50 protein-coding genes, 1 tRNA gene and 1 riboswitch (2 of these 52 cut by a window edge) are annotated in these 57,671 nt (G+C 69.6%); of the genes, 43 read left to right on the forward strand and 8 right to left on the reverse strand.

The genetic code is table 11. The features are described 5' to 3' along the window. Positions 1–643 carry the 3' portion of a glycoside hydrolase family 43 protein gene (locus HNQ61_RS21195; protein ID WP_170038846.1) on the forward strand. 1,079 nt of this gene lie to the left of the window's left edge, so the window shows 643 of its 1,722 coding nt (coding positions 1,080–1,722); its start codon lies beyond the left edge, outside the window; its stop codon occupies positions 641–643. Positions 644–1,090: 447 nt separating this feature from the next. Here the strand turns inward: HNQ61_RS21195 and fabF are convergent, their stop codons facing one another. Further along, the gene (gene fabF / locus HNQ61_RS21200; RefSeq protein ID WP_170038844.1) at positions 1,091–2,359 is read right to left on the reverse strand and encodes a beta-ketoacyl-ACP synthase II; all 1,269 of its coding nucleotides are present in this window, start codon (positions 2,357–2,359) and stop codon (positions 1,091–1,093) included. A 145-nt stretch (positions 2,360–2,504) separates the two neighbouring features. On the opposite strand from fabF, the gene HNQ61_RS21205 reads away from it, so the two are divergent. From HNQ61_RS21205 to HNQ61_RS21215, 3 genes are all read left to right on the forward strand, one after another. After that, positions 2,505–3,122 carry a TetR family transcriptional regulator C-terminal domain-containing protein gene (locus HNQ61_RS21205; RefSeq protein WP_170038842.1) on the forward strand — a complete coding sequence of 206 codons (618 nt, stop codon included), beginning with the start codon at positions 2,505–2,507 and terminating at the stop codon, positions 3,120–3,122. Between the two features lie 855 nt (positions 3,123–3,977). Then, a complete protein-coding gene (locus tag HNQ61_RS21210) occupies positions 3,978–7,082 on the forward strand; it encodes a SusC/RagA family TonB-linked outer membrane protein (RefSeq protein WP_170038840.1) in 3,105 nt (1,034 codons plus the stop codon). 20 nt (positions 7,083–7,102) lie between these two features. Then, positions 7,103–8,479 (forward strand): RagB/SusD family nutrient uptake outer membrane protein, encoded by a 1,377-nt coding sequence (locus tag HNQ61_RS21215; RefSeq protein ID WP_170038838.1) that lies wholly within the window; start codon positions 7,103–7,105, stop codon positions 8,477–8,479. Positions 8,480–8,992: 513 nt separating this feature from the next. Here the strand turns inward: HNQ61_RS21215 and HNQ61_RS21220 are convergent. Then, complete coding sequence (locus HNQ61_RS21220; RefSeq protein ID WP_170038836.1) at positions 8,993–9,568, reverse strand: hypothetical protein; 576 nt, start codon at positions 9,566–9,568, stop codon at positions 8,993–8,995. Between the two features lie 329 nt (positions 9,569–9,897). On the opposite strand from HNQ61_RS21220, the gene HNQ61_RS21225 reads away from it, so the two are divergent. The 9 genes from HNQ61_RS21225 (at position 9,898) to HNQ61_RS21265 (ending at position 19,510) form a co-directional block, all read left to right on the forward strand. Beyond that, positions 9,898–10,650, forward strand: a complete 753-nt coding sequence (locus HNQ61_RS21225) for a hypothetical protein (RefSeq protein WP_170038834.1) — start codon at positions 9,898–9,900, stop codon at positions 10,648–10,650. Positions 10,651–11,333: 683 nt separating this feature from the next. Continuing rightward, positions 11,334–11,411: riboswitch (cyclic di-GMP riboswitch) on the forward strand. 31 nt (positions 11,412–11,442) lie between these two features. Next, on the forward strand, positions 11,443–12,963 hold the full coding sequence (locus tag HNQ61_RS21230; RefSeq protein WP_170038832.1) for a hypothetical protein: 1,521 nt from the start codon (positions 11,443–11,445) through the stop codon (positions 12,961–12,963). Positions 12,964–13,109: 146 nt separating this feature from the next. After that, positions 13,110–13,811, forward strand: coding sequence for a ribose-5-phosphate isomerase RpiA (gene rpiA / locus HNQ61_RS21235; protein WP_170038830.1), 702 nt, complete (start codon positions 13,110–13,112; stop codon positions 13,809–13,811). After that, positions 13,808–14,479, forward strand: coding sequence for a ribulose-phosphate 3-epimerase (rpe, locus tag HNQ61_RS21240; RefSeq protein ID WP_170038828.1), 672 nt, complete (start codon positions 13,808–13,810; stop codon positions 14,477–14,479). Before rpiA ends, rpe begins: the two co-directional genes overlap by 4 nt. A 339-nt stretch (positions 14,480–14,818) precedes the next feature. Beyond that, positions 14,819–14,900, forward strand: a tRNA-Leu gene (locus tag HNQ61_RS21245). 141 nt (positions 14,901–15,041) lie between these two features. After that, complete coding sequence (locus tag HNQ61_RS21250; protein WP_170038826.1) at positions 15,042–15,923, forward strand: tetratricopeptide repeat protein; 882 nt, start codon at positions 15,042–15,044, stop codon at positions 15,921–15,923. Between the two features lies 1 nt (position 15,924). Further along, positions 15,925–16,734 (forward strand): ElyC/SanA/YdcF family protein, encoded by an 810-nt coding sequence (locus HNQ61_RS28900; RefSeq protein WP_170038824.1) that lies wholly within the window; start codon positions 15,925–15,927, stop codon positions 16,732–16,734. 110 nt (positions 16,735–16,844) lie between these two features. Continuing rightward, positions 16,845–18,131, forward strand: a complete 1,287-nt coding sequence (locus HNQ61_RS21260; RefSeq protein WP_170038822.1) for a M16 family metallopeptidase — start codon at positions 16,845–16,847, stop codon at positions 18,129–18,131. After that, positions 18,128–19,510, forward strand: coding sequence for an insulinase family protein (locus HNQ61_RS21265; RefSeq protein ID WP_170038820.1), 1,383 nt, complete (start codon positions 18,128–18,130; stop codon positions 19,508–19,510). Before HNQ61_RS21260 ends, HNQ61_RS21265 begins: the two co-directional genes overlap by 4 nt. A gap of 87 nt (positions 19,511–19,597) precedes the next feature. On the opposite strand, the gene HNQ61_RS21270 is transcribed toward HNQ61_RS21265, so the two are convergent. Beyond that, positions 19,598–20,164 (reverse strand): TlpA family protein disulfide reductase, encoded by a 567-nt coding sequence (locus HNQ61_RS21270; RefSeq protein ID WP_170038818.1) that lies wholly within the window; start codon positions 20,162–20,164, stop codon positions 19,598–19,600. A gap of 198 nt (positions 20,165–20,362) precedes the next feature. Here HNQ61_RS21270 and HNQ61_RS21275 point away from each other — a divergent pair, with 198 nt between their 5' ends. From HNQ61_RS21275 to holA, 4 genes are all read left to right on the forward strand, one after another. Next, on the forward strand, positions 20,363–20,935 hold the full coding sequence (locus HNQ61_RS21275; protein WP_170038816.1) for an NUDIX hydrolase: 573 nt from the start codon (positions 20,363–20,365) through the stop codon (positions 20,933–20,935). Between the two features lie 256 nt (positions 20,936–21,191). Beyond that, on the forward strand, positions 21,192–21,833 hold the full coding sequence (locus HNQ61_RS21280; RefSeq protein WP_170038814.1) for a sigma-70 family RNA polymerase sigma factor: 642 nt from the start codon (positions 21,192–21,194) through the stop codon (positions 21,831–21,833). Positions 21,834–22,032: 199 nt separating this feature from the next. Further along, positions 22,033–22,614 (forward strand): anti-sigma factor, encoded by a 582-nt coding sequence (locus HNQ61_RS21285; protein WP_170038812.1) that lies wholly within the window; start codon positions 22,033–22,035, stop codon positions 22,612–22,614. Continuing rightward, a complete protein-coding gene (holA, locus tag HNQ61_RS21290; protein WP_170038810.1) occupies positions 22,614–23,630 on the forward strand; it encodes a DNA polymerase III subunit delta in 1,017 nt (338 codons plus the stop codon). Before HNQ61_RS21285 ends, holA begins: the two co-directional genes overlap by 1 nt. Before the next feature lie 60 nt (positions 23,631–23,690). Here holA and HNQ61_RS21295 read toward each other — a convergent pair whose 3' ends face one another. Together HNQ61_RS21295 and HNQ61_RS21300 are read right to left on the reverse strand one after the other, a co-directional pair. Then, complete coding sequence (locus HNQ61_RS21295) at positions 23,691–23,978, reverse strand: helix-turn-helix domain-containing protein (protein WP_170038809.1); 288 nt, start codon at positions 23,976–23,978, stop codon at positions 23,691–23,693. 26 nt (positions 23,979–24,004) lie between these two features. Beyond that, positions 24,005–24,322, reverse strand: a complete 318-nt coding sequence (locus tag HNQ61_RS21300) for a type II toxin-antitoxin system RelE/ParE family toxin (protein WP_170038808.1) — start codon at positions 24,320–24,322, stop codon at positions 24,005–24,007. 229 nt (positions 24,323–24,551) lie between these two features. Between HNQ61_RS21300 and dusB the strand changes: the two genes are divergently transcribed. From dusB to HNQ61_RS21335, 7 genes are all read left to right on the forward strand, one after another. Then, positions 24,552–25,547, forward strand: coding sequence for a tRNA dihydrouridine synthase DusB (gene dusB, locus HNQ61_RS21305; protein WP_170038807.1), 996 nt, complete (start codon positions 24,552–24,554; stop codon positions 25,545–25,547). Continuing rightward, positions 25,544–26,305 carry a nickel pincer cofactor biosynthesis protein LarB gene (larB, locus tag HNQ61_RS21310; protein ID WP_170038806.1) on the forward strand — a complete coding sequence of 254 codons (762 nt, stop codon included), beginning with the start codon at positions 25,544–25,546 and terminating at the stop codon, positions 26,303–26,305. The genes dusB and larB overlap by 4 nt, the downstream gene beginning before the upstream one ends. A gap of 131 nt (positions 26,306–26,436) precedes the next feature. After that, on the forward strand, positions 26,437–28,269 hold the full coding sequence (locus HNQ61_RS21315) for a sensor domain-containing diguanylate cyclase (protein WP_183685788.1): 1,833 nt from the start codon (positions 26,437–26,439) through the stop codon (positions 28,267–28,269). Between the two features lie 30 nt (positions 28,270–28,299). Further along, entirely contained in the window at positions 28,300–29,496 is a 1,197-nt protein-coding gene (locus HNQ61_RS21320; protein ID WP_205762076.1) for an FAD-dependent oxidoreductase, read from the forward strand. 80 nt (positions 29,497–29,576) lie between these two features. Continuing rightward, on the forward strand, positions 29,577–30,305 hold the full coding sequence (locus HNQ61_RS21325) for a DUF7847 domain-containing protein (RefSeq protein WP_170038804.1): 729 nt from the start codon (positions 29,577–29,579) through the stop codon (positions 30,303–30,305). A 190-nt stretch (positions 30,306–30,495) separates the two neighbouring features. Next, complete coding sequence (locus HNQ61_RS21330; RefSeq protein WP_170038803.1) at positions 30,496–31,773, forward strand: lactate 2-monooxygenase; 1,278 nt, start codon at positions 30,496–30,498, stop codon at positions 31,771–31,773. A gap of 84 nt (positions 31,774–31,857) precedes the next feature. Continuing rightward, positions 31,858–32,625, forward strand: a complete 768-nt coding sequence (locus tag HNQ61_RS21335) for a carboxypeptidase-like regulatory domain-containing protein (RefSeq protein ID WP_170038802.1) — start codon at positions 31,858–31,860, stop codon at positions 32,623–32,625. Between the two features lie 81 nt (positions 32,626–32,706). On the opposite strand, the gene HNQ61_RS21340 is transcribed toward HNQ61_RS21335, so the two are convergent. Further along, a complete protein-coding gene (locus HNQ61_RS21340) occupies positions 32,707–33,003 on the reverse strand; it encodes a hypothetical protein (RefSeq protein WP_170036016.1) in 297 nt (98 codons plus the stop codon). A gap of 182 nt (positions 33,004–33,185) precedes the next feature. Here HNQ61_RS21340 and HNQ61_RS21345 point away from each other — a divergent pair, with 182 nt between their 5' ends. The 16 genes from HNQ61_RS21345 to priA all read left to right on the forward strand — a co-directional run bounded on the left by HNQ61_RS21345 (position 33,186) and on the right by priA (position 50,547). Next, on the forward strand, positions 33,186–34,436 hold the full coding sequence (locus HNQ61_RS21345) for a serine hydroxymethyltransferase (protein WP_170038801.1): 1,251 nt from the start codon (positions 33,186–33,188) through the stop codon (positions 34,434–34,436). Between the two features lie 124 nt (positions 34,437–34,560). After that, the gene (locus tag HNQ61_RS21350) at positions 34,561–34,875 is read left to right on the forward strand and encodes a GIY-YIG nuclease family protein (protein WP_170038799.1); all 315 of its coding nucleotides are present in this window, start codon (positions 34,561–34,563) and stop codon (positions 34,873–34,875) included. Between the two features lie 372 nt (positions 34,876–35,247). Beyond that, positions 35,248–36,618: a tRNA (N6-isopentenyl adenosine(37)-C2)-methylthiotransferase MiaB gene (gene miaB, locus HNQ61_RS21355; RefSeq protein ID WP_170038797.1), complete on the forward strand. Its 1,371-nt coding sequence runs from the start codon at positions 35,248–35,250 to the stop codon at positions 36,616–36,618. After that, complete coding sequence (locus tag HNQ61_RS21360) at positions 36,615–37,052, forward strand: LapA family protein (RefSeq protein WP_170038795.1); 438 nt, start codon at positions 36,615–36,617, stop codon at positions 37,050–37,052. The genes miaB and HNQ61_RS21360 overlap by 4 nt, the downstream gene beginning before the upstream one ends. 334 nt (positions 37,053–37,386) lie before the next feature. Beyond that, positions 37,387–37,677, forward strand: a complete 291-nt coding sequence (locus HNQ61_RS21365; RefSeq protein WP_170038794.1) for a hypothetical protein — start codon at positions 37,387–37,389, stop codon at positions 37,675–37,677. Positions 37,678–37,905: 228 nt separating this feature from the next. Then, positions 37,906–38,076 carry a hypothetical protein gene (locus HNQ61_RS21370; RefSeq protein WP_170038793.1) on the forward strand — a complete coding sequence of 57 codons (171 nt, stop codon included), beginning with the start codon at positions 37,906–37,908 and terminating at the stop codon, positions 38,074–38,076. A 200-nt stretch (positions 38,077–38,276) separates the two neighbouring features. Continuing rightward, the gene (locus HNQ61_RS21375; protein WP_170038792.1) at positions 38,277–40,643 is read left to right on the forward strand and encodes a DNA internalization-related competence protein ComEC/Rec2; all 2,367 of its coding nucleotides are present in this window, start codon (positions 38,277–38,279) and stop codon (positions 40,641–40,643) included. Between the two features lie 329 nt (positions 40,644–40,972). Further along, complete coding sequence (locus HNQ61_RS21380) at positions 40,973–41,365, forward strand: hypothetical protein (protein WP_170038791.1); 393 nt, start codon at positions 40,973–40,975, stop codon at positions 41,363–41,365. Beyond that, entirely contained in the window at positions 41,362–42,423 is a 1,062-nt protein-coding gene (gene fbp / locus HNQ61_RS21385) for a class 1 fructose-bisphosphatase (RefSeq protein WP_170038790.1), read from the forward strand. The genes HNQ61_RS21380 and fbp overlap by 4 nt, the downstream gene beginning before the upstream one ends. A 215-nt stretch (positions 42,424–42,638) precedes the next feature. After that, positions 42,639–43,493, forward strand: coding sequence for a class I SAM-dependent methyltransferase (locus HNQ61_RS21390; RefSeq protein WP_170038789.1), 855 nt, complete (start codon positions 42,639–42,641; stop codon positions 43,491–43,493). A gap of 27 nt (positions 43,494–43,520) precedes the next feature. After that, positions 43,521–44,744: a M24 family metallopeptidase gene (locus tag HNQ61_RS21395; RefSeq protein ID WP_170038788.1), complete on the forward strand. Its 1,224-nt coding sequence runs from the start codon at positions 43,521–43,523 to the stop codon at positions 44,742–44,744. Then, on the forward strand, positions 44,741–45,493 hold the full coding sequence (locus HNQ61_RS21400) for a GvpL/GvpF family gas vesicle protein (protein ID WP_170038787.1): 753 nt from the start codon (positions 44,741–44,743) through the stop codon (positions 45,491–45,493). Before HNQ61_RS21395 ends, HNQ61_RS21400 begins: the two co-directional genes overlap by 4 nt. 292 nt (positions 45,494–45,785) lie before the next feature. Then, positions 45,786–46,823, forward strand: a complete 1,038-nt coding sequence (locus HNQ61_RS21405; protein WP_170038785.1) for a dipeptide epimerase — start codon at positions 45,786–45,788, stop codon at positions 46,821–46,823. Between the two features lie 267 nt (positions 46,824–47,090). Beyond that, positions 47,091–47,360 carry a hypothetical protein gene (locus HNQ61_RS21410; RefSeq protein WP_170038784.1) on the forward strand — a complete coding sequence of 90 codons (270 nt, stop codon included), beginning with the start codon at positions 47,091–47,093 and terminating at the stop codon, positions 47,358–47,360. Positions 47,361–47,540: 180 nt separating this feature from the next. Beyond that, the gene (locus HNQ61_RS21415) at positions 47,541–47,903 is read left to right on the forward strand and encodes a hypothetical protein (RefSeq protein WP_170038783.1); all 363 of its coding nucleotides are present in this window, start codon (positions 47,541–47,543) and stop codon (positions 47,901–47,903) included. A gap of 166 nt (positions 47,904–48,069) precedes the next feature. Beyond that, positions 48,070–50,547, forward strand: coding sequence for a replication restart helicase PriA (gene priA, locus HNQ61_RS21420; RefSeq protein ID WP_170038782.1), 2,478 nt, complete (start codon positions 48,070–48,072; stop codon positions 50,545–50,547). A gap of 72 nt (positions 50,548–50,619) precedes the next feature. On the opposite strand, the gene HNQ61_RS21425 is transcribed toward priA, so the two are convergent. Beyond that, positions 50,620–51,267, reverse strand: coding sequence for an NAD(P)-dependent oxidoreductase (locus HNQ61_RS21425; protein ID WP_170038781.1), 648 nt, complete (start codon positions 51,265–51,267; stop codon positions 50,620–50,622). Positions 51,268–51,850: 583 nt separating this feature from the next. Here HNQ61_RS21425 and HNQ61_RS21430 point away from each other — a divergent pair. Then, complete coding sequence (locus tag HNQ61_RS21430) at positions 51,851–52,396, forward strand: HNH endonuclease (protein ID WP_205762074.1); 546 nt, start codon at positions 51,851–51,853, stop codon at positions 52,394–52,396. Positions 52,397–52,819: 423 nt separating this feature from the next. On the opposite strand, the gene HNQ61_RS21435 is transcribed toward HNQ61_RS21430, so the two are convergent. Then, complete coding sequence (locus HNQ61_RS21435) at positions 52,820–55,879, reverse strand: PAS domain S-box protein (protein WP_183685784.1); 3,060 nt, start codon at positions 55,877–55,879, stop codon at positions 52,820–52,822. A 207-nt stretch (positions 55,880–56,086) separates the two neighbouring features. On the opposite strand from HNQ61_RS21435, the gene HNQ61_RS21440 reads away from it, so the two are divergent. Further along, positions 56,087–57,340: a M20/M25/M40 family metallo-hydrolase gene (locus HNQ61_RS21440; protein WP_183685782.1), complete on the forward strand. Its 1,254-nt coding sequence runs from the start codon at positions 56,087–56,089 to the stop codon at positions 57,338–57,340. Positions 57,341–57,650: 310 nt separating this feature from the next. After that, positions 57,651–57,671, forward strand: the 5' portion of a protein-coding gene (locus tag HNQ61_RS21445; protein WP_170038776.1) for a hypothetical protein. Its footprint extends 207 nt past the window's final position; only the first 21 of its 228 coding nucleotides appear in the window; the start codon lies at positions 57,651–57,653; the stop codon falls past the right edge of the window.

Consider the following 57,671-nt stretch of genomic DNA (forward strand, 5'->3'; position numbering starts at 1 on the left):
GGTGCCGTACGCCGGCCGCCGTCCCGATCTGCCCGCCCAGCCCGCGCCGCCGATCCCCATGACGGGCAACTTCACGCACCGCGACGAGTTCGATGGGGCGGCGCTCGCGCCGGAGTGGGTGTTCATCCGCACCCCGCGCGAACACTGGCACGCCCTGTCGTCCGGCGCGCTGGTGCTGCGTCCGCGCGCGGCGGTGCTGGGCGACGTGGGCGCGCAGCCCTCCTTTGTGGGAAGGCGGCAGCAGCATGCGTACGGATCGGCATCCACCGCCGTGCGCTACACGCCGCGCGCGGAGGGCGACCGCGCCGGCCTCGCCGCGTTCCACGACGACAAGCACTTCTACCTGCTGAGCGTCGCCCGGCGCGACGGGCGCCCCGTGGTGCAGCTCGAGCAGCGCTCCGGCGACGCCCCCGCCACGGTGATCGCCTCCGCGCCGCTGACGGTCCCGGCCGATGGCCCCGTCTACCTCAAGGTCGAGGCGCGCGGCGACGGGTACGCGTTTTCGTACGGCACGCGGCCGGGCGAGTGGGCGGTGCTCAAGGACGACGCGGACGGTACCGTGCTCAGCACCAAGGTGGCCGGCGGCTTCGTGGGCACCATGCTGGGGATGTACGCCCACTCCGCTTCGGATTCGGCACGATAGGCGACCGCCCCGCGGCAACGACGGACGCGATCCGCCTCCGCGGACCCGCTCCCGCAGCCGCTCTGGAACTCCAGAACGCAGTTGAAGCCCCGATCGTGGACGCGTCAGCGGCCACGAGTCGGGGCTTACCGCTGTTGGAGCGGCGGATTCATTCGCTCCCGATCCCCGCGGCCGCTCCGATCTTCGCTTCCCGCGCGGAATCATCCGCTCCAACGCACTCCGCGCCCACCTGCACTACGCCTGCCGCGCGGATCCATCCGCTCCAACGAACTCTGCACCCACGAGCACTCCGCCTCCGCGGATTCATCCGCTCCCGATCCCCGCGTCCGCTCCGATCTCCGCTTTCCCGCGCCGAGCCATCCGCCGCCCTCAACCCTCCCCCAGTCTTTTTTGGGGGAGGGTGGGCCGGTGGTGCCGGCCCGGGTGGGGGCCGTGGAGGACTCGGCCCTACTCCTCCCACGCGCGGAACACCGCCGTCGTGTTGTGCCCGCCAAATCCGAACGCGTTGCTGAGCGCCAAGGAAATGGGGCGGTGCACGGCCTGGTTCAGCGCGTACGGAAGATCGCAGCCGGGATCCGCCCACTGAAAGTTGATGGTCGGCGGCACCGCCTGGTGCACCAGCGACAGGACGCTGGCCACGGCCTCCATCGCTCCCGCCGCGCCCAGCATGTGCCCCGTCATGCTCTTGGTGGATGTGGGCGTAATGCGGTCGGCGTGCTCCCCGAACACCGTGCGGATCGCCGCGCTCTCGCTGGCGTCGCCCAGCGGCGTTGACGTGCCGTGCATGTTGATGGTGCCCACCTCGCCCGCATTCACTCCCGCCTGCGCCAGCGCGCGCCGCATGGCGAGCACCGCGCCCGCACCCTCGGGGTGCGGCGCCGTCATGTGATACGCGTCCGCCGCCGCGCCCACGGCCAGCACCTCGGCATGAATGCGGGCGCCGCGCGCCCGGGCGTGCGCCAGCGATTCCAGCACCAGCGCTCCCGCGCCCTCGCCCATCACGAACCCGTCGCGATCCGCGTCAAAGGGGCGGCTCGCGCGTTCCGGGGCGTCGTTGCGGGTGGAAAGCGCGCGCATGGCGGCGAATCCCCCGAGTCCCAGTTCGCAGATGGACGCCTCGCTCCCACCCGTGATCATCACGTCCGCCTCGCCGCGCTGAATGGCCATCATGGCGTCCGCGAGGTTATGGTTTCCCGTGGCGCAGGCGGAAACCACGGAATGGTTGGGGCCGCGAAAGCCGTACTGCATGGAGATGATCCCCGGCGCCATGTCCACGATCATCATCGGAACAAAGAACGGAGACAGGCGGCGCGGCCCGCCCTCCAGGTACGCGCGGGTCTGTTCCTGAAAGGTGCGAAGCCCGCCCTGCCCGGAGCCGAAGATCACCCCCGTGCGGTCCCGCGCGTCCTGCGTCATGGCCTCCGGACGCAGGCCGGCGTCGCGAATGGCCTCCGCCGCGCTCGCGACGGCGTAGTGCGTGAACAGGTCGGTGCGGTTGGCAAGCTTGCGGTCCATGTGGTCGGTGGCGCGGAATCCCTTCACCTCGCACGCGAACGTGGTGCTGAAGGCGGAGGAGTCAAAGGCGGTGATCGTGGCCGCCCCGCTCACGCCCGCCATCAGGTTCTTCCACGATTCCTCCACCCCGATGCCTACGGGGGAAACCACTCCGAGCCCGGTGACCACGACCCGCTCGCCGGGGGTGCGCTGCGTTGGCATCACTGATCTTGATCGGGGATGATGACACGGCCGGCTCGTCAGGTCCGCATCAAAAGAGAATGATCGTTCTCATTTTAGATGCGTGGATTCATCCCGTCAACCGCGACCGCTTGCGGAAGGGAATGATCGTCCTCTTATTCCATGCATGCCAAAGACCAAGGGAGAACGTACCCGCGAGCACATCGTCGCCGCGTCGGCCCCGCTCTTCAACCGCCAGGGCTACGCGGCCACGAGCGTGGCCGATCTGGTGCAGGCCACGGGGCTGGAGCGCGGGGGCATCTACCGGCACTTTCAGGGCAAGGACGAACTTGCCGCCGCCGCGTTTGATCACACGCTGGCGCTGTACCGGCACCGGGTGCGGTCGCGGGTGGAGGCCGAGCGGGGGGCGGCCGCGCGCCTGTCCGCCTTCGGGGCCGCCTTGGCCAGCATCGTTCAGGACCCCGTGGTGGCGGGCGGCTGCCCGCTCCTGAACACCGCGGTGGAGACGGATGACGCGCCGGGAGATGGGCCGCGGGCGCTGCTTCTGCGCGCGCGCGCGGGGATGCAGCAGATGATCGGGTACGCGCGGGAGATCATCGAAGAAGGCATGGCGGCCGGCGAGTTCCGGCCCGGGCTGGACGCCGGCGAGGAAGCGGAGATGATCGTCGCCACCTTCGAAGGCGCCCTCATGCTCACCAAGCTGTACGATGACCCGCGGTTCCTCGCCACCGCCGCGGACCGGCTTCGCAGGCAGGCGCGGGAGATGAGCGGCGCGGGGAGTTGAGCGCCTGCGTCCCGTGCCATCCATGAATCTCGCGCACGCGCGCGAGCGCCAGCGGGTGGAGAGCCGGGCGGATTCGTGACGGGCTCCAGTGGGCGGTGCGGCATTCACACACTGCCGGACCCGCTCCGGGATTTGGCACGATCTCGTCCAAATCCTTGCCCGATGCGTGACCAACGTTTTTTCGGACGCGCGCCGAAACCAGGGCCGGCCGGGAACCCTACGGATGCGCGGGAGGACGGCCGCGGCCCGCTGCCTCGGTCCGGCCGGCACCGCCCCCGGCGATCGTCCGCCGGTGACGAATGGCGCGGGGCGGGGCAGGGTGGCCCCGGATGCGCGGGAGTTCTGGCACGTTGGGAGCGGTCGCGGAGGGGTAAGAAACAGTTTCCGCCGCACCATGCAATAAATATCGGGACCGCGTCAAGAAAGCGCGTAATTCGGGTGCTTGCGTGACCGGGGTTTTACAGCCGGAGAACGGAGCGGAATTCGGCGTACGAAACGTTCAAGCTGTTGCCAAGCAACGTTTTGAGCTATATATCACCACCAACTGCTCCGCACTGCCACACCCGCGGGCTTGCGTAAAGTTCCCCGGTACTCTACCGTATACAGCCTCACACCGAACGATTGATCGAACGACGGGGCCCCGGAGCATGGCTCCTCGTCACTTTCTCTGTCACGATCTCGCAACCTGCACGTTCTGCAACAGGTTACGGCACTCGCCGCGAGAAGGCTGACCGGTTTCGGCCCAGCCCGGCGCTCGCGGCCCTCCCTGGGTTCGATTCCAAGGTTCCACCCCTCGAAGGAGGTTCTTTCACCGCGTCTCGTGATGTTCGACGCGGGTCCGCCCTGCGGTCCCGTTTGCTCCGCAAGCACCTCAACGACTGGGACTACATGATGTTCTCCGTCCGGATGCGATCCATCCTGTCCCTGGCGGCGGCTGCGCTGCTGCTGGGGGCGCCTGTGGCATTGAGTGCCCAGGCACGCACCACCATTTCGGGCAGTGTCCGCGGCCCCAACGGCCAGCCCGTTTCGTCCGCCCGCGTCGTGGTTTCCGGCACCACCACCGGCGCCCTGACCGACCAGAGCGGTGCGTACCGCCTGGCCGTCACCGGCGCCACCGGCACCACCATCACTCTGCGTGCCAGCGCCATCGGCTACGGCTCGCAGGCGGCCACGGTGACCCTGAACGGGGCCGCCCTGACCCAGAACTTCCAGATCACCGAGCAGGCGCTGGCGCTTGACGCCGTGGTGGTCACCGGCTCGCCCACGGGGCAGGCCACCCGCCGCGAAGTTCCCAACTCGGTCAGCACCATCCAGACCGCCGACGTCGTCGATAACAACGCGTCCATCAACAACGTCACCGCCGTGCTGCAGTCGCGCGTGCCGGGCGTGCAGGTGATGACGCAGTCGGGCACCGAGGGCACCTCGCCCCGCGTCCGCATCCGCGGCATCAGCTCCATCAACGCCGGCTCCGCCCCGATCTACGTGATCGACGGCGTGCGCATGAACGGCGCGAGCCAGACCATCTTCGGCGTGGGCGGCGCTTCGCAGTCCGCCTCCGACGCGGTGCACCCCTCCGACATCGAGAGCATCGAAGTCATCAAGGGCCCCGCCGCCTCGACGCTGTACGGTGCCGACGCCGCCAACGGCGTGATCAGCATCACCACCAAGAAGGGCCGCGCCGGCCAGCAGCGCGTGCAGGTGCAGAGCCGCGTCTCCTACGGTGAGCAGGAGTTCCACGGCCGCACCTTCACGAACTACACGCTGTGCACCAAGGGCCGCGTGGACAGCGCCGGCTTCAACATCGTGAACCGCACCTATCCCGGGTGCTCGGGCGTGACCCCCGGCCAGTTCATCACGGCCGACCTGCTGCGCCAGGATCCCAAGGCGCTGCGCACGGGCCACCTGCGCACGTACTCGCTGAACGCCACCGGCGGCGGCGAGCGCTTCGGGTTCTTCCTGAGCGGCAACTGGGACGACAACGACGGCGTCACGTACAACAACGAGTTTTCGCGCATCTCGGGCCGGGCCAACTTCACCGTTACGCCCTCCGACAAGCTGGACGCGAACGTCAACCTGGGCTACTCGCGCACCGAGAACCAGCTGCCGCTTTCGGACAACGCTTCGCTGGGCCTTACCCGCAACGCGAACCGCGCCACTCCGGGCCGCCTCAACCCGTTCGGGGTGAGCTGGCTGGGCCTGAGCCCCACCGAGATCAACGCGTTCGACAACAGCACCGAGGCCGACCGCTTCCTGCTGTCGGGCATCGTGCGCTGGCAGCCGTTCACCTGGTTCCAGAACCGGCTTGCCGGCGGCTTTGACTACAACAGCCGCACCAGCCAGGAGTTCTACGCGCGCGACGAAATCGGCCTTGCGCAGAACCCCCAGTGCCAGGCCGGCCGCTGCCCGTACGGCGCGCTCCAGGCCACCGGCCTGCGCCAGCAGATCCGCCCGCTGGACCGCCTGTACACGGTTGACTACGCGGGTACCATCAGCAACGACCTTCCGCGCGACTTCTCGTCGACGCTGACGTTCGGCAGCCAGCTGATCTCCACGCGCTTCGGCTACATCCAGGGCACCTCGTACGGCTTCGCGCCGGGCAGCGTGACCCTGCTGGGCACCGGCTCCACCAACACCGGCAACGAGACCTACCAGGACCAGCGCACGATCGGCTTCTTCGCGCAGGAGACGGTGGGCTGGCGTGACCGTCTGTTCCTTACGGCCGGTCTGCGCAACGACCGCAACTCGGCGTTCGGCGCCGACCAGGAGTACGCGCTGTACCCCAAGCTGGGCGCTTCGTACGTGATCAGCGAGGAGCCCTTCTTCAACGTGCCGGGCGTGGACCAGTTCCGCATTCGCGCCGCCTGGGGCCGGGCCGGCAACGCGCCCGCGCCGTACTCGGCCGAGCAGACCTTCGTTCCCAACCCGGTCATCATCAACGAGGCGGGCGCGGTCGTGGGGCAGGGCTTCCTGGCCAACACGTACGGCAACCCCAACCTGACGGCGGAGCAGGGCGAAGAGTACGAGCTGGGCTTTGACGGCTCGCTGCTCAACGGCCGCATCGCGCTGGACTTCACGTACTACAACAAGACCACGAACGACGCGCTGATCCCGGTGCCCAACCCGCCCTCCGGCGGTTTCGCGGGCTCCGTGAACCAGAACGTGGGCGAGATCAACAACCGCGGCACCGAGCTCACGCTGAGCGTGCTGCCGATCGAGACCCGCAACTTCACGTGGGAAAGCCGCATCGCGCACGCCACGCTCAAGAACGAGCTGGTGAGCTTCGGCGGCGTGCGCTCGGACCCGATCATCTCGGGCTTCAGCGTGGCCGGCACGGGCGTGATCCTGGGCGAAGGCCGCCCGCTGGGCACCCTGTTCGGCACGGTGCCTTCGCGTGGCGCCAACGGCGAAATCCTTCGCGGCGCGCCGACGGCGACCTACCGCCGCGGCCCGATCATCGCCAACGACACGGTGTACTACGGCGGCTCGCTGCCCACCCGCACCCTGTCGTGGGACAACAGCTTCCGCGTGTTCCGCAACCTGCGCTTCGGCTTCCAGCTTGACCGCCAGACCGGCGCGTACCAGCTGAACCTGACCCGCCGCACGCGCACCGTGGGCGACCTGCTGGTGAAGGAAGTGCTCCTGACCTCGGAATCGACCGCGGCGGACACGCTGGTTCACGACATGCTGCGCACGGGCGGCGGCGGCCAGTACATCGAGAGCACCGACTTCGTGAAGCTGCGCGAGATCTCGGCGAGCTACGTGGTTCCCACGCGCTTCACGCAGCGCTTTGGCACCGAGGGCGTGGTGGTGTCGCTTTCCGGCCGCAACCTCTCCACCTGGACGGACTACACCGGCGTGGACCCCGAAGTGAACGCCGACAACAGCGACTTCCTGCTGGCCGAGACGAACGCGGTGCCGCCGACCCGGCGTATCACGGCGTCCATCACCGTCCGCTTCTAACAAGTACCTGAAAGGCACTCATGCGAGTTTCACTTTCCGGAAGAGCTTCCGCCCGTCTCCTGCTGGCCTTCGGGCTGGCGGGAGTGGCGGCCGGGTGCGATTCCCTGCTGGACGTGGACAACCCGGCCACCTACGCCGCGGAAGACCTGGATGACCCGTCGGTCGTTCCGGTGCTGGTGAACGGCGTCATCTCGCGCTTCCAGGGTTCGTACGACGAACTGGCGCTGTACAGCGCGGTGATCAGCGACGAGGCGGTGACGGGCAACAACTTCGAGACGGTGCAGCGCATTGACCTGCGCCAGATCGACAAGCTGAACTCCACCGACGTGTACCCCGTGCTGGAGTACACCCGCGCGGCGGCGGACAGCTTCGAGGCGCGCCTGGTGCGCATCTCGCCGGACACGGCTAACCGGTCGCTGGGCCTGGCCCGCGTGCAGGCCTACGGCGCGCTGACCTACGCGCTCATGGGCGAGTTCCTGTGCGAGGCGCCGGTGACCCCCGGCCAGGGCGCCATCAGCCCGGACTCCATGTTCCGGCTGGCCATCGACCGCGCCAACCGCGCCATCGCCACGGCGACGGCGTACAAGGCCGTCGCGGGCAGCGCCGGCGCGCGCGCCGACTCGATCATCAGCTTCGCCCGCGTTTCGGCCGCCCGCGCCCACCTGAACCTGGGTGAGCGTTCGCAGGCCACCGCGTTCGCGTCGCAGGTGACCACCGCGGCCGACAGCATGGCCGGCCTGATTCCGGGCGGCTTCCAGTGGCGTTCGTTCTACGACGTGACGAACAGCAGCAACACGTTCTTTGCGTCCGCCATCGGCAGCACCCGTAACCTGGGTGTGGACATCGCGTTCCGTAACCTGAACGACGTCCGCGTGCGCTACAACCGCGCTGGCGGCACCGGGCACGACCAGGCGACGCAGCTGTTTGCGCCGTACCAGTCGCCCTCGTTCAGCGGCTTCACCTCGGTCGGCAAGCCGGACTCGACGGGTGCGGCGTTCACGCAGAGCGCGTCCATCCGCATCTCTTCGGCGCTCGAGGCCCGCTACATCATGGCCGAGGCGCAGGGACGCACTCCGGAGAACATCCGGTTCCTGAACGTGCGTTCGCGCGCGGGCCAGGTGGACCAGAGCCTGGTCCCCACGCCGCCGACCGCGCCGCAGCTTGCTGCCGACGCGAGCGACGCGCAGTACCTGTCGTTCCTGATGGACCAGCGCCGCCGGGACTTCTTCCTGGACGGCCACCGCCAAGGCGATCTGCGCCGGTACATCCGTCTGTACTCGCAGAACTTCTACCCGACGGGCAACCACCCGACGGCGAACCGTGGCACCTACGGCACCAGCGTCTGCTTCATGCCGACGCAGGCCGAGATCACGGGCAACCCGGGCTACCGCCCGTAGTCACCTCGCCAGCCCGCCGCATTGCGGCGGGCTGGCAGGCAGGGACGCAGAACGAGGGGGGCGGCTGGATTTCCAGCCGCCCCCCTCGTTCTTTTCCGTTCCGGGATTTCGTCCAGGCTAGGGTCCCATCGGAAAAACGCGCGTCAAGGAGCCGGGCGGATGTTCACGGCTGGTCAGGGCGTCGAAAGCAGGCCACACGCCGAGTACGATGCGCGCAACGTTGGATCATCCCCGGGCTCGGGAATCTTCTTCCCGCGCCCTCCCGTGCAGACGGAGGCAGGCGACCGGAAATCCTGCGGGAACCGAGGCGACCGTGCAGGTCATCCTCACGTACGCAGATCAGGATCGCGGCTCATCAGTGGATGGCGAGGGGCAATCATCCGATACTAGACTCGTCGCCACGCGCATCGGATGGAGGGCCCTGACGAAGGACGAGGCTTGAAACGCAAAGGGAGCGGGCGACATCGCCCGCTCCCTTCATCATTCCAATTCCTCTTGTCCCACCGCCGCGCGTCAGTCGCGGCTGGCGGTGGAGGCGAGCCCGGTGCCGCTGCCGCCCAGCCGGTGGACGATCTCGCGCTCCAGCAGCCCCGTGCTGGAGCACTGAATGGGCTGCGTGCCGGACCCCGCTCCGTCGCGCCCGGTGGCATCCACCCAGGTGCGCACTGCGGTCCCGCCGCCCGTGGGCTTCATGACCGTCATCACGGTAAGGACGATTTCGTAGTTGTCCGGCCCGCCCACGAAGGTGCTTCCACAGTTCAGGTAGCGCGACAGCCGCACGCCGCCCAGTTCGTGCCGCGCGCGCATGTAGCGCCTGCCGAACAGCTGTTCATCGGCGTTCAGCACCTGCGCCGAGGGAATGCCGAGCTGTTCGTAGATGCCGGGAAGCGCGGCCAGGCCGGCGTCGGAGCCCATGCGCACGAAGCGCGGACGGTCAAAGGTGTTGCGCGTGAGTTCCAGGTCGCGCACCCCGCGGGCGGTGTGCAGGCGCACCACGGAGCGGATTTCATCGGGGGGGACCGAGACGGTGGACCGCATTGCCGTGCAGCCGCTCAGGCAGGCGAGCGCCGCAAACGTCAGGTAGCGCATGGGCACCTCGGGGGGCTTGTGGAAGGCGGACGCCTCCGCCGGGTTCCGGGCACGGGACGCGTCCGGAAGAAGTGATGGGTCCAGCGCCGCATCCCCGGGACACGGTGGCGGAGAAGGAGTGTGCACGGCGCCATGGCGGTGCCGCGGGATTTACGGAATACAACGTTCATCCACCCCTGCTTCTGCCACCTTCCCCGCGCCGCAAATCGCGGTCCGTTCTGCGGGGGGGAGAACGGCGCCCGGTTCCCGTGCGGGTTGCCGGGACGGACGCGCGCGTCTACGATCCCCGCTCCGGCGCCCGCCGCCCGCTTACGACGCTTTCGCTGCGCATGGCTGAATCCGCATCGTCCTCCCAGTTCCCGTCGCCGCCGCGAACCACGCCGGGGCCCCGGCTGGACCCCGAGCGCATCACCCAGACGGTGCGCGCGCTGGGCGACCGCATCGAGGAGCGCTTTCCTGGCAGCGGGCTGGGCCGGCTCGCGCGCGAGATCCTGGGCATGGCGGGCCGCACGGTGGACACCATTCAGTGGGTGCGCCGGCCGGTGCTGGGCGTTCGCGTGGCGGTGGGCGGGGTGCTGCTGGTGCTGGCTGCGCTTCTGGCGGGGATCGCGATGCGCGTGGATCTGCGTGCGCGCGGGATGTCGCTGCCGGAACTGCTGCAGGTGGCCGAAGCCGCCATCAACGACGTGGTTCTGCTCGGACTCGCCGTCCTCTTTCTGCTGACGATGGAAAGCAGGCTCAAGCGCCGCCGCGCCCTGTCAGCGCTGCGCGAGCTTCGCGCCGTGGCGCACATCGTGGACATGCACCAGCTGACCAAGGACCCGGACCGGCACAGCGGCAGCTCCATCGGCGGCGACACGCCATCGTCGCCGCGGCGCGAGCTGAACCGGTACGAACTGGCCCGCTACCTGGACTACTGCAGCGAACTGCTGGCGCTGAACAGCAAGCTGGCCGCGCTGTACGCGCAGACGCTGGACGACCCCGTGGTGCTGGCCGCCGTGGACGAGGTGGAGGCGCTCACCACGGGGCTGAGCGGCAAGATCTGGCAGAAGCTCGTCATCCTGAGCCGCACCCCACCCTGAGCACGGGTGCGCCGCGGCTCGGCAGATGGATGGCTCGGCGGCTCCGGCGGGAGGAGCCGGATGCTCACACCGCATGTGGAGAAACGGCCCGCAGTTCGTCTCTCGCCGTCGAACCCCGCCCGGAGGCGACATCGTGAGGGAGCGTGCGCCGGCCTCTCCGCCGCGCCGAGGTCATGCGCGGCCGAAGGATCTACCATCCGCCGAGCCAACGTCGCGGGTCCCACGCCCGTTCTCGCGGGGAAAGTAGATCCTTCGTCGGCGCCAAATTGTGGGGTGGAGGCAGGTACCTGCGGCGCCTTCTCAGGATGACGCCTTGAGGCGTGAGCCGTCCTTGGGGCTGATCTGAGCCAGATCGACTGGGCTTCTCGACACCTTCTCAGGATGATGCCTTGCGGCGCGAGCCGTCCGTTGGGCCAAGCTGAGCCAGGAAGCCGGGGCTTCTCAACGCCTTCTCACGGCGGCACGCTCGCGCTCGGCAGAGGGGGACGCATCCCCGTGCCCGCACCCATGCGGGTGGAAGCGCAAGATGTTTCTCAGGATGCACTTGCCCGGCCGGAAGGAGGTAAGCCCGGCGGGCAATCAACAAGCTTGCGTTCTGAATCAGGTAAACTATATTGGCCGCACTGATACCCGGGGTTGTTGCAGCAATTCAGGTCCTTCCTGTACTGCCTCCCATTTCATCTATCCCGAAACGGCACCCCGGTCGCGAGGCCGGTCCGCAAAGCTAGGGGTCTCCCGCGCGAGACAGCCCGGCCGCCGAAGGAGAGCATCACCACGCTCCCCCTACGGCTCATGCTTCGTCTCTCCTCCACACATCGTCTGGTAGTCCCCGCGGTGCTTCTGCTCGCGGCCGCCTGTACCAGCGACGCCGTCGCTCCCTCCGCGCGCGCCGGGCAGGGCGCGGACCCGGTGCTCGCCCGCGGGCTTCGCGCCGGCAAGTACAGCGACACCGGCGTACGCCACGCCACCGGACGCTCCGGCAGCGCCACCCTGGCCGGCCGCGCGCTCCTGGGGGCCGACGGCGTCACCACGCTCACCGTCACCACCGGCAGCCTGGAGAACCTTTCCGTGGCACCGGGCGAGCTGAGCAAGGTGCAGATCAAGGCCACCGGCCCCAACGGTGAGCGCCTCTTCACCAACAACTACCAGCGTCCCTCCTCCACCGGCCTGGCCACCTTCAGCTTCCGCGGCCTTCCGCGCGGAACGCGGCTGCAGGTGCAGGCCAACGTGCGCGGCATCGACGGCAAGCGCACTGACGTGGTGACCATTACCGAAACGGTTTCGCGGGGCGCCGCGCTCTCGGTGGACCTGAACCTTCCCGCCCAGGTGCTGGTCGGCGTGCCCACGGTGATCACGGCCACGGTGCGCGAACTGAACGGCGACGCGGGCTCCTACACCGGCTGCTCGCTGTACGTGAACGGCCTCAAGGTGGACAGCGCGCCCAACGTGTGGGTGGACGCGGGCGACGCGGTCTCCTGCGCCTTCACCTACACCTTTCTGCAGGCCGGCGAGCCGAGCGTGGAAGTGCGCCTGGACGGCGGGCAGACGGCCGGCGGCGGTTCCGAGGTGGTGGAAGTGGTGCAGCCCAACGTGCTGGCCGCGGCCCGCGCCACGTTCGAGGAGCGCCAGGTCAAGACGACCACGCGCTTCGACTACACCTGGCGTGACGCCGGCGGCTCGCACCAGGAGTACGAGTCGGGCGTCACCGAGGGCCCGCGCGAGCAGACGCTGTCGCTCGTGGGCACGCTGCCCCGCGCCACCAGCTTTCCGCTGGCCCGCGTGGCGCTGGACGTCCGCTCCGGCGCGGCGACCTGGCAGACCACGGAATGGGGCTCGCTGAACGCCACGGCCGATGCCACCGGCCGCCTGTGCACCGACCAGCTCGTTACCGAGCAGGGCGGCCACCTGTACCTGTGCAGCACGGGCGCGGGCGGCACGGGAATCACCACCTTCGGCTACACGCGCTTTTCCGGCACGGTGACGTACCACTCGGTGGGCTTCTCGCGAAAGTGGGACAACGTCACCGCGCAGGAAACGTACTGGACGTGGAACGACGAGTACGAGACGTACGGCGCCGGCGGCCAGCACCGCCCGGTGGCGGGAACCATCTCGGTGCAGCTGCGCTTCGCCGACGCCATCGGCGAGTTCTCGGTGAACCCGGTCATCACCGTGAGCGCCTTTGACCGCATCGTGAGCTCGGTGCCGCGGACGTGCGTCAACGACAGCCCGTACTGGCTCAACGGCGGGCTGCGTACCGAGTGCCGTTCCAGCGAAGTTCGCGAGTACGGGTGGAGCGGCGCGGGCGAAGGCTGATCCCGCCCGTCCCTGGTGGATGAACAGGACCCCGGACGCCATCGCGCGTCCGGGGTTCTTTCGTTCCGCCCCCGTCGCGCGCACGGAAGCCGGATGATAGGTTGGCGGCTCCTGAACGCCTTGGACCGCACGGAGCACGGGTGCAGATGACGGATACGGAAGCGCTGAAGCGGCGGGCCGCCGAGCGCGCGGCGGAGTGGATCCGCGACGGGATGACGGTGGGGCTGGGAACGGGCTCCACGGTGCGCCACCTGCTGGACGTGATCGCGGAGCGCCGCGCTGCCGGCGAGTGGGCGGGCATCGTGGGCGTGCCCACGTCGGAAGACACGACGGCGCGGGCCCGTCGGCTGGGCATTCCGCTGGCCACGCTGGACGAGCGCCCGCGCGTGGACCTGACCATCGACGGCGCGGACGAGGTGGATCCCCAGCTGCGGCTCATCAAGGGGCTGGGCGCGGCGCTGCTGCGGGAAAAGATCGTCGCCGCCGCGTCCGCCGAGTTGGTGATCGTGGCGGATGACACCAAGGTGGTGCAGCGGCTGGGGACGCGCGCGCCGCTTCCGGTGGAGGTGGATCCGTTCGGCGCCGCCATCCAGGTGGACTTCCTGCGCGGCCTGGGCGCCGAGCCCGTCCTTCGCGAGCGGGACGGCGCGCCCGTGGTGACGGACGGCGGCGGGCGCATCTACGACTGCCGCTTCGCCGGCGGCATCGCCGACCCGGAGGCGCTGGAGCGCGCGCTGCTCATGCGGCCCGGCATTCTGGAGTGCGGGCTGTTTCTGGGGATGGCGACGGCGGTGGTGATCGCGGGCGCGGACGGTGTGAGCGTGCGCACGCGGGAGGACGCGCGATGAGCGCCATCAAGATCGCGCCCTCCATCCTGTCCGCGGACTTCGGGCGGCTGGCGGAGCAGATTCAGGAAGCGGAGCGGGGCGGGGCGGACTGGATTCACGTGGACGTGATGGACGGGCACTTCGTCCCCAACATCACCATCGGGCCGCTGATCGCGGCGGTCGCGCGCAAGGCCACGTCGCTCCCCATCGACGTGCATCTGATGATTGAAAAGCCGGAGCGCTACCTGTCCGCCTTTGCCGACGCGGGCGCGGACTACCTGACCGTGCACGTGGAAACGTCGCCGCACCTGCACCGCACCGTTCAGCAGATCCGCGAACTGGGCGTGCATCCCGGCGTAACGCTGAACCCCGCCACGCCGCTGGAGTCCATCTCCGAAATCCTGGTGGACGTGGACCTGGTGCTGGTGATGTCGGTGAACCCGGGCTTCGGCGGGCAGTCGTACATCCCCGGCAGCACGGAGCGGATCCGCCGCATCCGCGCGATGCTGGACGAGCGGGGGCTGTCGCACGTGGAGCTGGAAGTGGATGGCGGGGTCGCGCCGCCCACGATCGCGCAGGTGAAGTCCGCGGGCGCGAGCGTGGTGGTGGCCGGGTCCGCCGTCTACAACGCCAAGGCTTCCGTGGCGGACAACCTCCGCGCGCTCCGCCAGGCTGCCGGCGAGAGCTGACTCCGTAAACTGCCCTCACGCGGAGGTCGCGGAGGTCGCGGGGGACGCGGAGGTCGCGGGGAACGGAAAAGAAGGGAATTACACAGAGTTAACAGAGTCAACAGTGAAACAGAGGGTTTGATGTTCGGAGAGTCCGGATCGACCCTCGTTCTTCCGTACTGTTAACTCTGTTAACTCTGTTGACTCTGTGTGAGCCCGCTTTCCTTCTTCCCCCGCCGGTCCGTTGTCCCCGTGACCTCCGCGTCCTCCGCGACCCCCGCGTGAGATTCAGTTGACGGACTCGGCCGAGAACGTGGATCATTCGCCTGCGACGAATTATCTTGCGGGACGAGAATTGCCGCCTGGGTGGTGAAATCGGCAAACACAGGGCACTTAAAATGCCCCGGCGAAAGCCTTACGGGTTCGAGTCCCGTCCCAGGCATCCGGTGTCGCGCCCCGCGGTTCCCAGCGAGCCGCGGGGCGCGTCGCGTGCGTGTACAACTGGTTCGCACCTTGCGCCGGGGGCCGCGCGGGGGCAGCATTGGATTCTGCCGGAACACTCGCAACGGGGGAGCACGACGCGGTGGATGACGAGACGTTGGATGGAATGCCCGTGGACAGCGCCGAGGAACTCGAGGCGCTGATCACCGAAGCGCAGTCGCTGGGCGAGCAGGAACGCTGGCCCGAGGCGCACGAGATGCTCGTAAACGAGCTGGACCGGCACCCGGAGAACGCCCTTCTGCTCTGCTGGGTGGGTCTCGCCGCGCAGCGTCTGGGGGAGGAAGCCGAGGCGTACGACATGTTCCGCCGCACCCTCGCGCTCAGCCCCACCGACCCGTTTATCCTGGCGGCGGCCGGCACGGGCGTGGCCGCGCTGGACGATCCCTCCGCGGAGTCCGCCCTGCGGCTGGCCGCGTTGACGGCGCCGGACTTTCCTTTCGCGCGGCTTGCGTACGGCTCGTATCTGTCGCGCGAAGGACTGTACACCGAGGCGATCTCGGAGCTGGAGGCCGCCCGCACCCTCGCGCCGGAAGACGCCGGCGTGCAGGCCGAACTGGGGATTGCGTACCTGCTGGCCGGCCGCCCCGCACCCGGGCTGGACGCGCTGGAAGAAGCGCTCTCGCTGACCTCGGACGACAGCTGGCTGCGCGGCCTGTTCGGCCTGGCGCTGGTGGATGCGGGGCGCGGCGAAGAAGGCGCGGAGCAGCTTCACCAGTCGGCGGAGGAGCGGGTGGAAGACGTGGAGGTGCAACTGCTGGCCGCGCTGGCCATGGGCGCGCAGGGGTGGGAAGACCCCGCGTGGGAAGCATTCGCGCGCGCCGAGGCCGCGGCCGACAGCAGCGACGGCGCCCTTCTTTCCGAGGTGGAAGACTGCCTGAACGCCGGCCCCGAAGCCTCCGAAGAGTTTCTGCGCACGGACCTGGGCCCGCCGCTGCTGCGCGAGCGGCTGCTGCAGCGGGCCTGACGTGAGCCATCCCCCGGACCCGGACGATACCGTCGCGTATGGGCGCGACCCCGTGCGCCCCGATCCCGCGCCTTCCGATCCGGTGCGGCCCGACCCCGTGCGGCCCGGCCCCGTGCAGCCGGACGGCGTGTCGTCGGGGCACGCGCGCGCGGCCGCAAAGAAGGAGCGGCCCGTGCGCAAGCGGGCGCCGCTTCCCGTGCGCATCGTCCGCCGGCTGGTCCAGCTCTGCCTTTTCGTGGTGGCGTGCTGGGCGCTTACCGTCGCCGCCATCCACGTCTACGGACGGCGCAACGAGGCGCGCAAGGTAGACGCGATCGTCGTCCTGGGCGCCGCGCAGTACGACGGGCGTCCGTCGCCGGTGCTGCGCGCGCGGCTGGACCACGCCATCTCCCTGTACAAGCGGGGCCTCGCGCCGCGCTTGATCATGACCGGCGGGCAGGCGCCGGGCGACACGGTGAGCGAGGCGGAGGTCGGCCGCCGCTACGCCGCGCGGCAGGGCGTGCCCCGGCGCGACATCCTCATCGAAAACACGGGAATGACCACGGTGGAATCCATGTCCTCCGTGGCCTCCATGATGAAGACGCGCCAGCTCAAGACGGCCGTCATGGTGAGCGATCCCTTTCACATGCTGCGCCTCAAGCTCCTCGCGCGGCAGTTCGGGATCCAGGGCTACACCTCTCCCACCCGCACCAGCCCCATTTCCCGCAACCGCGGCGAAGAACGCAAGCACCTGATCCGCGAAAGCTTCAGCCTTCCGTTCGCGCTGTTCGAGGCGGTGACGGGGGCCAGGACGGAACGGGAGAAGCTGTAAGGGCGGGGAACAGGGATGAAGACGAAGGCGGGGCGGAGCAGGGCCGGCCCGCCGCCGCGAATCAGAGATGCCCGGCGGGGTGGCCGGGACAGGCCTTTCCGGAGATACGGATGCAGATTCCGATCGAGCAGTACACGCTGGACAACGGGCTGCGCGTCGTGCTTTCGAGCGACCACGCGCTTCCCATCGTGGCGGTGAACCTCTGGTACAACGTGGGCAGCCGCGATGAGCAGCCGGGGCGCACGGGGCTGGCCCACCTCTTTGAACACATGATGTTTCAGGGGTCGCTCAACGTCACCGATACGCAGCACATTCAGTGGGTGGAGCGCGTGGGCGGCACCATCAACGCCTCCACCTGGCTGGACCGCACCAACTACTACACCATTCTCCCGTCCAGCCACCTGGAACTGGCCCTCTGGCTGGACGCGGACCGCATGGGCGGCTTCGTGGCCGCGCTCACGCAGGAAAAGTTCGATAACCAGCGCGAGGTGGTAAAGAACGAGCGGCGCCAGCGCGTGGACAACGCCCCCTACGGCGACTGGGACGAGCGGCTGCAGCGGCTGGTCTGGCCGGAAGACCATCCCTATCACCACGCGGTGATCGGCAGCATGGAAGACCTCGACGCCGCCAGCCTGGAAGACGTCGCCAACTTCTTTCGCACCTACTACGCGCCCAACAACGCCGTCCTCACCGTCTGCGGCGACTTTGACCCGGCGGAGGCCCGGGCGATGGTGGAGCGCCACTTCGGGCCGGTGCCGCGCGGGCCGGAGGTGCCGCCGATTCCCGGGCGCCCCGTCGTGGACCCCATCCAGTCCGGCACGCTGGTGCGCGAGCGGGTGGAGTCCGCCGTGGCCCTCGCCCGCGTGTACGTGGCGCACCGCATTCCGCCGTACGGCACCACGGAGTACTACGTCGCCGACCTGCTTTCCGAACTGCTGGCGGGCGGAAAGTCCGCGCGCATGTACCGGTCGCTGGTGCGCGAGCAGCGCATGACGGCCTCGGTGGGCGCCTTTCCCTTTCCCGCGGTCAAGGGCGCCTCGGCGTTCGTCATGCGGGGCAACGCGCTCCCCGGGCACAGTCCGGAGCCGCTGGAAGCCGCCATGCTCGCCGAACTGCAGGCCGTGGCCGATGCCCCGCCCACCGACGCGGAAATGGAGCGCGCCATGACCGGGCTGGAGGCGCGGCGCATTCTGGAACTGCAGAAGATCGGCGAGCGCGCCGACAACATCAGCATGCTGGCCACCTACTTCGGCGATCCGGAGCTGATCAACACCGAACTGGAGCGCTACCGTGCGCTCACCGCGCGCGACGTGCAGGCGTTCGTGCAGACTTATCTGACCGAAGACAACCGCGTCGTGCTCACCTACGTTCCCCAGGCCGCCGTGGAGGCCGCGTGAGCGCCCCCGCGGAGTTCGACCGCACCCGGCCGCCCGCGCCCGGGAAGCTGCGGTCCTTTCACTTTCCGCCCGTGCAGCGCGCCACGCTGGCCAGCGGGCTGCAGGTGGTGCTGGCGGAAAACCACACCTTTCCGCTCGCCACGCTGGACGTGGTCCTTCCCGCCGGGGCCCTTTCGGAGCCGGATGGAAAGCGCGGCGTGGCCTCGCTCACCTCCGGGCTGCTGGAGTCCGGCGCCGGCCCGCGCGACGCCGCCGAAATCGCGGAGCGGGTGGATGAACTGGGGCTGGTGCTGGAAACGGGGAACTCGTGGGACACCACCCTGGTGGGGTTCACGGGGCTGAATTCCCGGCTGGACGCGGGGATGGAAGTGCTGGCCGACCTGGTCATCCGCCCCGCCTTTCCGGCGGACGAGGTGGAGCGCATCCGCGGCGAGCGGCTGGCCTCGCTCACCCAGCGCCGCGCCGATCCCGGCGCGCTGGCGGACGAGCTGGTCACGCACTTCATGTTTCCCGAAACGCACCCGTTTTCGCGGCGGATGGGCGGGCTGGCGTCCACCCTGGCCGCCATGACGCGCCAGGACGTCACGGACTTTCACGACGCGTACTACCGGCCGGACGGCGCGTGGCTCTTTGCCGCGGGCGACCTGACGCTGGACCAGGTCGTCCGCATGGCCGAGCGGCACTTTGCCGGGTGGGAGGGAACGGTGCCCGCCGCGCCGGATCCGGAAACCCGCAACCGGCTGGAGGAGACGACCTTTCTGCTGGCGGACCGCCCGGGCTCGGTGCAGAGCGAGGTGCGGGTGGGGCACATCGGGGTGGAGCGCAACCATCCCGACTACTTCGCCATCACGGTGCTCAACGCGATCCTGGGCGGCACCTTTGCCTCGCGGCTCAACATGAACCTGCGCGAGCGGCTGGGCTACACCTACGGCGTCAGTTCCAGCTTCGGAATGCGGCGCTCGCCGGGCACCTTTCACGTCAGCGCCGCGATTCAAAGCGAGCCCACGCCGCACGCCGTCAGCGAGATCCTGCGCGACATGCGCGATCTGCAGCAGGATCTGGTGCCGCGCGAAGAGCTGGAAAACGCGCAGCACTACCTTGCCGGCGTCTTTCCCCTCGGCCTGCAGACCACCGACGGGCTTTCCGGCAAGCTGAGCACGCTGGCCGTGTACGGGCTCCCGGACGACTACTTCGGCAGCTACCGCGAGCGCCTGCTCGCCGTCACGGCGGAGGAGGTGCGCGAAGCCGCGCGCAGGCACCTGATGCCGGACCGCGCCGCCGTCGTCATCGTGGGCGACGCGGGGGCGTTGCGGCCCGGACTGGAGGCGCTGAACGCCGGTCCCGTGCAGATCGTGGATCCCGCGGACGTGCTGCGCTGAACGCGGGTTCTTTTTGACGTTGGATGGTGGAGCGCCCCGCGTCGTCTCTGGCGCGGGGCGCTCGTCTTCTGCACGGACTCGTGTGGCTCAGCCCGGCGCGGCCAGAAAGGCGTCGAGCATCGCCCTGACGTGCGCGAGGCGGACGCGCCCCCGCTGAACCTCGGCCATCGGTACGCCGGCCGTGGCCGCGACCAGCCGCCCGTCCCTGTCCGCCAGCAGATAGGCGGGAAGCGGAAAGCTCTTCTGCCAGGGGAGGCGGCCGGGGTCCATCAGCGCCCGCAGGCCGGGTGTGTGCGCGACCGGCACCTCCACCCTCGCCTCGCGGATGAACGCGCGCAGCGCGGCGGGGTCGTCGTCTTCCGCCAGCACCACGACGCGGATGCCGCGCCGGGCGTAGTCGCTCCGCACCTCGTCCACCGCGCGCAGGGCCAGCCGCGACGCGGAGCAGGTGCGGCTCCACGCGACGAGGAGGGCGGGGGAGCCCGCGATAGAGTCGCGGCTGATCCGCGGTCCATCCACCGCGGCAAAGTCGAAGGCGGGGAGCGGCGAACCCGCCCGCGGAAGCCGGCCGGCGGGCGGGCGTCCACCGAAACCGGCGGCCATCTCGCCCAACGCGGCCAGCGCGGCGGCGAGGGGGTGTCTGTCGGACGGCATGGGAGGGCGGGTGACGGGGGCGTTCGTGGCGGGAACGGCAAAGCTACGGCTGCGGGGCGGGCCCTCACAACGGGGAGGGGCGCCGCGGGCGGGCTTCCCCGGGACCGATATCCAGCGAATTAGGATCGAGTTAACACAGCCGCGGGGCAGTTCCGCCGCGCGGCCCGTGTGTCCATACTTCAACCACGAGAGATCGGGATGCGGGAAGATCAGTCGGAGGTGCGGCCGGGGCTCATCGAGCGCAGGCCGGTGCACCGGGGGCGGGTGGTGGACCTGGGAATGGACACGGTCCGCTTTCCCGACGGATCCACGGGCGAGCTGGAGATGATCCGGCACTCGGGTGCCTCGGCGGTGCTGCCGGTGTTGAGCGACCCCGCCGGACCGGACCCCCAGATCGTGCTGGTGAGGCAGTACCGCTACGCCGCGGACGGCTGGCTGTACGAGGTGCCCGCCGGCCGGCCCAACCGCCCCGGAGAGCCGTGGGATGAATGCGCGCGGCGCGAGCTGCGCGAAGAGACGGGGCTGGAGGCGGGCGAGCTTCGCCCGCTGACGTCCATCCTCACCACGCCCGGCTTTACGGACGAACGCATCCACCTCTTCGTCGCCACCGACCTGACCGCCGGCGCAACCGAGTTCGACGCCGACGAGTTCATGTCCACCGTCACCATGCCCATGTCGCAGGCGCTGCGGATGGTGAAGGACGGCGAGATCACCGACGCCAAGACCATCTGCACGCTGCTGTACGCGGCGGGGTTCGCCTTCGGGATGTAGCCCCGTCAGAGCGGGACCGGGATGGGCGTTCCCATGGCGGCGGTGTGAAGCGGACGCGGTCCGGTGTCATTTTCTCGCCCGATCGTCCCACAAAGAGGACGGGCGCGGTTGGCCGGATCATCAGCCGAAAACACGGAATTCAAGCGTGGGCGCGGAGTTACGCGTCCGGCGCCGCGGGAACGGATACGGGTACGGGGCGTGCCCCTGCCATGCACGGGGCAGCCGCCCGTCCGGTACACATCAGGAGGTCCTTGCCATGTTCAATCTTTCCGTCAGTGAACGCCGCGATGCTCAGAAGCCGCGCTCTCCGCGCGAGCAGCTGAAGCAGTTGGACGACAGCGGCGTGGTGGCCGCGCACCTGGAGGGCAACCGGCTGGCCTTTGGCGAACTGGTGGAGCGCTACCAGAACCGCCTGCTCAACTTCGTCTACCGCAGCACGGGCGACCGCGAGCGCGCCGAGGACCTGGTGCAGGAAACCTTCATCCGCGTGTACCGGCACCTGCACCGTTTTGACCAGAGCAAGAAGTTCTCGACCTGGATCTACACGATCTCGTCGAACCTGGCCAAGAACGAGCTGCGCAACCGCTCGCGCAACCCGCTGGTCCTGTTTCAGACGCTGCTCAAGAACCGCGACGCGGACGCCAAGCCGCTGGAGTGGGAAGACAACACCTACCGCCCGGACGACCTGTTCCGGAAGCGCCACCTGAAGAGCCAGGTGGACGCCGCGGTGGCCGAGCTTCCCGAGCACCACCGCACCGTCTTTGTCCTTCGCGAGATGGAGGGCAAGACGTACGAGGAGATCGCCGAGATCACCTCCACCAACCTGGGCACGGTCAAGAGCCGGCTGAACCGCGCGCGCAACAACTTCGCCGCGCTGATCGCCCCGGTGCTGGACTGACCAGCGTCCATCTGATCGTCGTTCCGAGGGAGGGGCGGGCCGGGTTCCGGCCCGCCCCCTTTCGTTTCCGCCCCGCGCCGCGCATTGTACCCGTCCCCGCGCGCGGGCGGCCGTGTGTCGGAGCGACGCGCCGCCCGTGGAACCCTGACACGCTTGCCGCGTACAACCGCGCGCTGGTGAACGGAGGGGTGGTGGCGGGATGCTTCAAGACGAGGTGATGGATACGATGGATTGCGACGTTTTCCTGGACGGCTACTCCGAGTATCGCGACGGGCTTCTGCCCGCCGCGGAGCACGGCGCGTTCGCGGCGCACCGGGACGAGTGCGCCTCGTGCGCGCGGTACGACCGAGTGATCGGCAAGGGCGTGCGGATGCTGCGCGACGAGCCTGAACTGGAAGTGTCGGAAGACTTCATGGCCCGGCTGCAGCACCGCATCTACCACATCGACGAGGAAAAGCGCTCCTCCGCCGGCCGGCGGGCCCGCGGCGTGGCGGCGGGCGGAACGCTGGCCGCCGCGGCCGCGCTGGCCGGCGTGACGCTCATCAACAGCGGCGACGACGCGGCCGTCATGCCCGGCGTGGCGGTGCAGAGCGGCAGCGCCATCGCCGCCTCCATGGCCGCGGCCGAGGCGGAAAACGCCGCCACCGGACTGGGCGCGCGGCTGGAGCAGGTGGGGGTGGAGGTGTATCCCATGCCGTACCGCGACGTGCTGTACAGCACCGCTTCGCTCACGGGCGGCAGCGGCCACACGGCGGGCGCGGCGCGCTCGCGCGGCGAGTAGTGCCGCCCCTTCGCCCCGCGCAGCTGGACCGCACCCTTCGCGATCGTGTCGCGGGGGGTGCGTTCTTCTTTCACGGCGACGAAGATTTTCTGCGCGAAGACGCCGCCTCGCGGGTAGTGGCGGCGTACCTGGACCCCGCCACCCGCGACTTCAACTTTGACCAGGTGCGCGGCGCCGACGTGGCCGCCGAGGACCTGGCTTCCGTCATCGGCACGCCGCCGATGATGGCCGAGCACCGCGTCGTGGTCGTGCGCGACGCGCAGGGGCTGAGCGTAAAGGCGCGCGAGGTGGTGGAGGCCGCGGCCAAGGCGCCCCCGCAGGGGCTCATCCTGGTGCTGTCCGCCGTCATCCCCTCCGCCAGCAAGGCCAAGTTCTACGACGACCTGAAGAAGCACGCCGTCAGCATCGAGTTCGCCCCCCTGTCGCACGACGACGCGCCGGGGTGGGCGATGGAGACCGCGCGCGAGGAACTGGGCTACGAGCTGGAGCCGGACGCCGCGCGGGCGCTGGTGGGCGGCGTGGGCGTGGACTTGGGGACGCTGACGTCGGAGTTGAAGAAGCTGGCGGCCTACGCGCAGGAGCGGAAGCGCGTGACGCTGGAGGATGTACGGGCCGTCGGCGGGGCCATTCCCCGGCAGGACCGCTGGGAATGGTTCGACCTCATCGCCGAGCGCCGCTTTCGCGAGGCGGTGGCCGCGCTCCCCGTGATGCTGGACCAGGGGGAGAACGGCGTGGGGCTGGTGATCGGGATGGGGGGCGTGATGCTGCGCATCGGCCTGGTGTGCGCGGGCGGGCCGGCGGCGCTGGAGCGGGAACTGAAGCCGTTTCAGAAGTGGATGGCGCGCCGCGTGGGTCCCCAGGCCCGCAAGTGGACGCTCCCCGAGGTGGACCGCGCGATGGAGGAACTGCTGCGCACCGACCGCCTGCTGAAGTCCGCGTCGCTTTCCGACCGGCAGGCCATCGAAGAGCTGCTGCTTCGCCTGTGGGCCATCGAACGCCCCGCCCGCGCGGCCTGAATCGTCATCGACCGAACCTGACGGCCCTCTCCGGAAGCTCCGGGGAGGGCCGTCGTGCGTTCAGCGCAGCGCGTCCAGCACGGCCTCCGGGTGCTTGGCCACTACGCGCAGCAGCGCGCGGGCGGGGCCGTCGGGGCGGCGGCGGCCCTGCTCCCAGTTGCGCAGCGTGCCCACGGGAACGCCCATCATGGCCGCGAACTTGGGCTGGGAAAGCTTGAGCCGGGTGCGCAGTTCGCGCACGTCCACCTCGTCGGCCACGAAGGTGCGCGACGGCGCAGACTCGCCGCGCAGGATGGCGCCGCCCTGGCGCACGCTTTCCAGGAGTTCGTTGAACAGCTCGTCGCGCATGGCCGTGACCGCCTTGCTGTGGGTGATCAGCCGAACTCGGCCGTTACCAGCGCCTGCAGCACCCGCCGCTGCTGGGTGGTGAGGTCGTCCTGCTCGTTCTTGGGATACACGTGCAGCATGAGCAGCCGGTTGTGCGCCAGCGCGGCGTAATAGATGACGCGCACGCCGCCGCGCCTGCCCCGGCCGCTCCCCGCCCAGCGCACCTTGCGAATGCCTCCGGTGCCCGCGATGACGGCGCCCGTAGCTGGATCGTCGAGCAGCAGAATCTGGAGTTCGCGGTACGACTCGGCGGAAAGCAGGTCCTGAACGCGCCGCGTGAACAGCGGCGTTTCGACGATTTCCATCTGCATGGCGGGCCCCGTTCACCCTCGTCCCGCCTCCATCAACCTACACCAGAGGCGTACATGCGTCAATGGTGTATGTTGGTGATCCTGAGCGCTGTCCGGGCGGTGTCCAGATTGTACTGCATGGGCGCACATGGCGCCATAAGACGGAATCCGCCACAGGTGAGCATTCAGATCATCGATCGGGCAAAAGGTTGAGCGGCGGCGTGCGCTCCGGTATATTCCGGGCATGTCCGCCAAACTGACCGACCTGCTCACGAGCGGCTCCGTTCCGCTGTATCTGGCTCCCCAGGCGGGAGTCAGCGAATCGCCGTTCCGCCGGCTGTGCCGCGAGTACGGCGCCGACGTCGTGGTTTCGGAGTTCGTCTCCGCCGAGGGCATCCGCCGGCACGACCGGCGCACCCACGGCTATCTGCGCTTTCACGACGACGAGCGCCCCATCGGCATCCAGATCTTCGGCTCGGAGCCGGACGCCATGGCCGAGGCCGCGCGCCTGGTGGAAGAGGTGTACGAGCCGGACTTTCTGGACATCAACTTCGGCTGTCCGGTCAAGAAGGTCGTAAGCCGCAACGGCGGCAGCGGCTGCCTGCGCGACCTGGATCTGGTGGAAAACATCATCCGCGCGGTAAAGGCGGCCATCAGCATTCCCACGACGGTCAAGATCCGCAGCGGCTTTACGGAAGAGACGCGGCGGCCGGTGGAGATCGCGCTGCGCTGCCAGGACGCGGGCGCCGTCGCGCTGACGCTGCACGCGCGCACGCGGACGCAGATGTACAGCGGCACGGCCAATTGGGATGAGATCGCCGCGGTGAAGGCCGCGCTCGACATCCCCGTCATCGGCAACGGCGACGTGTTCCGCGGCGAGGACGCGGCCCGCATGCACGCGCACACCGGCTGCGACGCCATCATGATCGCGCGCGGCTCGCACGGGGCGCCGTGGCTGTTCCGGCAGGGGCGCGCGGCGCTGCAGGGGCTTCCGGTTCCCGCCGATCCCGATCCGGCGGAGCGCTTCCGCATCGTCATCGAGCACGCGCGCCTCGCCATCGCCTGGGAATCGGACGAGGAAAAGGCGATGATCGAGTTCCGCAAGCACCTGGGGTGGTATACCAAGGGGCTGCCGAACGGGCGTCTGCTGCGGCAGGAATTGTTCGAGGTGCGGCGGCTGGAAGATGCCGAGCGGCTGCTGGAAGGGTACCTGGCGGAGTACGAGGGAGCGCCGGCGTGACGCCCGAGCGGCTGCGCGCGCTGCTGGACGAGGTGGCGGCCGGCTCCCTGCCGGTGGACGAGGCGGAGCGGCGGCTGGCCTGGGCGCCCACGGAGGACCTGGGATTCGCCCGCGTGGACCATCACCGCGCGCTGCGGCACGGCTTTCCGGAAGTCGTCTTCGGCCTGGGCAAGACGCCGGAGCAACTGGCCATGATCGCCGCGCGCATCGCGGCGCGCGGAGAAGGTGTTCTTGCGACGCGGGTGGATGAGGCCGCCTTCGAGCCGCTGCGGGCCGCCGTCCCCGGCATCCGCATCAACCCGCTGGGCCGGACGGCGTACCTGCCCGCGGCGGAGCCCGTCGCGCGGCGCACACGGGGTTCGGTGCTGATCGTGACCGCGGGGACGAGCGACCTGCCGGTGGCGGAAGAAGCGGCGGATACGGCCGCCGCGTTCGGCAATCCGGTGGAAAGACTGACGGATGTGGGCGTGGCGGGAATCCACCGCATCCTTGCCGCGCAAGACACGCTGGCCGGCGCGGCGGTGATCATCGTCGTGGCGGGAATGGAAGGGGCGCTCCCCTCCGTGGTCGGCGGCCTCGTCTCGGTCCCCGTGATCGCCGTGCCGACGAGCGTGGGCTACGGCGCGGCGTTCGGCGGACTTTCCGCGCTGCTGGGGATGCTGAACTCCTGCGCGTCCGGTGTCACCGTGGTCAACATCGACAACGGATTCGGCGCGGCTTCCGCCGCGTCGCGCATCAACCTCCTGCCGCCCGCCTGATCATCTCCGCTTCCCGCATCTCCCATCCGCTTCCGCTCGCGGCGACGGCGCTGGCCTACCTGGCCCTGCTGGCGTTCGCGCCGCGGCTGGCGTGGTGGGGCGCCGCGCTGGGCGTCGCGCTGCTGGCGGGAATGGCGGTGTGGACCTTTCGCGCGCGGGGACGGGACGCGGCCTCCGCGGCGGCGATGTGGCCCGCCGCGCACCTGCTGATCGCCGTCACGGGGCACCTTGCGTCGCCGCTGATTGCGCTGGGCGCCGCGTGGGCCGCGCTCTTTGCCCGGCGCGCGCCGCGGTGGGGGATGCACGGCGCGGGCGCGGCGCTGCTCCTGGGGCTGGGCGCGGACTGGATGGACGGCACGGCGCCGGGGTGGGCCGCCGCGGCGCGCTGGGCGCTGCTGATGGGCGTCGGCCCGGCGCTGGCGGGAATCGGATCGCGGATGGGCCGCGGAGCGTCCACCGGGAATGACCGGCCGCAGCCCGCGCCCGCGGCTCCCCGCGAAGGCGCCGCGACGGATTCCGAAACGGTGGATACGGCGATCGGCATCGTGCTGCGCGCGACGGACGCGCACGAGGCGGCGCTCTGGCGGGCGGAGGGCGAGCAGGAAGACCGCTCCGCGTCGCTGATGGCCCGCGTGGCCGCGCCGGATGTGCCCGCGCCCGCGTCGCCCGTGGCGCTGGCCGGGCACCCGTTCGCGTGGGCCATCGACGAACGCCTGCCGCAGCGGATCGAGCGCGGCAAGCGGGACCTGCCCTCGCCCTGGGCGGCGGAGATGCTGCTGGTTCCGGTGGAAACTGAGCAGGGCGGAATGGTGCTGTCGCTGGCGTATCCCGGCATGGTGCCGCCCGGCGCGGAAGCCGCCGCGGTCCGCGGGGGACAGCACCTGGCCACCGTGCTGGGGCTGCTGCGTGGGCGCTCGTCCATCCACCGCGCGGAAGCGGGCATGCGCGCGATGGCGGATGCCGTGCGGGTGCTCCCCGGAGAACTGGAGATGGGAAAGTTCGCCGGCGAACTGTGCGCCGTGGTACGCCAGGGCACCGGCGCGGCCGGCGCGGCGGTGATGATGGTGACGGACGACAGCGGGCGCGGAAAGGTGCTGCACGCCAGCGGCGATCCCATGCCCATGGCGGCGGAGGCGTTCGGCGAGGGCGAGTCGCGGGTGGCGCTGGCCGTAAAGCACGGCGTGGACCTGGCCTACGCGGACCTCAAGCGCGAGCGCGACCGGCTTCCGCTGCTTGCCCCGGGCGAGAAGTGGGAGCGGGCGCCGCGGTCCGCCGTCGTGCTGCCGTTGATGGTGGACGGACGGGCGATCGGCGCCGTCGCGGCCTGGCACCCCGAGCCGGGGCGCTTTGGCGAGCGGGAGCGCGAGATTCTGCACTCGCTCTGCTCCATTGCGCCGCTGCCGATGCGGAGCGCGCGCCGCTTCGAGGCGCTGGACCACCGCGCATCCACCGATCCGCTCACTGACCTGCCCAACCGCAGCGCGTTCGACCAGCGGCTGACGGCGCTGTCCGGCTACTTCGACCGCTACGCGCGGCCGTTCAGCCTGATCGCCATCGACGTCGACTTCTTCAAGAAGTTCAATGATACGTGGGGGCACGAGGCGGGCGACCGCGTGCTGCGCCACGTGGCGGATCTGCTCAAGGCGACCGTCCGCGACGTGGACCTTCCCGCGCGGCTGGGCGGCGAGGAGTTCGTGGTGCTGCTGCCGGAAACGACGCTGCGGCAAGCCACGGAAGCCGCGGAGCGCATTCGCCGCTCGCTGGAGTCGCGCAGCGTAAACTGGAACGGCCGCCCGCTTTCCGTCACCGCGTCGCTGGGCGTGGCGTGCGTGCCGGACTGCACCGCGGTGCCCGCCGACGCACTCGCGCTGGCGGATGCCGCGCTCTATCGCGCCAAGGAACTGGGCCGCAACCGCGTGGCCGCCGCGCCGCGCGCCGAAAAGGAAGCCGGCACCCGCGGCTGATCCCGCACGTCCCCGCCGTTCATCCCATCCGTGACCGCAACTCATCCGCACGACAATCCGTTCCCGCCCGCGCCGGCCAACATGCCGGTGTGGGATGATACGCCGTGGACGCCGCTTCCGCTGCTCGCCGGGGACGATTCCGCGGACGTGTGCGTGATCGGGCTCGGCGGATCGGGGCTGTCGTGCGTGGGAGAGCTGCTGCGGCTGGGCGTGTCCGCCGTGGGCATCGACGCGGGGCCGGTCGCAGGCGGGGCGGCGGGGCGCAACGGCGGATTTCTGCTTGCGGGGACGTATCACTTCTACCACGACGCGGTGGAGGCGCTGGGGCGGGAGTGGGCCTCGGCGCTCTACCGGCTGACACTGGACGAGGTGGAGCGGATCGCGGCGGAGACGCCGGACGCCGTGCGACGCACGGGTTCGCTGCGCGTGGCGGATTCGGATGAGGAGCGCGATGACTGCGCGCGCCAGCTTGCGGCCATGCGTGCGGACGGCCTGGCGGCGGAGGCGTATTCCGGTCCCGAGGGCGACGGCCTGCTGACCCCCGCGGACTGCGCGTTTCAGCCACTGCGGCGCTGCCGGACGCTTGCGGAGCGCGCCTCGCGGGAGGGAGCGCGGCTGTACGAGCACACGCCGGCCGTGGAGATCTCAACAGGCGAGGTGCGTACGCCCGGTGGCCGCATCCGGTGCGGCGCGGTGCTGGTGGCGGTGGATGGCCGGCTGGAGCGGCTGCTTCCGGAACTGGATGGACGCGTGCGGACGGCGCGGCTGCAGATGCTGTCGACCGTGCCCACCACGGAGGTGCGCGTGCCCCGTCCCGTCTATGCGCGCTGGGGATACGAGTACTGGCAGCAGCTTCCGGACGGGCGCATCACGCTGGGCGGTTTCCGCGACCATGGCGGGGAAGGGGAGTGGACCGCGGATGGTACGCCGGGCGAACTGGTCCAGCGGCGGCTGGAAACGTTCCTTCGTGAGCGCATTGGCGTGCATGCGCCCGTGACGCACCGCTGGGCCGCGTCCGTGGGGTACACGCCGTCCGGAATGCCGGTGCTGGAACAGGTGCGGCCGCGGGTGTGGGCGGCGGGCGGGTACAGCGGAACCGGCAACGTCATCGGCGCGCTGTGCGGCCGGGCGATGGCGCAGCTGGCCGGCAGCGGCCGGTCATCCATCGCGGACGTGATCGCCGGAGCCGGGTTCGGCGCGGCACGGGGGACGTGGCCCGTGGCGTGAACGTTTGATTCTCGACCGGGGCGCCGTTATCGTATGCGTCCCGCCTTTTCTCTCATCCAGAAAACCATCCTGGCATCCACATGAACGCTCCCGCTCTGCGCGTCCGCTCCATCGGCGAAATCCTCGACATGGCGTTCCAGCTGTACCGCGCCCACATGGTTCCCATCGTTACCGCCACGGGGCTGTTCATTCTGCCCATCCTGCTGCTGCAGGTGGTTGTGCCGGAGGAGTTTCTGAGCGTGGTGGACCGGGTGAGCAACATCTTCTTCATGGCCGCCAGCGCGGCGGTGGTGCTGATCGCCTCGGAAGGCTACATGGGGCGGCAACTGGATGGGGTGACGGCGGTCAAGCGGGTGAACGGGCGTTTCATGTCCGTGTGGGGCGCCGCGATCATCCAGGGGCTCATGATCGGGATCGGGCTGCTGCTGCTGGTGATTCCCGGGCTGATCGCGGCCGCGTGGACGTTTGGAATGCAGCAGGCGGTGATGATTGAGGGACGCAAGGCGAACGACTCGTTCGAGCGGTCGCGCGACCTCGCCCGGGGGAACCTGATGCACGTGCTGCTGACGGCCGTGATGACGCTGGTGATCACCTTTGTGGCCGTGATCGGCGTGATGGTGGTGCTGGGCTACGTGTTCACCGGCACGCGCTCGCTGAACATCGTGAGCACCCTGGTGATGATTCTGCTGAACCCGCTGGCGGCCGTGGTGAACACGGTGCTGTACTACGACCTGCGCATCCGCAAGGAAGGGTACGACGTGCAGGTGTACACCGAGCGCATGGACGCGGGCGTGCCCGTCGCGGGCTGATCTTCGCTTTTGGGGATGACGGGCGGGGCGCGGCCATGCGGCCGCGCCCCGCTTCTTTGTTCCGCGGCGTGCCGTCCGCTGAGCGAAGATCGTCCCCTGAGCCGTTTCTTCGCCCGCGGACCGTTGCCGCGCGGGCGAGGCGGTTTTATCGTGCGGCTCCGCTGATCTGACCACCCGTTCCGCCGCGCCGATGACTGATCGACCGACCGCGCTTTCCCGGCAGTCCGACATCTACGTGGGCGGGGTGAACGGCCGGCGCCCCGCCGTGCCCGTGGGCGCGCAGGCGCTGGAAGACGCCGCGCGGGAAGCCATGAGCGAGGAAGCGTTCGCCTACGTGGCGGGCGGAGCCGGGTCGGAAAGCACGGTGCGCGAGAACCGCGCGGCGTTCGAGCGGTGGCGGATCGTGCCTCGCATGCTGCGCGACGTGTCTGCCCGCGACACCTCGATGGAACTGTTCGGCGAGCGCCTGGCCGCGCCGGTGCTGCTTTCGCCCGTGGGCGTGCTGGAGATGGCGCACCCGGAAGCGGACCTGGCCGTCGCCCGCGCGGCGGCGGAAACGGGAGTGCCGTTCATCTTCAGCAGCCAGGCCTCCTTCCCGATGGAGGACACCGCTTCGGTGATGGGCGACGCGCCGAGGTGGTTTCAGCTGTACTGGAGCAAGAGCGACGCGCTGGTGGAAAGCTTCGTCTCGCGCGCGGAATCGTCAGGGTGCGGCGCCATCGTGGTGACGCTGGATACGACGCTGCTGGGCTGGCGCACGCGCGACCTGGAACTCGCCTACCTCCCCTTTCTGCGCGGCAAGGGGATCGCGCAGTACGTGAACGACCCCGTGTTCCTGGAGTCGCTGCACGGACCGCCGCCGGAGGGCCCCGCGCCGCCGCCGCGCCAGGTGAACCCGTCGTCGCTGCGCACGTTCGCCTCGCTGACCGCCGCCCATCCTGGCGGCTTCTGGAAAAACCTGCGCCGTCCGGAGCCGCTGCGCGCCGTGCAGCAGTTCATCGCCACCTATTCGCGCCCGTCGCTCACCTGGGACGAACTGCCGTTCCTGCGCGCGCGGACGCGGCTGCCCATCATCCTCAAGGGCATTCTGCATCCGGATGACGCACGGCGGGCGGTGGACGCGGGGATGGACGGCGTGATCGTCAGCAACCACGGCGGGCGGCAGGTGGATGGGTCCATCGCCGCGCTGGATGCGCTCCCCGGCGTGGTGGAGGCGGTCGCCGGGCGCATTCCCGTGCTGATGGACAGCGGCATCCGTGGCGGGGTGGACGTGTTCCGCGCGCTCGCCCTGGGCGCGCGCGCCGTGTGCCTGGGCCGGCCGTACGTGTACGGACTGGCGGTGGCGGGGCAGGCGGGCGTGGCGGAGGTGATTCGCAACCTGCTGGCGGACTTCGAGTTGACGATGGCGCTTTCCGGATGCCGCTCGCTGGCGGAGATCACCCGCGAATCCATCGTCCGCGCCGGCTGAGGACGGCGCGGCGCGGATCAAACCGTCCGCGCGGCGGTACCATCGGCCACAGACGACAATCCAGTTTCATCCACGCGTGCCCCCATGCCTTACGTGACGCTGCGCCGCGCGCTTCATGCGCTTCTGTTGTCCGCCCTGCTCCCCGCCGCGGCCGCCGCCCAGTCGGTGAGCGGGCGCGTGCTGGACCTGGCGACGGGCCAGCCGGTGGCGCAGGCCGCGGTTTCGGTGCTGGACCAGGCCGGCCGGCTGCGGGCCAGCGGGCAGACGGACGGCAGCGGCCGGTTTCTGCTCCTGCTGGACAGCGCCGCCACGGTGCAGCTTCGCGGCGAGCGCATCGGCTACCGCGCGGCGGCTTCGGACTGGCTGCGGGTGGGCCCCGGATCGATGCTGAGCGCGGACCTGCGGCTGCCCCCGTCGGCGGTGACGCTGAGCGGGGTGACGATCACCGCGCGGCAGACGCCCCCCTTCAAGGACCGGCGGGCGCGCAACTTCTTCATCCGCGCGGGGCGCGGGGTGGGGTCGTTCGTGCTTCCGGAGGTGATCGACGCGCGACGGCCGGGACCGCTCAGCACGATTCTGCAGTCGGTTCCGCGCATGCGCTTTACCCGGGCGGAGCGCGCGGATCCCGGCGAGCCGCTGCTGCCCGGCCGTGGCGGAGGCACCTGCGTTCCCACGATCTACGTGAACGGCGCCATCAAGCGCGTCACGGGCGACGACCGGCTGAACGACCTGGTGGATCCCAACGAGCTGTGGGGCGTGGAGGTGTACGAGCAGAGCTACGAGGCGCCCGCGGAACTCCCCGCGCAGGACCCGGACTGCGGCGTGATCGTCGTCTGGACGCAGCGCTCCTGATGGACCGGGATGGACAAACGAGAGCGGCGGCGAGGATTCATTCCTCGCCGCCGCTCTCATTTTCATCCATCCAGACGGTGGTCAGCTGTGACCGTTTCCGTGGCCCCGGCCGTTTCCGCGCCCGTTGCCGTCTCGGTTATTGCCGTTCCCATTCCCGTTGTTGCCGTTGCCGTTTCCGCGGCGGCCGTTGTCGTGCCGCTCCTTGTCTTTGCCGTTGCCGCGGTTCTGGCGCGGCGCCGAGGCCTCGCCGCGCCCCCGGCCGGTGACGGTGCGGCGGTAGTCTTCGGGGCTCAGGCGGCCGCCGTTGCCGCCGGCGCACGCCGCGGTGCCCAGCAGCGCCAGCGCCAGGGCGGCGGACGCGAGTCGAAGGTGCTTCATCGGATTCCTTTGTGCGCAGGTCATGACTCCGGCGCGGGCGGGCCGGACGATTGGGAAACATCCGTCGCAAGGTCTGCGCCGCTGATACGGGATCAGCCGATCGGGCGGCGAGTCTCGACAGCATGCCGTGCGCGGGGTAGTTTGGGCGCTTGACCTCCACCCTCCGTCTCCGGTTCAGGAACATGGACGCGCTGAAGCAGACTGATCCCGATATCCACCGCCTGCTCATTTCCGAGGCCGAGCGGCAGGAGCACCAGCTGGAGATGATCGCCTCGGAGAACTTCGTGTCGCAGGCGGTGATGCAGGCACAGGGCTCGGTGCTCACCAACAAGTACGCCGAGGGCTACCCGGGCAAGCGCTACTACGGCGGCTGCGAGGTGGTGGACGAGGTGGAGGAGCTGGCCCGCCAGCGCGCGCTGCAGCTGTTTGGCGCGCAGCACGCCAACGTGCAGCCGCACTCGGGCGCGCAGGCCAACATGGCCGTCTATTTCGCGCTCATGCAGCCCGGCGACACCCTGCTGGGAATGAACCTGAGCGAGGGCGGGCACCTGACGCACGGCTCGCCGGTGAACTTCAGCGGGCGCCTGTACAACGTGGCGGCGTACGGCGTGCGGCCTGACGACCACCGCATCGACTACGCGGCGCTTCGCGACCAGGCCATGCAGGTGCGCCCGTCCATCATCGTGGCGGGGGCCAGTGCGTATCCGCGGCAGATCGACTTTGAGACGTTCGGCGAGATCGCGCGGGAGTGCGGGGCGCGGCTGGTGGTGGACATGGCGCACATCGCCGGGCTGGTGGCCACGGGGCACCATCCCAACCCGGTGCCGTTCGCGGACGTGGTGACCACCACCACGCACAAGACGCTGCGCGGGCCCCGCGGCGGCATGATCCTGTGCACCGAAGAGCACGCCAAGGCCATCGACAAGCAGATCTTTCCGGGCGTGCAGGGCGGCCCGCTGATGCACGTGATCGCGGCCAAGGCGGTGGCGTTCAGCGAGGCGCTGCGCCCGGAGTTCAGCGACTACAGCGGCCGGGTGATCGCCAACGCGCAGGCGCTGGCGCAGGGGCTGGCGGAGCGCGGGTTTACGCTGGTGTCGGGGGGGACGGACAACCACCTGATGCTGGTGGATCTGCGCAGCAAGGGCGTGACGGGCAAGGTGGCGGAAAAGGCGCTGGACGCGGCGGGGATCACGGTGAACAAGAACACGGTGCCGGGGGAAACCGAGTCGCCGTTCGTCACCAGCGGCATCCGCATCGGCACGCCGGCGCTTACCACGCGCGGGCTGGGAGTGGGGGAGATGGAGACGATCGCCGGGTTCATCGACCAGGTGATCAGCGCGCCGGGAGACGAGGCCGTCGCCGGGCGTGTCCGCGGCGAGATCCGCGAACTGTGCGACCGGTTTCCGCTGTACGGCGACTGGGCGCGCAGCTGATCGCGATCGTCACGGCGTTCTTAACGGCCCCGCTCATGGCGGGGCCGTTTTCGTTGACGGGTGTCCAGTTTGTCAGTACTCTCTCCTGGGTGCCGGAATTCCCGCATTCTTCCCTGTTCGTCGGATGACCACATACTTCGTGTACATCGTCGCGAGTCTCGCGCGCGTGCTCTACGTGGGCGTGACCAGTGACCTGCCTCGCCGGATCGTGGAGCACAGGACCGGCGCGATCGCGGGGTTCACGCAACGTTACAGGGTGAACAGGCTTGTCTACTATGAGGCAGGCGAGAACATTCGCTCGGTGATCGAGCGCGAGAAGCAGCTGAAGGGATGGACGAGACGCCGCAAGGCGGAGTTGATCGAAGCGCAGAATCCGGGATGGGAGGATCTGGCGGTGCACATCGGGCTGCCTGTCGCCGAGGATGGACAGGCGCGCTGAATCTGTTGATGGCGGCGGAGTTGGCTCGTGCCCAGGCTAGATCCTTCGTCGCGCCAGAGTGTGGTGCCGCAGAAACTTCCGCCGGCGCTCCTCAGGATGACATGTGGGGGGTGGATGGCGTGGTGCGGCGACGATTCCAGGCGTGGGGCACAGACCCTGTTCCAGCCCCAAACCATGTCATCCTGAGGAGGCGCCGGACGAACTTGCGGGTGAGCCGAGCCCTGGCGCCGACGAAGGATCTACCATCCGCCGGTCCAACTCTCCCGCTCCACACGAAACCGTCCCGGCGACCTCTCGACGCGAACCGCGGGGCGGTTCCGGTGTACGCGAAGGTCTTGCGCCCGATCCCCAGTGATTCCCGCAGTGCCTGCCATGAAGCGAGCCTACATCGAAACGTACGGATGCCAGATGAACATCAGCGACAGTGAGCTGATGCACGGCATCCTGGCCGAACAGGGTTTCTCCACCACCGACAAGCCCGAAGACGCGGACGTCATCCTGGTGAACACCTGCGCCATCCGCGACCACGCGGAACAGCGCGTCATCGGCCGCGTGGGGCAGCTTCAGCAGATTCGCCGCGACAACCCGGACGTCGTCATCGGCGTTACCGGCTGCATGGCGCAGCGCATGGGCGAGTCGCTGCTGGGCCGCGCGGGCGGCGTGGACATGGTGATGGGCCCCGACGCCTATCGCCAGCTTTCCGACAAGCTCGCCGAGGTGGTCGCGCGCCGCGGGCCCGCCGGACGCCTGCCCATGTCGCAGTCCGCGCCGGCCATCGCCGCCCGCGGCCTGGCCGTCCTGGGCTTTGACCCGCACGAGAACTACGAGGGCGTCGCCGCCAAGCGCATCTCGGCCGTGAGCGCCTGGGTGCCCATTCAGCGCGGCTGCAACTACCGTTGCACCTACTGCATCGTCCCCTACGTGCGCGGTGACGAAAAGAACCGCGATCCGCAGGCGATTCTGGACGAGGTGCGCGCGCTGGCCGCGGACGGCGTTCCCGAGGTCACACTCCTGGGGCAGACCGTAAACTCGTACGAGCACGGCGGATGGAACTTTCCCCGCCTGCTGCGCGAGGTGGCGCACGTGGACGGAATCCGCCGCGTGCGCTTCACCAGCCCGCACCCCAACGACTTCACCCGCGAGCTGGTGGAGGCGATGGCCGAGGAGCCGCGCGTGTGCAAGCAGCTGCACCTTCCCGTGCAGAGCGGCCACAACCGCACGCTCAAGCGCATGCTGCGCCGCTACACGGTGGAAGAGTACCTGGAAAAGATCGAGTGGGTTCGCGCGGCCATGCCCGGCATCTCCCTGAGCACGGACGTGATCGTGGGCTTTCCGGGCGAGACGGACGAGGAGTACGAGGCCACGCTGCAGCTGATGCGCACCGTGCGCTACGACGACGCGTTCCTGTACAAGTACTCGCTGCGCGACGGCACCCCCGCCACGCGCCTGCCCGCCGACCAGTTCGTCCCCGACGAAATCGGCTCGGCGCGCCTGCAGCGGCTGATTGAGACGCACCGCGCCATCCAGGCGGAGATCTACCAGTCCGAGGTGGGCCGCACGGAAGAAGTGCTGGTGGAAAAGGAAGGGAAGCGCGGCGGGCTTCAGGGGCGCACCGGCGGCAACAAGGTGGTCACCTTTGAGGGCCCGGTCGGCCTGATCGGCCACTTCGTGGACGTGGAGCTCACGGGCACCAGCGGCTCCACCTTCGTGGGCGAGATGGCCGGCGCGCTGGCGGCCGCGTGAAGATGCCCGGCTGGCTTCCCATCGCCGGCGTCGCGCTGGCCGGCGCGCTGGTCACCTGGCTGAACCGCGGCGAGCGCGTGGTGCTGCACGCGGGCGTGGCGACGTTCTACCGCGCGCCGCTCACGCTGGTGCTGTTCGTGGCGTTCGTGGCTGGCATGCTGACCATGATGATGCTGAGCCTGCGGCAGGACATGCGGATGCGCCAGGAACTGCGCGCCCGCGGCCTGCTGGACGACCTTCCGGCGCGCCCCGCGGCGGTGCCCCCGCGCCGCGAGCCCCTCGCGCCCGCCGCCAGCCGCGCGGACGACGCCACGTGGGCCGCGCCGCCGCCGGTGGCGCACTCGCCGTGGGCGGACATGGACACGCCCCGCCGCGCGACGGACGAGGACGCGACCATCCCGCATCCCCGCGAGCCGGACCCGCCCGCGTACTGAGCTGGATTTTGATGGTAAGCCGCCGCTCTCCTACGGGGGGCGGCGGTTTTCGTTCGCGATCGTTGGCTCGGAGAATATGTCGTTGTGCGCGGGCGCGATGGTGATTAGGTTGGATCAGAGCCGCTCTTATTCCGCCTTCGCGAGATAAGGCGCGGTTCGTCGCCGGCCGGCACGCCGCGTCTGGCTCCTCGTCCCGCCGTTGCCGCCGCGCCTTGCATCAAGCTGCGCGCACCTGCACCAGCCGGGCGGAACCACGTCCTGTCCGACAGCCACGGTACCTGCCGCCGCCACATCGTCTCATCCCCCCTCACGCACACCGGAACGGAGCATCCCCATGACCAAGCTGATCCTGAAGTTGGATGAACTGAGCGTGGAGTCGTTCGCCCCCGCGGGCGAGGTGCCGGGGCGCGGCACGGTGGAGGGGCGGGGCGACACGCTGGGGTACTACACCTGCGCGGAGAACACCTGCGACGGCGGTACGTGCGGCCGGCAGTTCTCCGAGGCGACGTGCGACACCACCTGCGGACAGCCGGCAACCTGCGGATACGACTACTGCGGTACGTATCCGGGCCAGGGCTGCCCCAACTCGCAGTGGTACTGCACCGACTGCAAGTGGGTGTGCTGAGGAACGGTCGGTCGGTGTCACCGCGCGAAGTACGGTCCGCGCATCGCGGATGATGAGGGTGAGACGTTCCCGGCTCCGGCTCGGGGCGTCTACTCCGTGCGCGTGGAAAGCAGCGTCTTGTGAGAGCTTCCAGTTTCTGACAGATTGAGGGACTCCCTTTTACGCCACCCCGCGACACCGGAATCTGCCGGACGAGCGGGAGCCGTACACCTGTACCGGAGAACGACCATGGATAAGCTCAGGCTCAACCTCGACTCGCTTTCGGTCAAGTCGTTCAGCACCATCACGGACCCCACGAGCACCACCACCGGTCCGGATCGTCCCGGGGGCACCTGCGTCTGCTTTGCGCCTCCGTGCGTGTGTTCGGCCGGGCCGGACTGCACGGCTGCCTCGAACTGAAGCCGTCTCCAGACGACGGAAAACGGCCGCGAACCCCCGGGTTTCGCGGCCGTTTTCCTTGCGTGGATGACGTCCGGTGGAATGCGGCAATGGGATGTCGGGAAACGGGTCCGCAAGCTGGCGGATTCGGTTATTTGAGGCTGGAGGGGAGATGATTATCATGCGGGCGACCGATTTTCTGTCCCCGCACCCCGCTTCCGGTGAACCTGATCCGCCTTCCGCTCGTGGCCGCGTCGCTCGCCTTTCTGGGCGGGCTTCTGGCCGGCCTGCGGCTCGAATGGATGACCGGCGGCATCGCCCTCGTGGCGGTGCCGCTGCTCGGCGCGCCCTGGCTCTACCCGCGCATCACCGGCGGGCCGGCCCCGCGCTGGATGCCGCGCGCGGTGCTGTGGGCGGCCGTGGCGATGGCGGGGGCGGGGCACGGGGCCCTCGCCCGGGCAGACGCGGTGGCGGACTGCCGCGCACACCTGCGCGACGGCGACCCGCTGGTCGTCACCGGCGTGCTGGCGGCGAACTGGACCCCGCCCCCGGACGACGACGGCAAGCGGCCGCTGCTGCCCACGCAGGTGCGCGAGATCGCGTCCCGCACGGGCGTGATCCCCGGCTGCACCGGCGGAGTGCGGGTGCGCATGCCGCGCGGCGCGGCGCCCGCCCTCGCCGGGACGGAGGTGGTGGTGCGCGGCGAATGGCGCACCCTGCCGCGCCCCGTGCTGGGCAGCGCATGGCCGCGGGACGGCGCATTCGCGGGATACGTGTCGGTGGACAGCGTGCAGACCGCTCCGCCGCGATGGTCCGCGCACCCGCTGCTGGCGGCTCGCGGCGCGTCGCAGCGCCGGGTGCACCGGCTGATGGGACGCCACGGTCCCCTGGCGGACGCGCTGCTGCTGAACCGGCGCGAGACGCTGGACCGCGACCTGAGCAACCGCTTCGCCCAGACGGGGCTGGTGCACCTGCTGGCCATCAGCGGCACTCACGTGGCGCTGCTCGGCGCCGTGTTCGTGCTGCTGGGGCGCATCCTTCGCCTGAGCCGCGCGCGGATCGCGTGGCTCACGATCCTGCTGATGGCCGTGTACCTGGCGCTGATCGGCGCGCCGGGATCCGCGGTGCGCTCCGGCATCATGATGGGGCTGGTGCTCATCGGGGGTGTGCTGCAGCGTCCTTCCGCCACCCTTCCCATCGTGTCCGCCGCGGCGCTGGTCATCCTCGCCATCGATCCCATGCAGGCGCTGGATGTGGGGTTCCAGCTGTCATTTGCGGGAGTCCTGGGCATCATTCTGTTCCGCGCGCCGATGATCGCGGCGGTTCCGTCCGCGTGGCGCAGGCATCCGGCCGCGCGGTGGCTGGCGGAGTCCGTCGCCGTCAGCATCGCCGCGTTTGCCTGCACCGCTCCAGTGGTAGCTCACGCGTTCGGGCAGGTGGCGCCGGTATCCATTCTCGCCAACCTGCCCGCCATTCCGCTCACCAGCCTGGCGCTCATCGGCGTGGGTGCGGCGGCGCTGCTGGACCCGCTGGCTCCGCCGCTCGCCCGGCTGGTGGCGGACGGGGCGGGGCTCGCGCTGGACCTGCTGAACCTGGTGGTCGACCTGGCGCTGCGCGTTCCCTGGGGGCACGCGGCGGTCACGCGCCCGCGCTGGTGGCTGTGGGCGCTGGCCGCGATCGCCTTTCTGCTGGTGATGGATGCCACGCTGCGGATGCGCGCGCGCGTGCGCTGGTCCGCGGCGCTGATGGCCGCGGCCGCCACGCTGCTCCTGCTTCCTTTCTCCGGCGCGGCCTCCGGCGGAGGGATGGAGATCGCGTTCCTGGACGTGGGGCAGGGCGACGCGATCGCGATCCGTACCCCGGGGAACCGGTGGGTGCTGGTGGACGCGGGCGAGCGCGATGGCGAGTGGGACGCCGGCGAGCGGCGCGTGCTGCCGTTTCTGCGCGCCCGCGGCGTCACGCGGCTCGAAGCGATGGTACTCACCCATCCCCACGCGGACCACATTGGCGGCGCCGCAGCGGTGATGCGCGCCATGCCCGTGGCGCGCCTCCTGGAGCCGGGGATGCCGTACGGCTCGCCGATGTATCTGGAAACATTGCAGACGGCGGTGGAGCACCGGGTGGAGTGGCTGGCCGCCCGGCGCGACCGCGTGCTGTCGGTGGATGGGGTGACGTTCACGGTGCTCTGGCCCACGGAAGCCAGCCTGCACGCGCCGGAGGACGTGAACGACATCAGCGCGGTGATCCTGCTGCGCTACGGCGAGTTCTCCGCCCTCCTGACGGGTGACGCGCCGAGCGGGGTGGAGGAGCAGCTGGTGGCGCGCCACGGGGCGGCGCTGCGCGTGGACGTGCTCAAGGCCGGCCACCACGGCAGCCGGACGGCGTCGTCCGACGCGCTGCTGCAGGCCGCGCGGCCGGAACTGGCGGTCATCAGCTGCGGGGTGCGCAACAAGTACCGGCATCCGCACGCGCAGGCGCTGCAGCGGCTTCAGATGCACCATGTGCCGGTGGCGCGCACGGACCGCGACGGCACGGTGCTGGTGGAGGTGGAGCCCGGCGGGGAGCACTGGTCGCGCGGAGATCCGTAGCGCGGAGGACGGCGTGATGCGGCGGCGTTGGATCCGCGCGAACCGCCGGACAGGCTGGCGGTCGTCATGGGGCGGAGACAAAATCCACCAGGAGATCGGCGGATCGAGGTGTGAATCCGGAAACGGGTCCGGTCCCCGCGGAGCGGATCAGGTGCAGCGCGGGAGCGGCGTCACCTTTTTGAACCGGGTCTGCGGCCGGGCCGGACCGGAGTTTGCTGCACTGCGGGCATGAAACGCCCGTTTGCACCCATCCTGTGGACGTTCTTGACGGTACGCGCCAAAATACCGACATTAGCCGGAGCGCGGTTCGTCCCGGAAAGGACATTGCGATGAGGCTGTGGTCCCGCGCGCTGGACCGCGTACTGGGCCCGCCTGTGCCTCCGGACGAGCTTCCCTGCGCCGTTCCCCCCGGGGTGACGGTGCGGCGCGGGCACCTGGTGCCCCGCGTGGGCGGGTGGTTCATGGGCGGAAGCCGGCGCGCGGCCGGCGCGGTCACCTTCGGGCGCACCATTCTGGCCAATCCGGATACGCCGCTGACCGACGACCTGATCGTGCACGAACTGGTGCACGTGGAGCAGTGGAAGGACCCGCTGTTCGCGCTCAAGTACTGCGCGCAGTGGATGCGTCACGGGTACCGGCAGAACCCGTACGAAGTCGAAGCCTACGAACGGCAGGCCCGGTTTGCCGCCCGCCGCGGACCCCTACCCCCGAGGAACCCGTGACCACCAAGTCGGTCATCACCATCGAGCGGCACATCATCGAGGCCGAGCGGCAGTATCCCGAAGCCACGGGCGCCTTTTCCAACATTCTGTCCGACGTGGCCTTTGCCGCCAAGATGATTGCCAAGGAGGTGCGCCGCGCCGGGCTGGCCGACATCCTGGGGTACACGGGCGAAGTGAACGTGCAGGGCGAAGACGTAAAGAAGCTGGACGAGTACGCGCACGAAGTGATCTTCAAGGCGCTGGACCACACGGGGCACCTGTGCGGAATGGCCTCGGAAGAGGTGGAGGACTTCATCCCCATCCCCGACCGCTTTCCCACGGGCAAGTACTGCGTGCTCTTCGATCCGCTGGACGGCTCGTCCAACATCGAGGCCAATGTCAGCGTGGGCACCATCTTCAGCGTGCACCGCAAGATCAGCGACCACGAGCGCGGCTGCGCCGAAGACTGCCTGCAGCCCGGCTACAAGCAGATCGCCGCCGGGTACGTGGTGTACGGATCGTCCACCATGCTCGTGTACACCACGGGCAACGGCGTGCACGGCTTTACGCTGGAGCCGTCCATCGGCGAGTTCCTGCTGAGCCACCCCGACATCCGCATCCCCTCGCCCGGGCAGCGGATCTTCAGCGCCAACGAGGGCAACTACCGCAACTGGTCGGCGGGGCAGCGGGCGCTGGTCGATCACCTGAAGGGCGTGGACGGGACCAATCCCAAGCCGTTCAGCGCGCGCTACATCGGGTCGCTGGTGGCCGACTTCCACCGCAACCTGCTGTACGGCGGCTTCTTCATGTACCCGGCGGACAGCAAGAGCCCCAACGGCAAGCTGCGCCTGCTGTACGAGGCCGCGCCGCTCGCCATGATCGCCGAGCAGGCGGGCGGGCGCGCGTCCACCGGCTTCACGCGCATCAACGAGATCGAGCCCACCTCGCTGCACCAGCGCACGCCGCTGTACATCGGCAGCGCGGAGTACGTGGAGCTTGCCGAGCAGTTCCTGGCGCAGGACGCGCAGCACGCCGCCGATCCGGCCGATGCGCTGGTGGCGGTGGGCGCGGGCGCCTGATCGCCATCGCCTGACGGATGGAGAGAGCCCCCGCTGCTTCGGCCGCGGGGGCTCTCGTGCTTCGCGGTCTCCACCAAGTGCTTTCACGCGGAGGACGCGGGGGTGGCGGAGGAACGCGGGGGCCACGGTGCGGGCCGGCATTCGTCCGTGCGGAAGGAGAGGGATGGAGGGCGGGTCGGCTGGCGAGGGTTCCGGGGTTGGTCTATACTGTCGGCATGGCACCGTCTTCTCCGGAACAGGTTCCGCTTCCCCCGTCCGCGCGGCCGGGCGGGCCGTCCATGCTGGACCTGGTCCGCCTCAGCCGCGACGTGGTGTTTCCCCCCGGCGGCGAGGACCTCTACCGCCAGATCGGCCGTCTGACCGAACTGACGGCGGATACCGAGGTCCTGGACGTGGCGTGCGGGCGCGGCACCACGGGGCTGTTTCTGGCCGAGTCGTTCGGCGTCAGCGGCGTGGGCGTGGACCATGATCCCGTCCTGGTGCAGCAGGCCGAGCGGCGCGGGCGAGAAAGCAGGGCCGCCGGGCGCTTCACCTTTGAGACGGCGTCGCTGGACGACTTGCCGTTCAAGGACGCCAGCTTCGACGTCGTGATCGGCGAGATCGGACTGGCGGCGCTGGCCGATCCCGCGCGCGCGGTGGCGGAACTGGCGCGGGTCACGCGGCCGTACGGGTGCGTGGTGCTGGTGCAGCTGATCTGGACGGGCAACGTGGACCCCAACCGCCGCGAGATCCTGGTGCGCCACCTGGGCGCCCGCCCCATGATCCTGGTGGAGTGGAAGCAGCTGCTTCGCGACGCCGGAGTGGTGGAGCTGGTGGTGGAGGACTGGTCCGATTCGCCCTCGCCCTTCCGCCCGTCGGGGGCGGGACCGTTTCCCGACTTTTCGGAAATTTTCACATTGCGGGAAAGGCTGGCGATTCTGCGCCGCGCGTACCGCCGCTGGGGGTGGGGCGGGGTAAAGGGCGCCGTGATCCGCGAACGCGAGGTTCACCGCCTGCTGACCCGCGAGCGCGTGCTGGGACTTTCGATGATCAAGGGAACCCGCTGGCCCACGGACCGCACCGCGCCGTAGCCGCCCGCCTTCCCCCAACCGCACCGGATGATGGCCGTCGTGGAAGAAACCGTCGCGCTGAGCCGCGACACCGTGGAACGAATTCGCGAGCACCTGCGCGGCACCCGCGTGGATGGCTGGCTGCTGTACAACTTCAAGGGCAACAACCCCATCGCCTCGGACCTGCTGGGTCTGCCCGCGATGACGCGCCGCTACTTCGTCTGGATTCCGGCGCAGGGCGAGCCGGTGGCGCTCACGCACCGCATTGAGCAGCAGCCGTGGACGGGGTGGATCGGGGAAAACTGGCCATACTCCTCGTGGCGCGAACTGGACAGCCGGCTGGCGCAGCTGCTGGGCGGCAACCCGCGCGTGGCCATGGAGTACGCCGCCAGCGACGCGGTGCCGTACGTGGACCGCGTTCCCGCCGGCGTCATTGAACTGGTGCGCGCGACCGGCGCGAAGATCGTGACCTCCGCGGACCTGGTGAGCGCGTTCTACGCCCGCTGGTCCGACGAGGGGCTCGCCAGCCACCGGCGCGCCGCGCGCGACGTGTACGAGACGGCTCACGGCGCGTTCCGCCACGTGGCGCAGGCGCTGCGGGCCGGGCGCACGCTGACGGAGTGGGACGTGCGCGTGTGGATCGGCGAGGAGTTCGAGCGGCGCGGCATCACCGTGGGCGGTGACGCGATCGTGGCGGTAAACGGCAACGCGGCCAATCCGCACTACGGCCCCTCGGCGGAAAAGCATTCCGAGATCCGCCCGGGCGACCTGGTGCTGATCGACCTGTGGGGCAAGGAGAACGACGCGTCGGTCTACGCGGACCAGACGTGGATGGGGTACGCCGGCGAGCAGGTGCCGGAGCGCATCGCCGACATCTTTGCCGCGGTGCGTGACGCGCGGCTGGCGGCAATCGATCTGGTGCGGCGCCGGTGGAGAGCGGGCGAGGACGTGGCCGGCTACGAGGCGGACGACGCATCGCGCGCCGTCATCACGGACCGCGGCTGGGGAGATGCCTTCATCCACCGGACGGGGCATTCCATCGACCGCGACCTGCACGGCTCCGGGCCCAACATCGACAACCTGGAAACGCGCGACACGCGCACGCTGATCCAGGGCGTGGGCTTTTCCATCGAACCGGGGATCTACCTGCCCGGCGACCTGGGTTTCCGCTCGGAGGTGAACGTGTACATGGGCGCGGACGGGCCCGAAGTCACCACGCCGGAGCCGCAGACCGAGGTGTACGCGCTGCTTTCCGACCCGCGGTTCGCATGACCGACACCGATCCCACGCCCGCCGAAGCCGCGGCACGGACGGACCTGGCCGGGCCGCAGGTGGCGTCGGAACTGGGGCTGGCGCCCTCGCCGGGGCCGCTGCACCGCTCCCCGCACGGGCTGGCGCTGCTGGCCGTGCTCCCCGCGCTGGAGCACGGGGCCGCGTGGGAGCCCGCGGACCCGGCGCTCGGTGCCTCGGTGGTGGCGGGAACGGACCTGTGCGCGCTCGTGTGCCCCGCGCCGCCGCCGGGGGGGGAGCTGGAGCCCGGGCATGTCGCTTCCCGCCACTGGGAGGTGCATCGCGCGCTGCTGCAGGGCCACGTGGTGCCTGCGCCGGTGGGGATCGTGTTCGCGGACGCGGACGCGGTGCGCGGTTTTCTTACGGAGTCCCACGCGTCGCTTCACGGCGCGATGGAGCGCGTGGGCGGTCGGTGGGAGTTCCGGCTGCACGTGGACGTGGTGGATCCGGGGTTCGCGCGGCAAATGGCGCTGGACTTGGCCACGCACATCTACGCGGAGCTGCGGCGCACGAGCGTGGCCGCGGTGACGCTTCCCGCGGCGGGGCAGCGGGTGCTGAGCGCCGCGTTCCTGGTGGAGCGCGGTTCGTCGTCCGGGTTCCAGAGCCGGCTGGACGTACTGGCGCGGCTGAACAGCGCGCTGCAGCTGGACCTGACGGGGCCGTGGCCGGCGTACGACTTCGTGCAGATGCGCGCCGTCACCGGGGTGGAAGTTCCGCACGTGGCGCGATAGCTGGCAAGGCCGGTGAGGCGAAAAGGTGAGGCGGGTGACGGTTCGCCGCGGAGGACATCGCCGGCGTTCGTGGTCCCGCCCGGCGGTTGAAACCGCGCCTCGAAAGACACGAAGTCCGCCTCCGCGGACTGCGGCGGAGGCCCCGGCTGTTTCTCCGAGGCAGATGAAGCCTCGATCGTGGACGCGGCAGCGGCCGCGAGTCGGAGCTTGGCGCCGTTCGAGCGGCGGATTCATCCGCTCCAGTCTCTTCGGCGAACGCACTCACGTACTCAGCACTCACGCACTTCCGTCGATGAAGCTTTCCTTCGAGATCGTCGAACTCCAGACCAAGCACGCGTTCAACATCGCGCGGCAGGTGGGGCCTCCGTCGCGGCGGCTGGTGTGGGTGCGCGTGCGGGACAGCGATGGCGTGGAAGGATGGGGCGAAGCCTCGCCGCAGCCGTTCTACGGCGAGACGGCGGATACGGTGACGGCTATCCTCCCCCGGCTGGCGGAGGCGCTGGAAGAGGCGGCCGGCGGCGATCCCTTCGCGCTGGAGCGGATTGACGACGCGGTGCACCACGCGCTGGCGCACAACGGCTCCGCGCGCGTGGCCATCTCCGCGGCGATGCACGACCTTGTCGGCAAACGGCTGGGCGTGCCCGTGTGGAAGCTGTGGGGGCTGGATCCCGCGGCGGCGCCGCGCTCGTCGTTCACCATCGGCATCGACGAGCTGGAGGTGATGCGCGCCAAGGTGCGGGAAGCGGCCGCGTATCCCATCCTCAAGATCAAGGTGGGCACGCCGCGCGACCGCGAGATCCTGTCCATGATTCGCGAGGAAGCGCCCGGCAAGACGATCCGCGTGGACGCCAACACCGGCTGGTCGGCCAAGCAGACCATCGCCGTCATGCCGATGTTCCAGGAGTTCGGCGTGGAGTTCGTGGAGCAGCCGCTGCCCGCGCACGATCTGGCCGGCCTTCGCCTCGTGCGCGAGAACTCGCCGCTCCCCATCATCGCCGACGAGTCGGTGGAGAACGCGACGGACGTGGCCAAGCTGGCCGGCGTGGTGGATGGCGTGAACATCAAGCTCAGCAAGTGCGGCAGCCTGCGCGAGGCGATCCGCATCATCCACGCGGCGCGCGCGCACAACATGAAGGTGATGCTGGGCTGCATGATCGAATCTACGCTCGGCATCGCCGCCGCCGTGCAGATCACGCCACTGGTGGATTACGTGGACCTGGATGGCGCCGCCCTTCTGGCGCACGATCCGTTCGCGGGGCCCGGGATCGAGGCGGATGGAACCGTTCGATTCAATTCGGAACCCGGGCTCGGCGTGCGCCGGAGGGAGTGATTGTTTCAGCCCGTCGCCGTGGTGCGCGTTTGTTGTGCTGACATGCACATCCCGCCACCTGTCGTGATCGTCTCCTGAACGAGCTGCAATGGCCGGATGCGACTCGCCGGTGCTGGCGGTGCAAAGGGTACGGAGTATCCGCCTCACTGCACGACGCGGATTGGCCGTACGTTCCTTCTGGGCCGCGAGGGCTTCCGGTTGGCTGGCGTGCAGGGTTACCATTCCGGATACCGCCATTACATCTGTTCTCATTCCGGAGGTCCCAAGATGCGCCAGATCAAGCTCGAGCTGAGCAACCTGCAGGTGGAGTCCTTTGCGACCATCGCCCCGGCGGCGGGGCGGGGGACCGTGCTGGGCCATGCCAAGACGTACGTGGAGAACACGGAGTGCTGCGAGACGTACGCGCCCTACGTCTGCGCGTCCGCCAACGACGGCTGTCCCACGCTGGTGCATGCCCTGACGTATTGCTCGCCGGAGTGCCAGCCCACGGAGCCGGGGGTCTGCGGTGGCGGCCCCGCCACGGATGCCTGCCTGTAGTTTCCCCGCCGGCGGAGTGGCATTCCCGCTGCAGTTTACGCCACTGGTGAACTGCGTGGACCGCGATGGCGCCGTCCTTCTCGCCCACAATCCGTTCGCGGGTCCTGGGATCGAGGTGGATGGCGCCATCCGGTGCAACGCGGTTCCGGAGCTCGGGGCGACGGCGAGTGAAGGAAATCGATGGCGAAATACGAAGCGATTCCGGAGTGGGGACCGGCGGAGGTAGAGGCGGCGATCGCGCGGGACCGGCCGGAAGAATTGCTGTACGCCGTCGTGTCTGCCTCGTTGTACGCGGAGGACGCGAAGTGGGCGGAAAGCGTGTGCCTGCGCTTGGCGACGCATCCGCATTTCAACGTGCGGGGCAACGCGCTTCTCGGTTTCGGCCACATCGCGCGGGTGCACCGGCGGCTGTCGCGCAGGCAGGTGCTGCCCCTGATCGAGGCGGGGTTCCACGATCCCCACGAGTACGTCCGAGGTCAGGCGTACGGTGCCGCGGACGACATCGGGCACTATCTCGGCTGGCGCATCCGGCGGCCGGAGTGATCGCAAATCATTGATGGATAACGACAGCCAGCCACGCCGTACGCGTGCTGGCTGTTTCTGTTCTCACGCCCCCTGTCGCGCGCTGTTATCTTTTGGCTTCCGGGAGTGACGCCGCCGTGCGCGCCGTCCCTCCTATTCCCTATTCCCTATTCCCTATTACCTGGTCTTGTTCGTCGAAGTCGCGCTCCCGCTTCCACTTCCGCGTACCTTTACGTACGCCGTTCCGCCTGAGCTGCGCGCACAGGCGCGGGCCGGCGCGCGCGTGCTGGTGCCGTTCGGGCAGCGCGAGCGCATCGGGTGGATCGACCGCGTGGTGGAGACGGCCGCCAAGCCGGAGCGCGCCAAGCCGGTCACGGCCGTGCTGGACGCGACGCCCTCCGCCACGCTGCCGATCCTGAAGCTCTGCCGGTGGATCGCGGACTACTACCTGGCGCCGCTGGGCCAGGTGCTGCGGACGGCGCTCCCCGCCGGGCTTACGGACTCGTCCACCGACTTCGTGACGCTGGCGCGCGACCCGGGCGAGGCCGCGCTTTCCGAGTTCGAGGCCAAGCTGGTCGCCTTTCTGCGCGAGCGAGAGGGACTGCAGCCGGTTGCGCGCGTGCGGCGGGTACTGGGAGAGCGCGCGTGGTGGCCCGTCATCCGCCGGCTGGAGCAGGAAGGAATCGTCCGCGTGGAAACGGAGGGCCCGCGCGTGGAGCCGCCCGTGCGCACCCGCCGCGTCGTACGCATCGCGCGCGAACTGCCGACGCTCCTTTCCCGCGAGGAGGCGTTCGGCCGGGCGAAGCGGCAGCGCGAGCTGTACGAGACGCTGGAGTCCATCGGCGGCTCGGCGGACACGGCGCACGTAACGACGGGGCTGGGCTTCGGCTCGGAGCTCATCCGCCAGCTGGTGAAGAAAGAACTGCTGGCGGTGGATGAGGAGATCATCCCGCGGGATCCCTATGCCGCCATCGCCGCGACGGCCGCGCCCCGGCTGAACCCCACGCCCGCGCAGGCCGGCGTCATCGACGCGCTCGTCGCCGCTACGCGCACGTCCGCGCCGGGGACGTTTCTGCTGCGCGGCGTGACGGGATCGGGCAAGACGCTGGTGTACATCGAGTTGCTGCGCGAGGTGGTTGACCGCCAGGGGAAGACGGCCATCGTCCTCGTCCCCGAAATCGCGCTCACGCCGCAGACCGTCGGCCGCTTCAAGGCCGTGTTCGGCGACCGCGTGGCCGTGCTGCACTCCGCCCTCAGCGACGGCGAGCGCTACGACGAGTGGCGCTCCCTGCGATCGGGGGAAAAGCGCATCGTGGTCGGCGCGCGCTCGGCCGTGTTCGCGCCGATGGAGCGGGTGGGCGCCATCATCGTGGACGAGGAGCACGAGGGCTCGTACAAGCAGGGAGAGGCGCCGCGCTACCACGCCCGCGAGGTGGCCGTCGTGCGCGCGCGGATGGAGGGCGCGGTGTGCCTGCTGGGTTCCGCCACGCCCGCACTGGAAAGCTGGGCCAACGCGCAGGCCGGCAAGTACAACCTGCTGGAACTGCCGGAACGCGTGGGCGGGCAGCCGCTTCCGCCCATCAAGATCGTGGACCTCAAGAAGGAACGCGAGCGGATCAGGAAGAGCACGGGGCCGCTGCAGGAAGTGGCGCCCGTGGTGGTCAGCGACGTGCTTGCCGCGGCGGTGCGCGATCGCATCGCCAAGGGCGAGCAGACCATCCTCCTTCTGAACCGCCGCGGATACGCGACGTTTGTGCAGTGCCGCGAGTGCGGGCTGGTGTGGCACTGCCCGCAGTGCAACGTCTCGCTCACCTATCACCGCAAGCGGCACAGGCTTACCTGCCACTACTGCCTGCACGAGGAAGAAGCGCCCAGGCACTGCCCGTCGTGCGGCGAGGATGACCTGAGCTTCAAGGGCGTGGGGACGGAGCAGGTGGAGCGCGCCGTGGAAGAGGCGTTTCCCTCCGCCCGCATCGCGCGGATGGATGTGGACACCACCGGCGCGAAATGGGCGCACCACGACATTCTGGGCCGCGTGGAGCGGGGCGAGGTGGACCTGCTGCTCGGCACACAGATGATTGCCAAGGGACTGGATTTTCCCAACGTGACGCTGGTCGGGGTGATCAACGCGGACGTGGGGATCAACCTTCCCGACTTCCGGGCCACGGAACGCACCTTTCAGCTGCTGACACAGGTGGCCGGACGGGCCGGGCGCGGAGTGAAGGGCGGGGAAGTGTTCATCCAGACAGCGCTCCCCAACCACTACGCCATCCTTTCCGCCACGGACCACGATTTCGTGGGCTTCGCGGAAAAGGAGTTCGAGACGCGGCGCGAGCCCGCCTATCCTCCCTTTTCGCGCCTGCTGAACGTGGTCGTGAGCGGGACGGAGGAGAACGCGACGCAGGCCGCGGCGGTGGAGGCGGCGGACTGGGTTTCCGGGCTGCTGACCGGGCGCAAAGTGAAGGGTGTGGCGCTGGTGGGACCCGCGCCGTGCCCCATCGACCGCATCCGGGGACGCTGGCGCTGGCACTTCATCCTGCGCTCCGACAGTCCGAAGACGTTGGGCGAAGTGGCGCGCTACTTCTACGAGAAGTACCGCCTGCCGTCCAACTCCAAGGCAGATCTGCGGCTGGCGCTGGACCGCGATCCCGTGGCGCTGCTCTGACGCGCATCGGGCGGAAAACGTAAAGCCCCGCTTCCAACCCTGGAAGCGGGGCTTCGTCCATCCACCCGACGCTCAGTACGCGACGCCGAACCGTTTGCCGACGTGCTGGGGACGCTCCAGTTCGTCCAGCAGGGCGACCGCGAAGTCCTCGAAGGTGATGGCGCTCTTGCCGTGCTCATCCGCCAGAAACTGGTCCCCCGTCGTGCGATAGACCCCGGTCCGCTCGCCGGGATGGATGACGGCGGCGGGGCTCACAAAGGTCCAGTCCAGTCCCTCAGCCTCCGCGCGGAAGACGGCGAGCGCTTCCTTGCCGTCCAGCGCCTCCGGCTTGTAGGCGTCCGGAAAGCCGGGCGAGTCCACCAGCGCCAGCCCCGGCGCCACTTCCAGGCTCCCGGCGCCGCCGACGGAGATCAGCCGTTTGACGCCAGCCTCGCGCACGCCCGCGATCAGGCCGCGCGCCGCGCCGGTGAGTGTGGGCGCGTTCCCCGTCGTTCCCGGGCGCGGTGAAATGGCGCTGATCACCGCGTCCGCACCCCTGGCGACAGCGGCGACGTTCGCCGCATCCGTCGCGTCTCCCGCCACCAGCCGCACGCGCGGATCCGGCGTCTGCGTCCGCGACGGATCCCGCGTGACGCCGACGACTTCGTGGCCGCGCTCCAGCGCCTCGCGAACGACCCGCTGGCCAACCTGACCCGTGGCTCCGAACAGCACGATCTTCATCGATCCATCCTCACGTTATCCTGATCAACCCCACCTCTCGCCGCGGATGGCTCGAGGCGCATTCCATCTACCAGTGCTGCAATCACAGGGCCGGTGCCGCGCGTGGCCGGAACCGGCAGTACGTTGGCGCGGCGCCCAACACCGGCGCTGGAACCGACGATCATCGTCAAAACGGCTAAGTGATTGCCAGGCAGAAGGTTGCGGACCGCTGCCCGCATGCCGAAAACCGGGCGCAGAGCCGGCGTGACAGACTCGCTACACCAGATGTGGTGGCGCGGGTTGACGAAACCTTCCACCCGTAGTCATCTTCATCTTGGCCTTAGCAGGTTCGTGCGCCAACTTTCGTCACTTCCCGGTTCCATCCGCGTCCTTCCCGTTGCACGGAAGGCGCGCGCCGGTGCAGGTGAACGGACGTTCGCACGGGCATCGCTCTGATTCCTCATCACACGCAGGCAGCCGGTAACGAACGCAGAACGCAAACGCACAACTCGCCGAAAGGAGGGGCGAGCACATGGGGTGTCTGGCACTCAATGCATCGTACGAACCGCTGACCATACTGCCCGTTGAACGCGCGCTCAGGCTCGTGTTTGAACACAAGGCCGAGGTACTGGAAGCGGACGACTGCCGAATCTTTCGCTCCGCCCGGGAACGGGTGGCGGCCCCGCTCGTCATCAGGCTCAAGCGGTTTGTGCACGTTCCGCGCAGATTCCGCCGCCAGGTGACCAACACCTTCCTCTTCGCGCGAGACAGCTACCGCTGCATGTACTGTGGCCGCCACAAGGCCCAGCTGCGCGGCCGCGAGTTCCTTACGCGCGACCACGTCGTGCCCCTGTCGCGCGGCGGCGAGAACACGTGGGAGAACGTGGCCACGGCGTGCTCGCAGTGCAACAACCGCAAGGCCAGCCACCTTCCGGAAGAGTGCGGAATGCACCTGTCGCGCAAGCCCAGCGAGCCCAACTACGTGGAACTGGTGTGGGCGGTGCGGCGCGTGACGGCCGTGCAGGCCAAGTACGTCGCCATGTTCTACGGCGACGAGGTGCTGGACGCGCTGCAGCGGCACGCCGAGGACGAGCAGCACGGTACCGCTCCGGAAATCGAGCCGGTGCGCCACCTGGCGCTGGTTTCGTAACGGCGGGCCCGTCGCTCCTGGACTGGCCCGCCTTTTATTTTGCGCAACGTCCGTCCCGGGTACTCGCCCGGGACGGACGTTCTGCGTGTGGCGGGAGATGGATGGGCGCGCACCGTCCTCCTGAGGCGGCGGTGGACACGTTTTCCGTCGCGTCGGAGTCAGGCGCGACGAAGGATCTGCTCTCCCCGCGAGAACTGGCGTGCGTAACGCGATGTTGGCTCGGCGGGAAAGTAAATCCTTCGGTCGCGCAGAGATCGGCGTGTCTGACGATCCCGCCCGCGCTCCCTCAGGATGACGCCTGCGGGCGGGGTAACTGGCTTCCCAGCAACAAATATCATCCTGAGCGTGACCGCTCGGGGTCTTCCCGTGACCTGTGAGGTGAGGGGCCGGCCGGGATTCCTCCGCGGCCGGGACGGCCTTTCGTCAATCTCCGGAATCCGTCACCGATGGTTCCGTGGAGGCGCTCTGGGCAGGCCACAGGAAGCGGAAGGTGGAGCCTCCGCCCTCCGCCGAATCCACCCACACGCGCCCGCCGCGCCCTTCCACCAGCTTCTTGACGATGGACAGCCCGATTCCGGTGCTTTCCACCACGTCGCGCGATTCCAGCGTCTGAAAGATCGTAAAGATGCGCTCGTGGTATTCCGGCGCGATCCCCGGGCCGTGGTCGCGCACGGCGAACTCCCACGCGCCGTCCGCGGCCCGCGTGGCGGACACCTCCACCCGGGCCTCGCCGCCGCCGGCGTACTTGATGGCGTTGCCGATCAGGTTCATCAGCACCTGCTGCAGCGGCAGGCGCTCGGTGACGATGACCGGCATCCCGGGCTGCACCGTGATCCGCGCGCCGGGCGGCGGGGCGAGCAGGTCCACCACGTCGCGGGCCAGCGCCCCGGTATCCACCCGGTCCGTGGTGTCGCGCACGCGGCCGGCGCGCGAGTACTGCAGAATGCCGTCGATCAGCGCCTCCATGCGCACCGCGCGGCCGCGGAGCATGGCCAGCTGCTCCCTGACCTCCGGCGTGGCCGCGTCACCCAGGTCGTCCTCGATCCACGTGGACAGGTTGCTGATTCCGCGCAGCGGCGCCTTGAGGTCGTGGCTGGCCACGTAGGCAAACTGGTCCAGTTCGCGGTTGCTGGCCTCCAGCGCCCGCGCGGCCCGCGCCAGCTCCTCCGCCTTCAGCTCCACCTCCTTGCGCGCCCGCACCTGCCCGGTCACGTCCACCGCGTGAACGAGAATGTCGCGCCCCTGCGGTCCCTCTCCCGCCAGCGGGCGCCACACCAGGTTCCAGTAGCTGTCTTCCAGAATCCCCGTGCCCCAGCGGTCGATGGGCACGTTGACCTCCGGGTCCACGTACGGCTCGCCGGTCTCGTAGGTGTGGTCCAGCAGCTCGAACAGGCCGGATTCGCGAAACTCCGGAAACGCCTCGCGAAACGGCCGGCCCACCGCGCCGGTCTTGCCCACGATGCGCTCCCACGCGGGATTGACCATGGTCACCACGTGCTCGGGGCCGGCGTACAGCGCCATGACCGCCGGGCTTTCCGTAAAGATCTGCTGCAGCCGCGCGCGCCCCACCTCCAGGTCCGCGATCAGCTGCTCGCGCTCGTCCGCGGCGCGCTTTTCGGCGTCGATGTCGTCGATGACCACCAGCCCGCCGGTCAGCTCTCCATTCACGTCACGGATAGGCGCGCCGGTGATGCGCACCCACGCCCGCGTGCCGTCGCCGCGCTGGTACAGGTAGTCGTCCGGGCCGGCCACCTCGCCCGTGCCGAACACGCGGGCCAGCGGATACTCGTGCCCCTCCACCCGCCGTCCGTCCGGGTGGTAGGCCACCCATTCCGAGTATCCCTCGATGGCGGCGGACTGCAGCACCGGATGGCGGAAGATCTCTTCCACGCGGCGGTTTCCCGCCACGATGTGCCCGCCCGGCGCCTCGGCGATCACGATCCCCACCGGTGCGTGCTCGATGATGGCGGCCAGGTGCGCACTTTCCCGAGCCGCCACGTCGCGCGCATTCCGCAGCTCCTCGTTGGCCTTCTGCAGCTCTTCGTTGGACGCCTCCAGCTCGATCTGCACGTCTTCCAGATGCGAGGCCTGCTGCTGCAGTTCCTCCTTCTGCGCCTCCAGCTCGATCGCCTGCTCCTCCACCATCCGCCGAGCTTCCATCTGCTCGGTGATGTCCACCCCGTGCACCAGGATGCCGGAAACCGAGCCGTCCGCGTCCACCAGCGGCTGGTAGACGAAATTCAGGAAGTGCCGCTCCATCTCCGCGCCGGGTGAGCGCTGCAGCAGGATGGGCATTTCGTTGCCGATGAACGGCTCGGCGTTGTGGTAGACGTTGTCCAGCAGGTCGATGAAGCCCTGGCCCGCCACCTCCGACAGCGCTTCGATTACGGGAAGCCCCACGACCTTGCGGTGTCCCACGAGCTGTTCGTACGGCGGATTGGCGAGTTCGAACACGTGCTGCGGCCCGCGGAGCGTGGCGATGAACGCGGGCGCCTGCTGAAAGACGGCGGCCAGGCGGGAACGCTGCGTCTCCACCTCGCGCACCAGCCGCTCGCGGGCCTCGTCCGCGCGCACGCGCGCGATGGCGAGCGCGATCCCGTCGGCGATCAGGTCCAGCGTGTCCAGCGTGCGCTCCGGCAGCGGGTGCCGGGCGAACAGCGTCATCACGCCCACGACCTCTCCATCCACTGAAAGCGGATAGCCGGCAAACGCCACCACCCCCTCGCGCCGCGCCCCCTCCGGATCGACGGCGTCGAAATCGCTCGCGAAATCGTGGGTCAGAACGGGCTGCCCCCCGCGCGCGAGGCGGCCGAGTCTGGAGTCCAGGGGAGCGCGACGGGCCGTCGTTTCCATGGACGAGGCGGGGCCGGAATTGGCTTGAAGCTCCAGCACCTGTTCCGCCGGATTCAGAGTCCAGATCCGTGCGATGGCGGCATCCATGTGCTCCACGGTCGCGTCCGTGCAGCCATGGAGCACATCGCGCAGTGATCCGCCCTGCGTCAGCGTGGTGCCCACGGCGGCGATGAGCGCCGACTCGCGCGCGCGGAGGGCGCCTTCCTCCCGCGCACGCAGCTCGTCCGTGATGTCGCGCGCCTCGATGATGGTGCCGACCGTACGTTCCCCGTCACGGATGGGACTGGCGGTGAACGCGACCGGGTAGAAGTGTCCGTCCCGGTGAACGAAGATTTCTTCGCCCTGCTCGCGCATGTTCTGGGGAAACGCGCGGTCGATGGGGCACTCCTCCAGCGGATACGGCGAGCCGTCCGGCCTCGTGTGATGGATGTAGTCGTGCAGCGGCATGCCGCGCAGTTCGTCGAGCGTGAAGCCGGTCAGGCGCTCGGCGGCGGGATTCAGAAACGTGCAGCGCTGCCGTTCATCCAGGATGAACAGCGCAAGCGTGGCGTTCGCGGCCACCGTCTGGAGCTGGCGGCGGTAATGGTCGGCGTCCGCGCGGTCAGGCGTGGGGCTGTCGATGGAAGTCATCAGCGCGAGATCGGGGTCCGGATCATGTCGGTCGCGCCGGGGACATTGCAATATCCTCACCTTTGCTCCACATGGCGCGATCCGTCTGTTCCCGCACCGGGGAAGGCGCTCCGCGGATTCCCGGCCTCCGCCGACCCGGCTTTGCCTGCCCGTCCGCCGCGTTCTACATTCGGCGCACGCCTGACGCTCCCCCAGCCAGAATCCGCCATGCCGCACACAGCCCGCACGGTTGCCGCCACCTCCGTCGCCCTCCTCTTCGCGCACGGCGCGCACGCACAGACGCCGAGAGTGCCGGACGGACATCCGCGCGTGCGGCAGGCGCTGGAGCACGTGCGCGCGACGGAGCCGCAGACCATTGAAAACCAGATCGCGCTCTGCGAGATCCCGGCGCCGCCGTTCAAGGAGGCCGCGCGGGGCGAGGAGTACCGCCGCCGGCTGGAGGCGCTGGGGCTGCGCAACGTGCGTATCGACGCGGTGGGCAACGTGATCGGCGAGCGGCCGGGGCAGCCGGGCGAGCCCGTGATCGTCATTTCCGGGCACCTGGACACCGTGTTTCCGGACGGCACCGACGTCACCGTGAAGCGCCAGGGCAGCACGCTGCGCGGCCCCGGCATCGGCGACGACTGCCGCGGGCTGGCGGTGCTGCTTTCCGTCGCGGGGGCGCTCAACCAGGCGCAGGTGCAGACGCGCGGCACCCTCATCTTCGTGGGCACCGTGGGGGAGGAAGGTCCGGGCAATCTGCGCGGCGTGCGCAACCTGTTCGGCATGGAGCTCAAGGACCGGGTGGATGCGTTCATCTCCATCGACGGCACGGGGTTGGGGCTCACCCGCGACGCGGTGGGCAGCCACCGCTACGCCGTTACGTACCGCGGGCCGGGCGGGCACAGCTACGGCGACTTCGGCGTGCCGAACCCGATCCACGCGCTGGGCCGCGCGATCGCGAAAATCTCGGAATTCCAGGTTCCGTCCGATCCGCGCGTCAGCTTCAGCGTGGGCGTCATCCAGGGCGGCACGTCCGTCAACTCCATCGCCATGGAGGCCGGGCTGCAGATGGACATGCGCTCGGTGGACGAGGCTGCGCTGCAGTCGCTGGACGACCGCTTTCAGCAGGCGATCCGCGCGGCGCTGGCGGAGGAAAACGCGCGCTGGACGCAGGGCGACCGGCTGACGCTCAAGGTGGACACCATCGGCATCCGCCCCGGCGGGCGGCAGTCGCCGGACGCGGCCATCGTGCGCGCGGCGGAGGCGTCCGGACGCGCGCTGGGCTTCGCGGTGGAATCCGGGGCCAGCAGCACGGACGCCAACATCCCCATCAGCCTGGGGATCCCGGCCGTCACCATCGACGGCGGCGGCCGGGGAGGCGGCGCGCACTCGCTGGGCGAGTGGTTCGACACCACCGACAGCCAGCGCGGCACGGAGTGGGCGCTGCTCTTCGTTCTCACCCTCGCCGGCGTTCGCTGACGCGGACGGTGGAAAGCAGTGTTCGATGGAAAACGAACGGGCCGGCCCTCTCGGGGACCGGCCCGTTTTTCTGTCGATGACGGCAACTGGATGAGTATCGCGATCCCGGCTTCTCGACCCGGCCGCGCGATGGATCGCCCGGTCGTGAGCGGAAGCCTGATGGCTGCTCGGTTTTCTGTCGACGATGCTCGCGCGGGGGTGAAACATTCCGATCCGGACGCGCCAGCTTGCGGACGAGAAGCAAGGCGGGGCTTGATGTTTATAGCGATCACACTATCTTAAACCGCACACTCAAACCAGCGAGGAAGCGATGGCAAGGGTAACGCGAACG

Origin of the sequence: Longimicrobium terrae, from assembly GCF_014202995.1 — a bacterium.
In the GTDB taxonomy this organism is placed as follows: Bacteria; Gemmatimonadota; Gemmatimonadetes; order Longimicrobiales; family Longimicrobiaceae; genus Longimicrobium; species Longimicrobium terrae.

Excerpts from the sequence above, each read along its gene's own strand:
- fabF (WP_170038844.1), bottom strand. The coding sequence starts at position 2,359 with ATGCCAACGCAGCGCACCCCCGGCGAGCGGGTCGTGGTCACCGGGCTC.
- HNQ61_RS21205 (WP_170038842.1), top strand. The coding sequence starts at position 2,505 with ATGCCAAAGACCAAGGGAGAACGTACCCGCGAGCACATCGTCGCCGCG.
- HNQ61_RS21215 (WP_170038838.1), top strand. The coding sequence starts at position 7,103 with ATGCGAGTTTCACTTTCCGGAAGAGCTTCCGCCCGTCTCCTGCTGGCC.
- HNQ61_RS21220 (WP_170038836.1), bottom strand. The coding sequence starts at position 9,568 with ATGCGCTACCTGACGTTTGCGGCGCTCGCCTGCCTGAGCGGCTGCACG.
- HNQ61_RS21225 (WP_170038834.1), top strand. The coding sequence starts at position 9,898 with ATGGCTGAATCCGCATCGTCCTCCCAGTTCCCGTCGCCGCCGCGAACC.
- HNQ61_RS21230 (WP_170038832.1), top strand. The coding sequence starts at position 11,443 with ATGCTTCGTCTCTCCTCCACACATCGTCTGGTAGTCCCCGCGGTGCTT.
- rpiA (WP_170038830.1), top strand. The coding sequence starts at position 13,110 with ATGACGGATACGGAAGCGCTGAAGCGGCGGGCCGCCGAGCGCGCGGCG.
- rpe (WP_170038828.1), top strand. The coding sequence starts at position 13,808 with ATGAGCGCCATCAAGATCGCGCCCTCCATCCTGTCCGCGGACTTCGGG.
- HNQ61_RS21260 (WP_170038822.1), top strand. The coding sequence starts at position 16,845 with ATGCAGATTCCGATCGAGCAGTACACGCTGGACAACGGGCTGCGCGTC.
- HNQ61_RS21270 (WP_170038818.1), bottom strand. The coding sequence starts at position 20,164 with ATGCCGTCCGACAGACACCCCCTCGCCGCCGCGCTGGCCGCGTTGGGC.
- HNQ61_RS21275 (WP_170038816.1), top strand. The coding sequence starts at position 20,363 with ATGCGGGAAGATCAGTCGGAGGTGCGGCCGGGGCTCATCGAGCGCAGG.
- HNQ61_RS21280 (WP_170038814.1), top strand. The coding sequence starts at position 21,192 with ATGTTCAATCTTTCCGTCAGTGAACGCCGCGATGCTCAGAAGCCGCGC.
- HNQ61_RS21285 (WP_170038812.1), top strand. The coding sequence starts at position 22,033 with ATGCTTCAAGACGAGGTGATGGATACGATGGATTGCGACGTTTTCCTG.
- HNQ61_RS21295 (WP_170038809.1), bottom strand. The coding sequence starts at position 23,978 with ATGCGCGACGAGCTGTTCAACGAACTCCTGGAAAGCGTGCGCCAGGGC.
- HNQ61_RS21300 (WP_170038808.1), bottom strand. The coding sequence starts at position 24,322 with ATGGAAATCGTCGAAACGCCGCTGTTCACGCGGCGCGTTCAGGACCTG.
- dusB (WP_170038807.1), top strand. The coding sequence starts at position 24,552 with ATGTCCGCCAAACTGACCGACCTGCTCACGAGCGGCTCCGTTCCGCTG.
- HNQ61_RS21315 (WP_183685788.1), top strand. The coding sequence starts at position 26,437 with ATGGCGGTGTGGACCTTTCGCGCGCGGGGACGGGACGCGGCCTCCGCG.
- HNQ61_RS21325 (WP_170038804.1), top strand. The coding sequence starts at position 29,577 with ATGAACGCTCCCGCTCTGCGCGTCCGCTCCATCGGCGAAATCCTCGAC.
- HNQ61_RS21330 (WP_170038803.1), top strand. The coding sequence starts at position 30,496 with ATGACTGATCGACCGACCGCGCTTTCCCGGCAGTCCGACATCTACGTG.
- HNQ61_RS21335 (WP_170038802.1), top strand. The coding sequence starts at position 31,858 with ATGCCTTACGTGACGCTGCGCCGCGCGCTTCATGCGCTTCTGTTGTCC.
- HNQ61_RS21340 (WP_170036016.1), bottom strand. The coding sequence starts at position 33,003 with ATGAAGCACCTTCGACTCGCGTCCGCCGCCCTGGCGCTGGCGCTGCTG.
- HNQ61_RS21345 (WP_170038801.1), top strand. The coding sequence starts at position 33,186 with ATGGACGCGCTGAAGCAGACTGATCCCGATATCCACCGCCTGCTCATT.
- HNQ61_RS21350 (WP_170038799.1), top strand. The coding sequence starts at position 34,561 with ATGACCACATACTTCGTGTACATCGTCGCGAGTCTCGCGCGCGTGCTC.
- miaB (WP_170038797.1), top strand. The coding sequence starts at position 35,248 with ATGAAGCGAGCCTACATCGAAACGTACGGATGCCAGATGAACATCAGC.
- HNQ61_RS21365 (WP_170038794.1), top strand. The coding sequence starts at position 37,387 with ATGACCAAGCTGATCCTGAAGTTGGATGAACTGAGCGTGGAGTCGTTC.
- HNQ61_RS21370 (WP_170038793.1), top strand. The coding sequence starts at position 37,906 with ATGGATAAGCTCAGGCTCAACCTCGACTCGCTTTCGGTCAAGTCGTTC.
- HNQ61_RS21380 (WP_170038791.1), top strand. The coding sequence starts at position 40,973 with ATGAGGCTGTGGTCCCGCGCGCTGGACCGCGTACTGGGCCCGCCTGTG.
- HNQ61_RS21390 (WP_170038789.1), top strand. The coding sequence starts at position 42,639 with ATGGCACCGTCTTCTCCGGAACAGGTTCCGCTTCCCCCGTCCGCGCGG.
- HNQ61_RS21395 (WP_170038788.1), top strand. The coding sequence starts at position 43,521 with ATGATGGCCGTCGTGGAAGAAACCGTCGCGCTGAGCCGCGACACCGTG.
- HNQ61_RS21400 (WP_170038787.1), top strand. The coding sequence starts at position 44,741 with ATGACCGACACCGATCCCACGCCCGCCGAAGCCGCGGCACGGACGGAC.
- HNQ61_RS21405 (WP_170038785.1), top strand. The coding sequence starts at position 45,786 with ATGAAGCTTTCCTTCGAGATCGTCGAACTCCAGACCAAGCACGCGTTC.
- HNQ61_RS21410 (WP_170038784.1), top strand. The coding sequence starts at position 47,091 with ATGCGCCAGATCAAGCTCGAGCTGAGCAACCTGCAGGTGGAGTCCTTT.
- HNQ61_RS21415 (WP_170038783.1), top strand. The coding sequence starts at position 47,541 with ATGGCGAAATACGAAGCGATTCCGGAGTGGGGACCGGCGGAGGTAGAG.
- HNQ61_RS21425 (WP_170038781.1), bottom strand. The coding sequence starts at position 51,267 with ATGAAGATCGTGCTGTTCGGAGCCACGGGTCAGGTTGGCCAGCGGGTC.
- HNQ61_RS21435 (WP_183685784.1), bottom strand. The coding sequence starts at position 55,879 with ATGACTTCCATCGACAGCCCCACGCCTGACCGCGCGGACGCCGACCAT.
- HNQ61_RS21440 (WP_183685782.1), top strand. The coding sequence starts at position 56,087 with ATGCCGCACACAGCCCGCACGGTTGCCGCCACCTCCGTCGCCCTCCTC.